This is a genomic window from Amycolatopsis kentuckyensis (genome assembly GCF_041679295.1).
Lineage (GTDB): Bacteria > Actinomycetota > Actinomycetes > Mycobacteriales > Pseudonocardiaceae > Amycolatopsis > Amycolatopsis kentuckyensis_A.
Map to the genome: position 1 here is coordinate 1 of NZ_JBGDMD010000008.1, position 57388 is coordinate 57388.

General features: G+C 70.5%; 48 protein-coding genes (1 of these 48 cut by a window edge). 19 read left to right on the forward strand and 29 right to left on the reverse strand.

Features of this window, described 5'->3' with window-relative positions:
- Positions 1–149: 149 nt before the first annotated feature.
- The 3 genes from ACERZO_RS32265 to ACERZO_RS32275 are packed head-to-tail and all read right to left on the reverse strand — an operon-like array spanning position 150 to position 3210.
- Positions 150–1136, reverse strand: coding sequence for an S-adenosylmethionine:tRNA ribosyltransferase-isomerase (locus tag ACERZO_RS32265; RefSeq protein WP_372669026.1), 987 nt, complete (start codon positions 1134–1136; stop codon positions 150–152).
- Positions 1133–1804 carry an SDR family NAD(P)-dependent oxidoreductase gene (locus tag ACERZO_RS32270; RefSeq protein WP_372669028.1) on the reverse strand — a complete coding sequence of 224 codons (672 nt, stop codon included), beginning with the start codon at positions 1802–1804 and terminating at the stop codon, positions 1133–1135. Before ACERZO_RS32270 ends, ACERZO_RS32265 begins: the two co-directional genes overlap by 4 nt.
- Positions 1805–1848: 44 nt before the next feature.
- A complete protein-coding gene (locus ACERZO_RS32275) occupies positions 1849–3210 on the reverse strand; it encodes a purine-cytosine permease family protein (RefSeq protein ID WP_372669030.1) in 1362 nt (453 codons plus the stop codon).
- A gap of 172 nt (positions 3211–3382) precedes the next feature.
- On the opposite strand from ACERZO_RS32275, the gene ACERZO_RS32280 reads away from it, so the two are divergent.
- The gene (locus tag ACERZO_RS32280) at positions 3383–4909 is read left to right on the forward strand and encodes a sensor histidine kinase (protein ID WP_372669748.1); all 1527 of its coding nucleotides are present in this window, start codon (positions 3383–3385) and stop codon (positions 4907–4909) included.
- A 43-nt stretch (positions 4910–4952) separates the two neighbouring features.
- Here ACERZO_RS32280 and ACERZO_RS32285 read toward each other — a convergent pair whose 3' ends face one another.
- Together ACERZO_RS32285 and ACERZO_RS32290 are read right to left on the reverse strand one after the other, a co-directional pair.
- The gene (locus ACERZO_RS32285; RefSeq protein ID WP_372669032.1) at positions 4953–6884 is read right to left on the reverse strand and encodes a S53 family peptidase; all 1932 of its coding nucleotides are present in this window, start codon (positions 6882–6884) and stop codon (positions 4953–4955) included.
- Between the two features lie 303 nt (positions 6885–7187).
- Positions 7188–8330, reverse strand: a complete 1143-nt coding sequence (locus tag ACERZO_RS32290) for an ROK family transcriptional regulator (RefSeq protein WP_372669035.1) — start codon at positions 8328–8330, stop codon at positions 7188–7190.
- Positions 8331–8389: 59 nt separating this feature from the next.
- Between ACERZO_RS32290 and ACERZO_RS32295 the strand changes: the two genes are divergently transcribed.
- Complete coding sequence (locus tag ACERZO_RS32295; RefSeq protein WP_372669037.1) at positions 8390–9622, forward strand: MGH1-like glycoside hydrolase domain-containing protein; 1233 nt, start codon at positions 8390–8392, stop codon at positions 9620–9622.
- On the opposite strand, the gene ACERZO_RS32300 is transcribed toward ACERZO_RS32295, so the two are convergent.
- Positions 9601–11373, reverse strand: coding sequence for a discoidin domain-containing protein (locus tag ACERZO_RS32300; RefSeq protein ID WP_372669040.1), 1773 nt, complete (start codon positions 11371–11373; stop codon positions 9601–9603). The two genes, ACERZO_RS32295 and ACERZO_RS32300, sit on opposite strands and share 22 nt — an antisense overlap.
- Before the next feature lie 399 nt (positions 11374–11772).
- Here ACERZO_RS32300 and ACERZO_RS32305 point away from each other — a divergent pair, with 399 nt between their 5' ends.
- A complete protein-coding gene (locus ACERZO_RS32305; RefSeq protein ID WP_372669043.1) occupies positions 11773–12960 on the forward strand; it encodes a glycoside hydrolase family 88/105 protein in 1188 nt (395 codons plus the stop codon).
- Positions 12961–13015: 55 nt separating this feature from the next.
- On the opposite strand, the gene ACERZO_RS32310 is transcribed toward ACERZO_RS32305, so the two are convergent.
- The 4 genes from ACERZO_RS32310 to ACERZO_RS32325 form a co-directional block, all read right to left on the reverse strand.
- Entirely contained in the window at positions 13016–14497 is a 1482-nt protein-coding gene (locus ACERZO_RS32310) for a glycoside hydrolase family 28 protein (RefSeq protein WP_372669046.1), read from the reverse strand.
- A 299-nt stretch (positions 14498–14796) separates the two neighbouring features.
- A complete protein-coding gene (locus ACERZO_RS32315; RefSeq protein ID WP_372669049.1) occupies positions 14797–15423 on the reverse strand; it encodes a TetR family transcriptional regulator in 627 nt (208 codons plus the stop codon).
- 24 nt (positions 15424–15447) lie between these two features.
- A complete protein-coding gene (locus ACERZO_RS32320) occupies positions 15448–17019 on the reverse strand; it encodes an alkaline phosphatase D family protein (protein ID WP_372669052.1) in 1572 nt (523 codons plus the stop codon).
- Positions 17020–17055: 36 nt separating this feature from the next.
- A complete protein-coding gene (locus ACERZO_RS32325; RefSeq protein WP_372669055.1) occupies positions 17056–17712 on the reverse strand; it encodes an SH3 domain-containing protein in 657 nt (218 codons plus the stop codon).
- 111 nt (positions 17713–17823) lie between these two features.
- On the opposite strand from ACERZO_RS32325, the gene ACERZO_RS32330 reads away from it, so the two are divergent.
- From ACERZO_RS32330 to ACERZO_RS32345, 4 genes are all read left to right on the forward strand, one after another.
- Entirely contained in the window at positions 17824–20703 is a 2880-nt protein-coding gene (locus tag ACERZO_RS32330; RefSeq protein ID WP_372669058.1) for an AfsR/SARP family transcriptional regulator, read from the forward strand.
- A 99-nt stretch (positions 20704–20802) separates the two neighbouring features.
- Entirely contained in the window at positions 20803–22017 is a 1215-nt protein-coding gene (locus tag ACERZO_RS32335) for a hypothetical protein (protein ID WP_372669060.1), read from the forward strand.
- 173 nt (positions 22018–22190) lie between these two features.
- The gene (locus tag ACERZO_RS32340) at positions 22191–23570 is read left to right on the forward strand and encodes an FAD-binding oxidoreductase (RefSeq protein WP_372669063.1); all 1380 of its coding nucleotides are present in this window, start codon (positions 22191–22193) and stop codon (positions 23568–23570) included.
- A 104-nt stretch (positions 23571–23674) separates the two neighbouring features.
- On the forward strand, positions 23675–24910 hold the full coding sequence (locus ACERZO_RS32345; protein ID WP_372669066.1) for a glucuronyl hydrolase: 1236 nt from the start codon (positions 23675–23677) through the stop codon (positions 24908–24910).
- Positions 24911–24936: 26 nt separating this feature from the next.
- On the opposite strand, the gene ACERZO_RS32350 is transcribed toward ACERZO_RS32345, so the two are convergent.
- A complete protein-coding gene (locus tag ACERZO_RS32350; protein WP_372669068.1) occupies positions 24937–25389 on the reverse strand; it encodes a DUF4396 domain-containing protein in 453 nt (150 codons plus the stop codon).
- 254 nt (positions 25390–25643) lie between these two features.
- Between ACERZO_RS32350 and ACERZO_RS32355 the strand changes: the two genes are divergently transcribed.
- On the forward strand, positions 25644–26660 hold the full coding sequence (locus tag ACERZO_RS32355) for an autoinducer 2 ABC transporter substrate-binding protein (RefSeq protein WP_372669070.1): 1017 nt from the start codon (positions 25644–25646) through the stop codon (positions 26658–26660).
- On the opposite strand, the gene ACERZO_RS32360 is transcribed toward ACERZO_RS32355, so the two are convergent.
- From ACERZO_RS32360 to ACERZO_RS32370, 3 genes are all read right to left on the reverse strand, one after another.
- On the reverse strand, positions 26657–28219 hold the full coding sequence (locus ACERZO_RS32360) for an esterase-like activity of phytase family protein (protein WP_372669073.1): 1563 nt from the start codon (positions 28217–28219) through the stop codon (positions 26657–26659). The two genes, ACERZO_RS32355 and ACERZO_RS32360, sit on opposite strands and share 4 nt — an antisense overlap.
- A gap of 131 nt (positions 28220–28350) precedes the next feature.
- Entirely contained in the window at positions 28351–29610 is a 1260-nt protein-coding gene (locus ACERZO_RS32365; RefSeq protein ID WP_372669076.1) for a DUF6923 family protein, read from the reverse strand.
- On the reverse strand, positions 29607–30371 hold the full coding sequence (locus ACERZO_RS32370) for a bestrophin-like domain (RefSeq protein ID WP_372669079.1): 765 nt from the start codon (positions 30369–30371) through the stop codon (positions 29607–29609). The genes ACERZO_RS32365 and ACERZO_RS32370 overlap by 4 nt, the downstream gene beginning before the upstream one ends.
- 391 nt (positions 30372–30762) lie before the next feature.
- Here ACERZO_RS32370 and ACERZO_RS32375 point away from each other — a divergent pair, with 391 nt between their 5' ends.
- The 3 genes from ACERZO_RS32375 to ACERZO_RS32385 all read left to right on the forward strand — a co-directional run bounded on the left by ACERZO_RS32375 (position 30763) and on the right by ACERZO_RS32385 (position 34719).
- A complete protein-coding gene (locus ACERZO_RS32375) occupies positions 30763–32166 on the forward strand; it encodes a family 2B encapsulin nanocompartment shell protein (protein ID WP_372669081.1) in 1404 nt (467 codons plus the stop codon).
- Positions 32167–32326: 160 nt separating this feature from the next.
- Complete coding sequence (locus ACERZO_RS32380; protein WP_372669084.1) at positions 32327–33706, forward strand: family 2B encapsulin nanocompartment shell protein; 1380 nt, start codon at positions 32327–32329, stop codon at positions 33704–33706.
- Positions 33703–34719, forward strand: a complete 1017-nt coding sequence (locus ACERZO_RS32385) for a family 2 encapsulin nanocompartment cargo protein polyprenyl transferase (RefSeq protein WP_372669087.1) — start codon at positions 33703–33705, stop codon at positions 34717–34719. The genes ACERZO_RS32380 and ACERZO_RS32385 overlap by 4 nt, the downstream gene beginning before the upstream one ends.
- 221 nt (positions 34720–34940) lie before the next feature.
- Here ACERZO_RS32385 and ACERZO_RS32390 read toward each other — a convergent pair whose 3' ends face one another.
- Positions 34941–36062, reverse strand: coding sequence for a CapA family protein (locus ACERZO_RS32390; protein ID WP_372669091.1), 1122 nt, complete (start codon positions 36060–36062; stop codon positions 34941–34943).
- A 367-nt stretch (positions 36063–36429) separates the two neighbouring features.
- On the opposite strand from ACERZO_RS32390, the gene ACERZO_RS32395 reads away from it, so the two are divergent.
- The 5 genes from ACERZO_RS32395 to ACERZO_RS32415 all read left to right on the forward strand — a co-directional run bounded on the left by ACERZO_RS32395 (position 36430) and on the right by ACERZO_RS32415 (position 41842).
- Entirely contained in the window at positions 36430–37404 is a 975-nt protein-coding gene (locus ACERZO_RS32395) for a substrate-binding domain-containing protein (protein WP_372669094.1), read from the forward strand.
- Between the two features lie 73 nt (positions 37405–37477).
- Positions 37478–39016 carry a sugar ABC transporter ATP-binding protein gene (locus ACERZO_RS32400; RefSeq protein ID WP_372669096.1) on the forward strand — a complete coding sequence of 513 codons (1539 nt, stop codon included), beginning with the start codon at positions 37478–37480 and terminating at the stop codon, positions 39014–39016.
- Positions 39013–40038, forward strand: a complete 1026-nt coding sequence (locus ACERZO_RS32405) for an ABC transporter permease (protein WP_372669098.1) — start codon at positions 39013–39015, stop codon at positions 40036–40038. The genes ACERZO_RS32400 and ACERZO_RS32405 overlap by 4 nt, the downstream gene beginning before the upstream one ends.
- The gene (locus ACERZO_RS32410) at positions 40035–40691 is read left to right on the forward strand and encodes a FadR/GntR family transcriptional regulator (RefSeq protein ID WP_372669100.1); all 657 of its coding nucleotides are present in this window, start codon (positions 40035–40037) and stop codon (positions 40689–40691) included. The genes ACERZO_RS32405 and ACERZO_RS32410 overlap by 4 nt, the downstream gene beginning before the upstream one ends.
- A 134-nt stretch (positions 40692–40825) precedes the next feature.
- Positions 40826–41842 carry a glycoside hydrolase family 88 protein gene (locus ACERZO_RS32415; protein WP_372669102.1) on the forward strand — a complete coding sequence of 339 codons (1017 nt, stop codon included), beginning with the start codon at positions 40826–40828 and terminating at the stop codon, positions 41840–41842.
- Positions 41843–41845: 3 nt separating this feature from the next.
- On the opposite strand, the gene ACERZO_RS32420 is transcribed toward ACERZO_RS32415, so the two are convergent.
- From ACERZO_RS32420 to ACERZO_RS32445, 6 genes are all read right to left on the reverse strand, one after another.
- Entirely contained in the window at positions 41846–43153 is a 1308-nt protein-coding gene (locus tag ACERZO_RS32420) for a DNA polymerase IV (protein WP_372669104.1), read from the reverse strand.
- 1 nt (position 43154) lies between these two features.
- On the reverse strand, positions 43155–43466 hold the full coding sequence (locus tag ACERZO_RS32425) for a winged helix-turn-helix domain-containing protein (RefSeq protein ID WP_372669106.1): 312 nt from the start codon (positions 43464–43466) through the stop codon (positions 43155–43157).
- On the reverse strand, positions 43463–44080 hold the full coding sequence (locus ACERZO_RS32430) for a hypothetical protein (RefSeq protein WP_372669109.1): 618 nt from the start codon (positions 44078–44080) through the stop codon (positions 43463–43465). Before ACERZO_RS32430 ends, ACERZO_RS32425 begins: the two co-directional genes overlap by 4 nt.
- Before the next feature lie 150 nt (positions 44081–44230).
- The gene (locus tag ACERZO_RS32435) at positions 44231–44962 is read right to left on the reverse strand and encodes an ABC transporter permease (protein WP_372669110.1); all 732 of its coding nucleotides are present in this window, start codon (positions 44960–44962) and stop codon (positions 44231–44233) included.
- The gene (locus tag ACERZO_RS32440) at positions 44959–45858 is read right to left on the reverse strand and encodes an ABC transporter ATP-binding protein (protein WP_372669111.1); all 900 of its coding nucleotides are present in this window, start codon (positions 45856–45858) and stop codon (positions 44959–44961) included. Before ACERZO_RS32440 ends, ACERZO_RS32435 begins: the two co-directional genes overlap by 4 nt.
- A 154-nt stretch (positions 45859–46012) precedes the next feature.
- The gene (locus tag ACERZO_RS32445) at positions 46013–47590 is read right to left on the reverse strand and encodes an alpha/beta hydrolase (protein WP_372669112.1); all 1578 of its coding nucleotides are present in this window, start codon (positions 47588–47590) and stop codon (positions 46013–46015) included.
- Positions 47591–47769: 179 nt separating this feature from the next.
- On the opposite strand from ACERZO_RS32445, the gene ACERZO_RS32450 reads away from it, so the two are divergent.
- Positions 47770–47925, forward strand: a complete 156-nt coding sequence (locus ACERZO_RS32450) for a hypothetical protein (protein ID WP_372669114.1) — start codon at positions 47770–47772, stop codon at positions 47923–47925.
- Here ACERZO_RS32450 and ACERZO_RS32455 read toward each other — a convergent pair.
- The 5 genes from ACERZO_RS32455 to ACERZO_RS32475 are packed head-to-tail and all read right to left on the reverse strand — an operon-like array spanning position 47916 to position 52631.
- Entirely contained in the window at positions 47916–48299 is a 384-nt protein-coding gene (locus ACERZO_RS32455; RefSeq protein ID WP_372669116.1) for an effector-associated constant component EACC1, read from the reverse strand. The genes ACERZO_RS32450 and ACERZO_RS32455 overlap by 10 nt on opposite strands.
- Before the next feature lie 44 nt (positions 48300–48343).
- Positions 48344–50062, reverse strand: a complete 1719-nt coding sequence (locus ACERZO_RS32460) for an aminotransferase class V-fold PLP-dependent enzyme (RefSeq protein ID WP_372669118.1) — start codon at positions 50060–50062, stop codon at positions 48344–48346.
- Positions 50059–50826 carry an amino acid ABC transporter ATP-binding protein gene (locus ACERZO_RS32465; RefSeq protein ID WP_372669121.1) on the reverse strand — a complete coding sequence of 256 codons (768 nt, stop codon included), beginning with the start codon at positions 50824–50826 and terminating at the stop codon, positions 50059–50061. The genes ACERZO_RS32460 and ACERZO_RS32465 overlap by 4 nt, the downstream gene beginning before the upstream one ends.
- On the reverse strand, positions 50819–51697 hold the full coding sequence (locus ACERZO_RS32470; protein WP_372669124.1) for an amino acid ABC transporter permease: 879 nt from the start codon (positions 51695–51697) through the stop codon (positions 50819–50821). Before ACERZO_RS32470 ends, ACERZO_RS32465 begins: the two co-directional genes overlap by 8 nt.
- Positions 51684–52631 (reverse strand): ABC transporter substrate-binding protein, encoded by a 948-nt coding sequence (locus ACERZO_RS32475; RefSeq protein ID WP_372669126.1) that lies wholly within the window; start codon positions 52629–52631, stop codon positions 51684–51686. The genes ACERZO_RS32470 and ACERZO_RS32475 overlap by 14 nt, the downstream gene beginning before the upstream one ends.
- A gap of 96 nt (positions 52632–52727) precedes the next feature.
- Here ACERZO_RS32475 and ACERZO_RS32480 point away from each other — a divergent pair, with 96 nt between their 5' ends.
- On the forward strand, positions 52728–53711 hold the full coding sequence (locus ACERZO_RS32480; RefSeq protein ID WP_372669128.1) for a Gfo/Idh/MocA family protein: 984 nt from the start codon (positions 52728–52730) through the stop codon (positions 53709–53711).
- A 196-nt stretch (positions 53712–53907) separates the two neighbouring features.
- Here ACERZO_RS32480 and ACERZO_RS32485 read toward each other — a convergent pair whose 3' ends face one another.
- Positions 53908–55113, reverse strand: a complete 1206-nt coding sequence (locus tag ACERZO_RS32485) for a glycosyl hydrolase family 8 (protein ID WP_372669130.1) — start codon at positions 55111–55113, stop codon at positions 53908–53910.
- A gap of 157 nt (positions 55114–55270) precedes the next feature.
- On the opposite strand from ACERZO_RS32485, the gene ACERZO_RS32490 reads away from it, so the two are divergent.
- Positions 55271–55666 carry a TIGR03618 family F420-dependent PPOX class oxidoreductase gene (locus ACERZO_RS32490; protein ID WP_372669131.1) on the forward strand — a complete coding sequence of 132 codons (396 nt, stop codon included), beginning with the start codon at positions 55271–55273 and terminating at the stop codon, positions 55664–55666.
- On the opposite strand, the gene ACERZO_RS32495 is transcribed toward ACERZO_RS32490, so the two are convergent.
- A complete protein-coding gene (locus tag ACERZO_RS32495) occupies positions 55663–56205 on the reverse strand; it encodes a TetR/AcrR family transcriptional regulator (protein ID WP_372669133.1) in 543 nt (180 codons plus the stop codon). The genes ACERZO_RS32490 and ACERZO_RS32495 overlap by 4 nt on opposite strands.
- A protein-coding gene (locus ACERZO_RS32500; protein WP_372669135.1) for an acyl-CoA synthetase crosses the window boundary here: on the reverse strand, positions 56205–57388 show its 3' portion. 361 nt of this gene lie beyond the right edge of the window; only the last 1184 of its 1545 coding nucleotides appear in the window; the start codon falls outside the window, past its right edge; the stop codon is at positions 56205–56207. The genes ACERZO_RS32495 and ACERZO_RS32500 overlap by 1 nt, the downstream gene beginning before the upstream one ends.

Here is a 57388-nt window from a genome sequence, read left to right on the forward strand (position 1 = left end):
CTTGACAGGACAGCTGCCCACAGCCCGGACGTGATGTGGATAAGCACGCCCGGGCCGTAGCTTCAGCCGGGTTTTCGTCGGACCACCCCGATACGCTGGAAGCGGGCAGGCCCCCAGGGAGGGCGGGGTCTTGTGTGGGGGGCGGCGAGTCAGCGGCGCAACAACAAAGACACGTCGCCGAACTCATGCCACAGGTACCGGCGCTCCACCGCCGCGTCGTAAGCGCGCTGGACCAGCTCCCGACCTGCCACCGCCTCCAGCAGCAACAAATGCGACGCGTCCGGGGCGTGCAGCCCCGTGACGATGCCGTCCACCACCCTCGCCGGGCGGTCCGGCCCCAGCACCAAGTTCGTCCACCCGGACGCCGGGCCCTCGGAGGCCGACTCCAACGCCCGCGCCGCCGTTGTTCCCACCGCGATCACCCGGCCCCCTTGCGAGCGGACCCACGACACCAGCGCCGTCGTTGCCGGTGGCACCCGGTACCTCTCCGCCTGGGGTGGCTCGCCCGCTTCCGGTGATGACACCCCCGTGTGCAGCACCAGCGGCGCGAACAACACCCCGTCCGTGACCAGCCGCGTCACCAGCGACGACGTGAACGGCCGCGCCGCCGAGGGCATCTCCGCGCTTCCCGGCTCGCGGGCGAACACCGTCTGGTAATCCGACAGCGGCCACTCGCCCGGCACGTACCCGTAGCGGATCGGCCGGCCCTTCGCCGCGAGGAGCCCCCGCACCTCCACCGACACCTTCGCCCGCCACAACCGGCGGGCGTCCGAAGACAGCAATGTCAGCGACGCGCCGCCGGGCAGTGACACCCGCTCTCCCGCACGGCCGTCCAGCAACGGGCCGTCAGGAGCGCGCAGCTCGACGATCCATGAGCCGTCGTCGAGTGACGTCGAGAAGTGGACCGCTATCGGACGTCCGTCCCGGACGGCGTCCACCGCCGCCGGGAGCGTTCCCGATGTGTTCACCACCAGCAAGTCGCCCGGGGACAGGAACGAACCCAACGACGAGAACACCGAATGGTGGACTCCGGCAGGCGAAGCCACCAGCAGGCGGACCCCGTCGCGCGCGGTGCCGCGGGACTCCGGTGGCGCCGATGCCGACAGCTCCGTCGGCAGGTCGAACCGGATGTTCATGCCGGCACCAGCAGGTCCGCCGCGCGGTAGCGGCCGCTCGGTGGGCGCTCGTCCAGCAGCCTCAGGAACGCCGGGACCGCCGTCGACGGCAGCGGCCGGTCCGAGATGTCCTCGCCCGGGAACGCTCGCTGGTGCATCTCCGTGCGCAGGTCGCCCGGGTCGACCGCGTACACCGCCAGCTCCGGGTTCTCCACCCCCAGCACCGCCGTCACCTGGTCGAGCGCCGCCTTCGTCGAGCCGTAACCTCCCCAGCCCTCGTACGCTTCGACCGCCGCGTCCGAGCTGATGTCGATGATCGTGCCCCGCGCCGCCGTCAACGCGGGCAGCAGCAGCTGCGCCAACGCCAGCGGTGCGAAAACGTTGACGCGGTAGACGGTTTCCAGTTCCGGCAAGGGATAGCTCGACAGCGGCGGCAGCGGGCTGACGCCCAGCGAACTCGCGTTGTTGACGAGCAGGTCCAGTGACGGGCAGGCGCCGGCGAGTGACGCGCGGTGCGCCGGGTCGGCGACGTCGCCGGGAACGGCCGTGAAGCCGATTTCCCGGGCAGCGGCCGACAAAGCAGTGGCGTCACGGCCGTCGCCGATGACCGTCCACTTGCGACTCACCAGGGCGGCGGCGAGGGCGCGGCCCAGGCCCGCGGATGCTCCGGTGACGAGTGCGGTTGGCATGGTTCCTCCTTCGAGGGGTACCACACCATCGTCAACCCTCTACATTACTTGAGGTCAACGCGGCGCCGGAGCAGGAAATACGCTGCCAGTGAAACGACCAGCCCGACGTAGTAGGCGAGGTCCGCGCCGTGCAGCGCCGCCGCGACCGGTCCCGTGTAGAGGGACGTGTTCATGAACGGCACCGCCGCACCGAAACCTGCCACGAACGCCACCAGCGCCGCCCACGGCCGCACGGTCTTCGACGCCAGGACGTCCACGCGCTGCCCGCCGCGGGTGCGCGCCAGCCAGTCCGGGACGACCACGCCGAGGAACGGCGGGATCCAGTAGCTCACGAACAGCAGGACGTTCTCGAACTTCGCCGACAGGTCGCCGCTGTGCATCCAGAGGATCAGCGCGAACGCCAGCACCGTGACGACCACCGCCGACACCGGGCGCCGCAGCCGGACGCCGACCGTCTGCAGCGCGAGCGAGCCGCTGTAGTCGTTCATCGCGTTCGACGACACCGCCGCCAGCGCGATCACCGCCAGCGCCAGCGCGCCCAGGAACCCGCCCCCGAGCAGGTGCGCGACGCCGGCCGCCGTCTGGTCGCCCAGCGACGAACCGAGCGCGAGCCCGAGGCCTTCGCCGATCGCGTACGACACGACGAGACCGAGCAGCGTCGCCCAGAAGACGCTGCGAGACGACGTCGAGACGGGCAGGTACCGGCTGAAGTCCGACGCGTACGGCGCCCAGGAGATCGCCAGCGACAGGGTGATCGTCGTGAACAGGACGACGCCGCCGGCGAGGTCGGCGCCCGCGGCCGTGTTCGCCGTGGCGATCGGGTGTCCGGAAAGGACCTTCACGGCCAGCGCGGCGAACGCGAGCACCAGCAGCACGCTCATCACCGCCTGCACGCGGTGGATCAGCGCGTAGCCGAACACGCCGAGCGCGCACTGCAGCACCAGCACGATCAGCACGGCGGCCCAGAACGGCAGCCCGGTCAGCTCGGAAAGGGCCTCGCCGCCGAACAGGCCGACCAGGGCGTCCCAGGCGATCGAACCGAGCCACTGGACGAGCCCCGGCAGCACGACCCCGCCGCCGAAGGGCAGCCGGGCGAGCGGCAGCTGGCCGGTGCCGGTACGCGGCCCCCACGTCGACAGGTACGCCACCGGCAGCGACCCGAGCACGGTGCCGGCGAGCATCGCGGCCAGGCCGGTCCAGAACCCGAGGCCGAGCGACGCGGCGAGCGTGCCGGTGAACACCGCGGTCATGGTCAGGTTCGGCGCGAACCAGACGCTGAACAGGCGCCACGGCCGCCCGAACCGGTTGCCCTCCGGCACCGGTTTGATGCCGTGGGTTTCGATCGCCAGGTCACGGCCGCCGGCAGGCATCCGCCCGCCGAAGACCTCGGCACCCAGTCCGCTCATGTGCTGCCTCCTGTCCCGGTTCACCCTAAAGCGCGCCCGCGTGGTGTAACGCGACGGCCCGAACGGGCGAATCACGGTTAGCCGCTGCCGGACCGCGCCACACACCCGCCAGGATTGCCCGGCGAGCGGACACCGGGAGGCCTGCGTGGTGCAGCATCCGCGGACACTGGCGATGACCGGCCTGCTGGCCGCCGGTTTCGCGCTCGGCGTCACGGCGTTGACCTTGAAGGCGGGCGAAGGCAGCCACTCCGCGCTCGACACCGCGCTCAGCACCGCGACCGGGTTCCTGTTCCTGCTCGCCGGCGCCGTCGCGCACGTGCGGCGCCCGGCCAACCCGATCGGCGTGCTCATCGCGCTCGCCGGAGTCGCGGTCTTCCTCGAAGACCTGCAGTTCACACGCAGCCCGGTGCTGTACACGATCGCCGTGCCGCTGCGCGCCGCGTCCAGCCCGGTGATCGCACACCTCGTGCTCGCCTTCCCGCACGGCAGGCTCCGGTCGCGGTGGGAACGGCTGCTCGTCGCGTCGGCCTACCTCGTGGTGTTCGCGCTGGGCGTGCTCGGGCTCCTGGTCAGCGACGACCCGCGCGACCTGCTGGCGGTGTCGGCCGACCCGGCGAGCGGCGTGTTCGCCGACCGCGTGCTGGAGCTCGCGGCCACGGTGATCAGCGCCGGCGTGATCGTCGTGCTCCTCTACCGGTGGCTGACCGGGCAGCTGCCGCAGCGGCGGCTGCTGTCGCCGGTGATCGCGATCGCGCTGTTCGGCGCGCTCGCGTCCGGCGCCGGCACTGCGCTCGGCGACGGCCACCCGCTGTCGGATCCGCTGCTGCAGGTCTACCGGGTGCTGTTCTGCCTGTGGCCGCTGGCGTTCCTGGCCGGAGTGCTGCGCGCCCGCGTCGGCAACGCCGAGATGATCCGGCTGCTGCTGGAGCGCGACGGCACCGGCCTGGCGGCGCTGGTGCAGGACGATGAGGTGTGGAAGGACAGCCGCTCGATCGACGCGCTCAATGCGGCCGCCGGGCTCGTGCTCGACAACCAGCGGCTCACCGCGGAGCTGGAGCAGCGGCTGGCCGAGGTGCGGGCGTCGCGCGCGCGGCTCGTCGCGGCCGGGGACGAGGAGCGCCGCCGCCTGGAGCGCGACCTGCACGACGGCGCGCAACAACGGCTCGTCAGCGTCGTGCTGCTGCTGCGGATGGCCGGCCGCCGGTACGGCGCGTCGCTGCCCACCGAGGTCCGGGCGCTGCTGTCCGGCACGGTCGACGAGCTGCAGACGGCGATCACCGAGCTGCGCGAGCTCGCGCGCGGCATCCGCCCGGCGATCCTCACGGAGGCGGGGCTGGTCGCGGCAGTCCGGTCGCTGGCCGACCGGATCCCGATGGACGTGGCCCTGACGGTCGGCACGGTGCCCCGGCTGGACTCGGCGGTCGAGGCGACGGCGTACTTCGTGGCGTCGGAGGCGTTGACGAACGCGATGAAGCACGCGCAGACCGACCACGTGAACGTGCGGATCGCGGTCGAGGGCGACGAGCTGCGGGTGGCCGTCACCGACATCGGTGTCGGCGGTGCGGACATCGAGGGCGGCACGGGCCTGGCGGGCCTGCGGGACCGCGTCCAGGCGCTCGGCGGCGAACTCGCCGTGGTCAGCGGCGACGGCGGCACCGCGGTGAGCGCGGTCATCCCCCTGGTCGCCGAAACGCCGTGAAGGGCACCCTCGTGGCTTGAGGGTGCCCTTCACGGAGTACTTGCTAGACGAGCAGCAGGAACAGCAGCCCGTTGGGCGTGCCGAGACCCGTCACGTCGTCGTAGCCGGGGGTGGTGTGGATGGTCAGGCCCTGGTAGTCGAGCGTGCGCACCGAGGTGAGCAGACCGTCCGAAGCGTCGACCGAGTTCGCGTAGTCCACGCGCTCCACCGCGGCGTCCACGTGCTTCACGTCGCTGATCGCCGCGGTGCGGGAGGTCAGCTTGTAGATCACGGGGTTGATGAAGCCGTGGTGGAAGTGGTCGAAGCTGTCGGCCACGGCCATGATGCCGGCGAACACCGGCGACGCGAGGCTCGTGCCGCCGATCCGGTACTGGTCGTAGTAGGCGCCGTCCGGGAAGGTCTGCGTCTGGCCGACCAGGAAGCCGGTGTTCGGGTCGCCGACCGCCGAGATGTCCGGGACGACCCGGCCCTTCTTGTGGCCGACCTGGTTCTTCGTGGACAGCGCGTCCGGCACGACGCCCTTCTGGTAGAAGGGCTGCTCGAACAGGCGGCTGGTGCCGCCGCCGGAACCGCTGGTGTAGTTGGCCGGGCCGTAGACGCCGTTGGTCAGCGTCGACTTGCTGGTCTCCCAGCCGGTCTCGAAGATCCGCTTGCCGTCCTTGCCGATCGCGATGGACGTGCCGCCGACCGCGGTGATCCACGGCGCCGAGGCGGAGAAGTCCGGCGACGGCGTGCCGAGGCGCGCGACCTCGTCACCGTTGTCACCCGAGGAGAAGTAGACGCCGATGCCCTCGAGCACCGCCTGCAGCGAGATCTGGTTGAACACCTTGACCTCGTCGGCCGGGATGTCCTCGCCGGTGTCGCCGTAGGAGTTCGACACGATGTCGGCCTTGTGGCCGGCGATCACGTAGTTCAGCGCCACGTCGAGGGCGTTGTCCTCACAGGACTCCCCGCCGACGTACAGGATGTCGGCGCCCGGCGCGAGACCGTGGGCGGCCTCGACGTCGAGGGTCTCCTCGCCGTACCAGCCCGCCGCGTCGCACTGGTCCGGCGGCTCGAGGACCGGGTTCGCCGGGAAGACGTGCTGCTTGAACTGGCTCGCCTTCAGCGGGTGCGCCGGGTCGTTCTTCTTGGCGTACGTGCTCGCGTCGGCGTAGATGGTCGGCGAGGCGAACGCGTCCACGATAGCGATCGTGGTGCCCTTGCCGTCCGCGCCGACCTTGTCGACGCCGTAGGCCGAACGCAGCTGGGCCGGGGTGTAGCCGCAGGGCGCGTAGGGCAGGTGCTGGCCGTTGTAGGCGGGATCGGTGGTGTCGATCTTCTCGCCGTAGTAGGCGCTGCACGGCCGCGCGTTGCGGAAGCCGGGGCCGGGCGGGACGTCGGCCGGCGTCGCGGAACCGGTCGCGTGGTCGGGCTTGAACAGGTTGGTCGCCTGGTCGACCCCGACGACGCCGAGGACGTCGTTCGCCAGGTTCGCCGGCACCGACAGGTTCTTGTCGGTGGCGCGGAGGGTCTGGCCCTTGACCTTGTACTTGGCCAGCTTGACGTCGAACGCCTTCTGCGTCTGGTCGGCGGTGCCGGTGGCCTCGACGTAAGCGCGGTTCGACGGCACGTCACCGATGCTGAAGCCGTTGCCGGTCAGCCACGCCTTGACGGCGTTGACCGTCGCATCGCTGGCGGCGAACCGGTCACGCACCTGGTCCGGGCTGAGGTACTGGCGGTAGGTCTTGCTGTCCGGATCGGACACGGCCTGGGCCAGCGCCTCGGCACCGGCGTTGTCGCGCTGGTTCAGGTAGACCCGGAAGCTCAGCTTCGACGCGGGCGCCGTGTCGGCGACCTTCGCCTGCGCGTTCGCCCACAACGGGTGCGACTGCGGAATGTCCTGACGCCCCTGCGCGGACGCCGTGGCCGGCAGGGCGCCGGTCAGGCCGCCCACCACCGCGAGCGAAAGGAGCAGGGTGGAGCTTCTTCGCACAGAAATCTCCCTCTTCGAAAGCGGCCCCCAGAAAATGGGCCTGGAACACCGGACGAGACTAGATCGGTGTTCCGCTCGTGGGGAAGTGCTTGCGGAACCGTTATCTGGTCGCGAATTCACCCGCCGCGGCGCGTGGTACGGAAATCCGATTTGTCGGTCGGAAAACGCGAGGAATGCGATTGTATGCGAGGTAAGTCCGGTTCGTGTCCGTATCGCGGAACACGGGGGTTCACCTTCTGCCACCTACCAAAGTAGGGTGCTCCGTCCACACCGGACAGTCCGGGGATGGCGGCACTTCGGCCGTCAGGCGCGCGCTTGCAGCCGTCGATCCACCGCGGCCGGGGAAAACACCGACTCGACGACCATCGCCACCGCGCCGCCGAGCGCCTCGCCGCGCCCGCCGATTTCCACGCGCAGGTTCCGCGTCGACCGCGGCAGCGCCCGCCGGTAGAGCACTTCCCGGACGCCGGCGACGAAATGCGGCTCGGCGAGGTCGCCCGCCACCACGAGCACACCCGGGTTGACCACGCAGACGAGGGTCGCCAGCACCTCGCCCACCTGCCGGCCGGCCTCCTCGGCCAGGCGCACCGCCGCCGGTTCGCCGGCCAGGATCCGCTCGCGGACGCCCGAGCCCGACGTCGTCGGCAGGCCGAGCCCGGTCAGCCGCGCGGCGAGCGCGCCACCGCCGGCGACCGCCGCGAGACAGCCGGTCGAGCCGCACAGGCAGCGCGCGTCCGGGTGGTCCGGCAGGCGGACGTGCCCGATGTCGCCGGCGCCGCCGTCGATGCCGCGGTAGACCTCGCCGCCGATCACCAGTCCCGCGCCGATGCCGGTGGACACCTTGACGACCACGAGGGCACCGGAGTCCGGGTAGCGGGCGCGGTGCTCGCCGAGGGCCATGAGATTGGCGTCGTTGTCGACCAGCACGGGGGCTTTGAACCGCGGGCCCAGGTGGGTGTCGATGGGGTAGCCGTCCCAGCCGGGCATGATCGGCGGCTGGTTGACGCAGGCTCGGCCGGGTTCGACCGGGCCGGGTACGGAAATGCCGATGCCGCACACCGGCCGCCCGACCTCGGCCAGCATCGACTCGAACCACCCCGCGATCCGGTCGAGCACGACCTCCGGCCCGTCGGCAACGCGCAGCTCACCCGCGCGGTGGGCCAGCCGCCGCCCCGCCAGGTCGGTCACCGCCGCCTCGGCGTGCATCGTGTCGATGCTCGCCGCGAGGACCACCGCGTGCCCGTCGTCGAAGCGCAGCTGCCTTGCCGGGCGGCCGCCGGTCGAGTCCTCGTGGCCACCCTCGGCCAGCAGGCCCGCCTCGAGCAGCCGGTCGAGCCGGGCCGTGAGCGTCGTGCGCGACAGTCCCGTGCTGGTCAGGAGCGCTTTCCGGGTCGTTGCCCGCTCGCTGCGGACCAGCTGCAGCAGCTCACCCGCGCTCGCCGACATCACGTTCCTTCCGGACTTTTGTCCATTGACAATACACAAGTCGGAGATAGATTGGACATATGGATGTAACACGAGCCGCGGCGGTCCTGGACGGCAACTGGCTCGGCTCGTCGACCGTGCCCTCGCGCTCGCTCTACCCGCACCAGTGGAGCTGGGACTCGGCGTTCATCGCCATCGGCCTGCGCCACTCCGCACCCGCGCGGGCCCGTCGCGAGCTGCTGACGCTGTTCTCCGCGCAGTGGCGCGACGGCCGCGTCCCGCACATCCTCTTCAACCCGGACACCCCCGCCGAGGCGTACTTCCCCGGCCCGGCGTTCTGGCGCGCCGGCCGGACGTCGGGGCTGATCCAGCCGCCGGTGCACGCGCGGGCCGTGCTCGCGGTGCACCAGGCCGACCCCGATCACACGTTCCTCGCGACGCTGTACCCGAAGCTGCGGGCCTGGCACGAGTACCTGCGCACCCACCGGGACGCCGGCGGACGCGGGCTGGCGGCGATCGTGCACCCGTGGGAGTCCGGCATGGACAACAGCCCGGCCTGGGACGGCCCGCTCTCGCGCGTCACGCCGTCGACCGGGTTCGTCCGCCGGGACCTGGAGCACGGCGCCGCCGCCGACCGCCCGAGCGACGAGGACTACGGCCGCTACGTCCGGCTCGCGACGGACTACCGGGACCACGGCTACGAAGGGTTCGGCGAGTTCGTCGTCGAAGACCCGGGTTTCAACGCGCTGCTGGCCGACGCCGAGCTGGCGCTGGCCGAGATCGCCGGCGAGCTGGGCCTGCCCGCGGCCGCCGCCACGCACCGCGAGTCCGCCGCGCGCGTCGCGAAGGCCATGCAGGAAACGCTGTGGGACGACGACTTCTTCTTCGCCCGCGACGTCCGCACGGGCTCGCGGCTGCCGGAGTACACGTGCGCGGGCCTGCTGCCCTTGCTGCTGCCCGACCTGGCCGTCGCCCCGGCACTGCTGGCGACGGCCACCGGGCCGCGGTTCCGGCTCGGGCGCGTGCACGGCGTCCCGAGCCACGACCTGACCGCGCCGACGTTCGACCCGGGCCGCTACTGGCGCGGCCCGTCGTGGGCGAACGTCGGCTGGCTGGTCCGGCAAGGGCTGCTGCACCACGGCGAGCACGCCCTGGCCTCACGACTGGGAACCGACCTCGTCGAGACGGCGCTGCGGACGGACTTCGCCGAGTACGTGGACCCGCTGACCGGCGCCGGGCACGGGGCCCGGTCGTTCGGCTGGACCGCCGCGCTGACCCTGGACCTGCTGGCTCAGCCCGCCGCGGTCGCGTAGTCCGAACCCAGCCAGGTCTCGTCGATCCGCAGGCGCTTGTACCGCGTGCTGTCGCTCGAAGCCGCGTACGTGCTCGTCACCTGCAGGCGGACGTACCGAGCCGTCACCGCGGTCAGGTCGACGAACTGGACGCCGCGGTGGCTCGGGAGCGTTCCGGACTTCACCGCGCTCCCCCAGTTCTTGCCGTCGTCCGAGACGTAGACCTTGTACGCCTTGATCCGCGCCGACTGCTCGCTGTCCGACCGCGCGTAGCTGACCGAGTCCTCGCGCTGGTTGACGCCGAGGTACTGGACCTTCTTCGCCGACCCGAGGTCGTAGTCGAGGTTCACCGGCAGGGTCTTGTTGTTGTCGAAGTACGTCAGGTAGTCGCCGTCGCTCGCCGACTGTCCACCGTGGCCGCTCGCGGACGCGCTCGCCTTGAGCGTCACGGTCTTCGGGTCGTACGTGCCCGTTCGACCGGCCGTCTCGACCTTGAAGACCGTGTCGTAGGTGTCCCATCCGGACAGTCCCGTCAGGGTCAGGCTGCCGCCGCCCTGACCGAAGGAGATCGCCGCGCCGGTGCGGAGGTTCGTCACCTTCGAGACGCGGTAGCCGTTGTCGCGGATCTTCAGCGTGCTGCCCGACGGCTTGGTCAGGACGTGCACGTACTGCGTCGCGCCCTTGATCGTGATGACGCCGTGGGCGCCGTCGTTCCAGAAGCCCGGCTGCATGCCGCCGTACATGTACCCGGCGCCTTGGGTGCCGCCGAGCGACTCCCAGATCCCGTCGAGGAATCCCGCGGCGAAGTTGTTGAACGCTTCCTGGTTCGACGGGAACTTCCCGTTCACCATCGCCGTCTCGGCCATCAGGGACTTGATCGACGACCCCGAGTTCGTCACCAGACGTCCGATGTTGAGCGCCCTGCTCACCGCCGAGTTGGACCCGCCGTACCACCACGAGCCGGTGTCGGGCAGCTTGAAGCACGCCTCGGTCAGCCGCGGCATCGCCGTGTAGGTCGCCTGCGGGTAGTCGTACGCCGGCGACATGCCGGTCTTCTGCTCGTTGCTGATCGTGTCCATGATCGGCGTGTCTTCGTTGTTGTTGCTCAGCAGGTAGTCCGGCCGCTGCTGGTAGATCTGCTTGTAGAGGTCGTGCGACTCCCAGTAGGCGTTGTCGTTGTCGATCCAGAACCCGCCGAGGTCCGGGTAGTTCTTCATGACCTCGAAGAAGTTGTCGTAGCTGAACTGGCCGAAGCCGTCCTGGCTGTCGAGGTTGACGGTCTTGCCCTTGTACTTCGAATAGCCGGCCGAGTCGAGCCACTCGTGGCCGCCCTCGTCGTGCCACTGGGCGTCGTTGGTCATGTACAGGATGACCTTGAGCCCCTGGGGTTTCGCCGCCGCGATCAGCTCGCCGAGGAAGTCCCGCTTGGTGGTGCAGCTGCCCGGGATCTTCGACGGCCAGGCCCGCGAGTAGCCGAGCCGGCTGTGGAACGACGCCAGCACGAGGTACGACGCGTGCAGCTTCTTCGCTTCGGTGACCCAGTAGGCGGGACTCCACCCGCCGTCGGTGATCGCCTTTTCCCAGGCGCTGCAACTGGTGTAGCCGGGTGACGTGCGCATGCCCCAGTGCAGGAACAGGCCCGCCTGGCTGTCGCGCAGCCACTGCTGGGACGGCTTCTGCAGGTCGGCCGCCGCCGGGGCCGCGACGAGCCCGGCCACCACCAGCAGCGAAGCGCACGCGGCGAACACCCGGCGCAGGAACTTGGCTGACATGAACGACCTCCCAGTGGTCTGGTCCACCCGGTGGTGTACTCCTGGTTCGAAGGTGCGGTCAATACTGAGATCCGACCTTTTCGCGACGTCCCAGCGGCCGGTACATCGCGACTACGGCCGTTCGGGTTAAATATCTGATATATGACACGAGAGATCCGATCTCTCTTGACTCGACCTCCCCGGGGCGAGTAGATGTTTCCCCCAGAGAGCGCTTTCGCTCTCCCCCACCGCTCCGGCGACCAGGGCAGCACGCCGCGCCCCCACCCCCAGAGCCGGTCGGGATGCCGACGGACGGCGGATCGGCATCCCGGCCACCTTCTTCACGAGGGGGCACCTTCGAGGAGGTGCCCCCTCGTGGAACTGCCCGCTCACCGGGGCCCGTGCACGAAAGGACAACGAATGTCCGAGCACCCCCTTCGCCCGACCCGGCGCGCGGTCCTGGCCGGCACCCTGGGCGCGCTGGGCGCCCTGGCCGCGGCGGGTCCCGTCGCGCGCGCGGCGGACCGGCTGCCCCCGATCGGCGGCGCGAGCGCGCCGACGGACTGGTCCCGCGCCGTGATCGACTCGACGATGAAGCGCTACACGCCGGACAAGATCGGCGGCTGGGGCTACACCCTCGGGTTGTACCTCTACGGCCAGTACCTGTTCTACAAGCGCACCGGCGAGAAGAAGTACCTCGACTACATCGTCGCGTGGTACGACCGCTTCATCACCGACAGCGGGATCTCGAACAGCTTCACCAACCTCGACTCGATGCGCTCGTGCCAGCTGCTGCCGCTGCTGTTCGCCGAGACCGGCCGCAAGAAGTACAAGACGGCGGCCGACCAGCTGCGCAAGCGGTTCCCCGCCTACCCCCGCACGTCCGACGGCGGCATGTTCCACGCCACGAGCAAGGTCGGCCAGCTGTGGGGCGACGGCGTCTACATGGCCCAGCCGTTCCTCGCGCTCTACGGCGCGGCGTTCAACGACGGCGGTTACTGCTTCGAGGAGTCGGCGAAGAACCTCGTCGTCTACTTCAGCCACCTGCGCGAACCGGCGAAGGGCCTGCTCTACCACGCCTACGACGAGGACGGGTCCGAGTCGTGGGCGTCCGGCGCCGGCCACCACTCGAAGTACCACTGGGCCCGCGCGATCGGCTGGTTCGGGATGGCGGCGATCGACATCCTCGAGGTGCTCCCGGCGAACCACCCGCGGCGGCCAGCGCTGATCGAGATCGTCCAGTTCCTGGCGGCGGGCTACCAGCGCTACCAGGACCCGTCGACCGGCCGCTGGTACCAGGTCGTCGACCGCGGCGGGGACTCGAAGAACTGGCTGGAGACGTCGGCGTCGTCGATGTACACGTTCACCATGGCCCGCGGTGTCCAGCGCGGCTACCTGCCGTCGTCGTACCAGGCGGTGGCGGACAAGGGGTACGCCGGCGTGCTGCGCAAGGTGTCGGTGGGCTCGGACGGGCTGACGAACATCACCGACATCGGCGAGGGCACGAACGTCGGCGACCTGTCCTACTACTACGCCCGGGCCCGCAAGACGAACGACTTCCACGGCCTGGGCGCGTTCCTGATCATGAACGAGCAGTACTCGCACTGACCACGCAGGCGCGCCGCAGGAGGGGCCCCGGCTCACGAGCCGGGGCCCCTTCGTGTCAGCAGCTGGAGCTGGAGCCCGAGGTGTTCACCCGCAGGGCCGAACCCGACGTCGTCGCCGAGTCCTTGACGCAGTACCCCGTCACCGTCTGGAAGCCGACGTCGAACGGGCTCTTGCTCCCCTTCTCCGCCGTGAAGTGGTCGAACGTCACGTCGGAGCTGTTGTTCACGATGCTCGCCGGGCGGCCGTCGTCCTTGGCGAACTCGACCGAGCTGTCCACGAACTTGACGCCCGACGCGTAGTGCACGTACCAGCCGTACGAGGGCCGCGTGCCGATGCTCTTCGGGTTGTAGTCGGTCGAGGTGTTGCTCGGCACGCCGGTGCCCATGGTGCCGTTGCCGCCCGGGACGTTCAGGTGGACGCCGGTGAACGTCACGTCGGAGACGCGGTGGCTGCTGTCCGCGCCCCAGATCGTCGGGCTGAAGTTCGTGCCCGTGTGCGTGCCGGTGACGTTGTCGAAGGTGATGCCGCTGATCGAGCCGACCCCCGGCTTGTTCCCGCACCGCTTGCGCGTGCCGATCTTCATCATGATCGGCGAGTACGTCCCGGACATCGTGATGTTGCGGTAGTGCACGTCGGAAATCTTCGCGCCGTCCATCGAAACGATGCCGAGCCCCGATTTGTGCGCGCCGGTGATCGTGATGTCCGAGAACTGGTAACCGGTGAAGTCACCGCACGTCTCGGACCCGAACATCAGCGCGTTGCAGCACACCGCCGACAGTTTCGCGTTGTTCACCGTGACGTTCCCGTTCGGCAGTTTCGCGCCGAGCGCGTAGTCGCTCTTGAACACGAGTGCGTCGTCGTTCGCCGCGATGGTCGCGTTGGTGATCGTGACGTTCGTCGTGCTGATGATGTTCCAGCCGTCGCGGTCGCTCGCCGTGTCGATCGTCAGGTGGTCGGAGACGACGTTCGTGCAGCCGTTGATCAGCGCCGCGAAGTGCCCGCCGCGGCGCAGCTTGATCCCGGACAGCGTGAGCCCGTCACAGCGGGTGAGCGACAGGATCTTGTCGGCCTCGCCGGACTTCGGGTTGCCGGTGATGAGGTTGCCGCCACCGTCGATCGTGCCGGCGCCGGTGAACCCGATGTTCGTCAGCTTGTCGCCGAAGAACATCGCGTTGTGGAAGTGGCTGTGGCCGTAGTCCTGGTAGTCGTCGTTCGGGTTGGACTCGGGCTTGTCGTAACTGTCCGCGCTCGACCCGGAGATCGTCGCACCCGCGTCGAGCTGGATCGTCACGTTGCTCTTGAGGTGCACGGTGTTGGCGGACTTGTAGGTGCCGGAGGTGAACCGGACCGTGCCGCCGCCCGCCGCGTTCGCGGCCGTGATCGCCTTGTCGATGGCGCCGGAATCGTTCGTCGACCCGTTTCCCTTGGCGCCGTAGTCCTTGACGTCGTAAACGCCGCCGGGCGCGGCGGTGGTGACGCCGGCACCGGCCACCACCAGTCCCGCCACCGCGCACGAAATCAGCAGGATTCTTTTCACGGGGAACCGCCTTGTCATGGATTCGAGAAAAGCTCTTCATGACGGCGGAGCACTCAGCCTACGAGCGCCGAGAGCGGGGTGTCAAGATCACCGGAAAACCGATCGCGTGAGGCCCGGGGGACCCGCGCCACCCCCAGTCGGACGCGGGTCCCCCCGGTGTTCGTGTGGACGGTGAGCGGCCGGAACACCGGGCCGGCTCCGGCGTCCTATCGGGATTTTGGCAGTCTACCTTCGCCAGGCCCGGCGAAACCGTGCATTCTTCATGGTCCGGACCATGAATTCGGCATGATCCGGGTGGCTCAGCCGAACCCTAGGCCGGACGTCAGCAGGTGGAACGCCCGTTCGGCCGCCGCGACGGCCTCCGGGTGCCGCCGGGCCGCCGGGACACCCGCCGCGACCGCGTCCATGTTCGCCGTCGCCAGGGTTCGCCGGACCGCGGCGATCTGCGCCGCGGCGAGCGCGGAATCGAGCGGCGGGACGCCGGCTTCGGCGAGCGCGGCGGCCAGCGCCGCCTCCCCGGCGGAGGTGAACTCCGCCAGCCGCGCCACCAGCGCGGGTGTGCCGGTGACCAGCCGGAACACCGCGAGCACGGCGGGCTCGTCGCACAGGCCGGTGACCGGCGAACGCTCTTCGAGCCCGCGCAGGAACGCCTCCCGCAGGGCCGACAGCGCGCCCTGCCCCGCGCGCCGGGCGCGGACGACGTCCGCCGCGTCGGTCTCGTGGTCGGCGAACCGGTGCAGCACCAGGTCCTCCTTCGACGGGAAGTAGGCGAAGAGAGTCCGCTTGGACACCTCCGCCACCCGCGCCACCTCGGCGACCCCGACGGCGTCGAACCCGCGCTCGAGGAAGAGCCCGATCGCCGCCGTCGAGATCGCCGCCCGCGTGCGGAGCTTCTTGCGCTCCCGCAGGCCCAGTTCTTCGGTCACGTCACGCAGCGTAGCGTCCCCGCCTCAGACCTGCTGGAGCCCGGGCTTGCCCGCTTGCACTACGTAGCTGCGGTCGTTCTTGATCACCACCGACGCCGGGTCGTAGACGCTGGTGTCGGACGTCGTCATGAAGTCCGCCCGCGTCTGGGACGGCGTCGTCGTGACGCGGACGTAGCCACGCTCGCCCTTGCAGTACTTGACGTGCGGGTTGTTCGCGTACCAGGTCGAGCTCGGCGCGGTCGCGGTGTCGCTGTTGCTCGTGACCGACGTCGTGACCAGCTCGGAGCCGATGACCGGGTCGCTGTGGTCGAAGTAGTCCAGCCGCAGGTCGGCCGCCCAGTGCCGGTGGACGTCGCCGGTGAGCACGACCGGGTTGGCGACCTTGCGGTCGACCCAGCCCTGCTGGATCCGGTTCCGGGAGGCCTCGTAGCCCTGCCAGGAGTCGGGGCTTTCACAGGTGGCCTTGTTGCCGTCGCCGTCCCGCGTGGCGAAGAAGACCTGCTGGCCGAGGAAGTCCCACGTGGTCGGGTGCGACTCGAACTGCTTGAGCAGCCACGCTTCCTCGGTGCTGCCGAGGATGCTGCGCGAGGTGCTGCGCATGTCGGTGCAGGCCGGGCCGGCGTCGCCGGAGGGGTCGGCGACCTGGGCACTGCGGTACTGGCGCGTGTCGAGCATGTGGAAGCGGGCCAGGTTGCCCCAGACGAACTGGCGGTACAGCTGGATCGACGAGCCGTTCGGCTTGGCCGTCGAGCGGATCGGGGTGTTCTCGTAGAAGGCCTGGAACCCGGCGGCCTTGCGCGCGGCGGTGGCCGGCGAAGTGGTGCCGTTCCAGTTGTTCATCACTTCGTGGTCGTCGAACACCACGATCCACGGCGCGATCGCGTGCGCGGCCTGCAGGTCGGCGTCGGTCTTGTGCTGGGCGTGCCGGGCGCGGTACTGCGCGAGCGTCGTCACGTCCTCGGTGAAGGCCAGGCTGCGCGGGTTGCGCTCCTGCGCGGTGCGGCCCGACTTCTTCTCGTAGATGTAGTCGCCGAGGAACAGCACCAGGTCCGGGTCGTCGGCGACGATGCCCTTGTACGCGTGGTAGTAGCCCTCCTCCCAGTGCTGGCAGGAGCTGAAGCAGTACTTGAGCTCGTTGACCGCGGCCCCGGCGGCGGGCGCGGTGCGCGTCCGGCCGACCGGCGAGATGTAGCCCGCGCTCTTGAAGCGGTAGAAGTACTCGCGCGCCGGCTGCAGGCCGGCGGGTTCGATGTGGACGCTGTGCCCGGACGCGCGCACCGCGTCCGCCGACCCGCTCTGCACGATCGAGGTGAACGCCTGGTCGTTCGCGATCTCCCAGTCGACCGCGTAGGTCGCGTCCGGCATGCCGCCGAAGCCGTCCGGGTTGAGCGGCGCCGGCGCGAGTCTCGTCCACAGCACCACGCTGTCGGGGAGCGGATCGCCCGAGGCGACGCCGAGCTGGAACGGGTCGTGGATGGTGGGGGCGGCCGCGGTGGTGCGGGCGTTCGCCCAGGACGGCAGCGCGGCCGACGCCGCGGTGGCGGTGACCGCGGCGAGCCCGCCGAGCAGCACCTTGCGCCGGGTGAGGTCAACCATGTCGGAAAGCCTTTCGGGAAGGGGAGAGACGCGCGGTCAGGCCGCGAAGTCGGTGATGCCGTCGCTGCAGGACAGCAGCGCGGGCTTGGCGGTCGTGTAGTTGGCGACGCAGACCTTGTAGAAGACCCAGCCGCCGTGCGGGACGCTCACGGCCTTGTCCACCGAGGAGCCCTCGCCGCCGGAGTTCCAGACGTAGAACGGCCCGGCGCCGCCCTTGAGCCAGTAGGCGACGACGGCCGAGTAGCCGTCGGCGTTCTTGTCGTAGACGAGGAAGTGGGAGTCGGACGAGCGGTACGTCGCCTCGCCCGCGCAGGCGTCGGCGCACTGGCCGCTGCCCGAGCCGACCCCGCAGTCGGGCGCGATCCGCAGGTCGGAGCCGGTGTAGACGTAGGTGTCCGAGATGTACCCGCCGAGCGCGGGCACGTAGTCCCACAACGTGCTCGTGCCGTAGGTCCCGGTCACCGACGTACCGGTGATCTGGCAGTCGATGGTCACGGACGCGCCGTTCGCGACGGTCTTGACGGCCGTCGCGCTCGCGGTGGGCGCCCGGCGGACGTTGAGGGCGTCGCCCGCGGTCTTGACGGTGCCGGTCGCGGCCGCCGACGCCTCGAGCGCGCCGCCCACCGCGAGCGCGCCGATCGTCGCGAGCACGACCCCTAAGCCGGCCGTACGCCGGAGGTTCGAACGCTTCATGGCGGGAGCGTGACCGGGGCTCGTACACGACTCGTACAAAGCGCCCACGGGCTGCGCAGACACTCCGAATGGATCTAGCCCGTGGGGTCGAACGGGCCATAGCATCCGGTTATGGGGGAACTCATCGGGCAGGTTGAGGCCACCTCGCTTAAGATCCGCGTCCTCGGACCGCTGGAGGTCACCGCTTCCGGGCGGGTGATCCCGCTCGGCGGGCCGAAGCCCCGGCTGCTGCTGGCCGCGCTGGCGCTGCAGCCGAACGTCGTCGTGTCCGCCGACGTGCTGGTCGAGGTGCTGTGGCCGGAATCGGCGCCGCGGTCGGCCGCGGCGAACATCCGCACGTACGTCCATTCGCTCCGAAGACGGTTCGCCGAGATCGACCCCGACCTGGGCGAACGGATCAGCAGCCGCGCCTCCGGCTACCTGCTGACCGCGTCGCCGGAAGAACTGGACCACCTCGCCTTCACGGCCTTGGCGGGCGAAGCGCAGGAAGCGCTCGACCGCGCCGACGCCGAGAGCGCTCTCAAGCTCCTCGACCGGGCCGACGCGCTGTGGCGCGGCGAAGTCCTCGAAGGACTGCCGCACGACCACAGCTGGGGCGCGACCGTCGCCCGGCTCGCCGAGCTCCGCCTGTCGGTGCAGGAACAGCGCCTGCGGGCGCGGATCGACCTCGGCCGCTGCGGCGAAGCCGTCGCCGAGCTGCGCGGGCTGGTCACCGAGCACCCGCTGCGCGAAGAGCTGTGGGCGCAGCTGATCATCGCGTTGCGCGCGGCCGGGCGGACCGCGGACGCCGTCGAGGCGTACGAATCCGCCGAGCGCGTCCTGCGCGAAGAGCTCGCCGCCGAACCCGGTGCGCGGCTGCGCGAACTGCGCGCGACCCTCGTCTCCGAAACCGTGCCCGCCGTGCGCGCGGCGGAGTTCGTCCCGGTCTGTCAGCTGCCGCTGGACCTGCCGGACTTCACCGGCCGCGACGACGTCCTCCGCGAGGTCGTCGGCCTGCTGCGCGAGCGCGCGGACTCGGGCACGCCGGCCGTCGTCGTGCTCTCCGGCGCGCCCGGCGTCGGGAAGTCGGCGCTCGCCGTGCGGGTCGCGCACGCGGTGCGCGACGACTTCCCCGACGGGCAGCTGCACGTCGACCTGGCCGGCACGTCGTCGTCGCCGCGCGCGCCGATGGGCGTGCTGGCGGAACTGCTGCGGGCGCTGGGCATCCCGGACGCCGGCCTGCCGCGCGAACCGGCGGAACGCTCGGCACTGCTGCGGTCGCGGCTGGCCGGGCGGCGGATGTGCGTCGTGCTCGACGACGCCGGTAGCGCCGCCCAGGTGCGTCCGCTGCTGCCGGGCGCCGGCGCGTGCGCGGTGCTGGTGACCAGCCGGATCCGGCTGCCCGGGCTGGCCGGGGCGACCCCGGTCGACGTCGACCTGCTGCCGGAGGACGAAGGCGCGCGGCTGCTGCAGGGCATCGTCGGCGCCGAGCGGGTGGCCGCCGAACCGGAGAGCGCGGCGGCGATCCTGCGCCAGTGCGGGCACCTGCCGCTGGCCATCCGGGTGGCGGGCGCGAAGCTGACGCACCGGCCGGGCTGGACGCTGCGGCTGCTGGCCGACCGCCTGCGCGACGAGCACCGGCGGCTCGACGAGCTGCGCGTCGGCGACCTCGCGGTCCGCGCGAGCGTGACGCTGTCGTACGACCTGCTGCCGATGTCGGCGGCGACGGCGTTCCGCGGGCTCGGTTTGCTGGGGCCGGTCCAGTTCCCGGCGTGGGCGGTCGCGGCGGTGCTGGGCCGCCGGGACGCCGAAGACGTCCTGGACGTCTTGGTCGACGGCCACCTCGTCGAGCTCGTCGGATCGGATTCGGCCGGGCAGCCGCGCTACCGGCTGCACGACTTGCTGCGCGTGTACGCGGTGGAGCTGGCTGAACAGAGTGACGCGGCGAAGACGCGTGCCGGGCTTCGCCGGGTTCTGGAGGGGTACCTCGCGCTGGCGTTGGAAGCCGCGAGGCGGATGCCGTTGCACTTCTTCGGCATGTACTGCGACGACGAGCTCCCGCGGCCGGAGGTGCCGGCGGACGTGCTGCCGGACGACCCGGCGGCGTGGTTCGCGGCCGAGCGGCACACGAGCGTTCAGGCGGTTTCGCTGGCCGCTTCGCACGGTTTCGACGACCTCGCGTGGCAGCTGGCGTCGGCGTTGACGCCGTACTTCGATCTCCGCGGCCACCAGGACGACTGGCACAGCACGCACACGATCGCGCTGGCGGCGGCCCGCCGGACGGGGTCGGTGCGCGCGGAGGCGATCGTGCAGCGCAACCTCGGGCAGTACCTGCTCTACCAGGACGAATACGCCGAATCGCGAGTGGCGTTCGAGGAGTCGAAGGCGCTGTTCGAGCGGGTCGGCGACGCTCAGGGCGTGGCGATCGCGCTGACCGGGCTGGCCACGATCCTGCGCATCGACGGCGAGGACGGCCTGGCACTCGACCACTGCCACGAGGCGTTGAAGCTGTTCGCGGAGGAAGGCGACCCGAACGGCGAAGCGGTGGCGCGGCTGGGTGCGGGCGCGGTCTGGATGTCCCGAGGCTGCTACGCGGCGGCGAAGCGCTGGTTCACCGACGCGCTGGAGCTGTCGGCGGCGATCGGCGACCGCCACCGCGAGGCCCACGCGTACAAGAGGCTGGGGTTGCTGTTCCAGCACCAGGGCAACCTGGCGGCGGCCCGCGAGCACGTCGACCAGGCGATCGCGATCTTCACCGACCTGGGCGACGACCACTGCGTGGGGTACGCCAACCAGAACCTCGGCGAGCTGTGCCTGCACAGCGGCGACTTCGCGCACGCGCAGTTGTTGCTGGTGAACTCGTTGTCGGTGCACCGGCGCAACGGGGACCGCCGGTCGGAGGCCGAGGTTTCGCAGTTGCTCGGTGAGCTGCACCGGGCGCTTTCGCAGCCCGAGCGGTCCCGGGACTATTCGGAGCGGGCTTTGGCCATTTGGCGGGAGCTGTCGGCCTGACGTTCACCCGGGTGCACAACCTGCTTGTACGGATCATGTACGCCGCCCCGCCAACCTTTCGCCACGTTCGAGTGAACGAGTGCGAGAGGAGAACCGGGGATGATCCGGATCAAGAAGGCCGGCCGCGTGACCGCGGCGGTCCTGGCCGCCGGGGCGGTGACGGCGCTGGCCGGAGCCCCCGCCCAGGCCGCGACCAGCACGAGCTGGACCGCCAATCTGTCCATTGTGGACAGCGATGACGTCAACGTCACCGGCGCGGGCGGGACGCTGACCCTGGCCGACGCCGCGTGGCACAGAACCGCGCGGGTCTTCGCCGGCAGCGAAGGCAGCCTCATCACCGCCGAGCACGCACTGGGCACCGCGGCGAACCGCGTCAGCGCGCAGCTGTCCGCCGACACCCCCAAGGGCACCACCGTCGACGTCGAGGTGCGGGGCCGCACCGGCGTCGACGCCTGGACCGAGTGGACGCCCGCCGGTACCGCGTTCAAGACCTCCGTCAGCGCCGTGCAGGCGCGGATCAGCCTGCACAGCGACACCGACGGTGTCCGCCCGTCCGTCACGGGTCTCGCCCTCAGCGCCGACAGCGTCCCGCAGGTGAACGCGCTCGCCGCGGCGACCGAGCTGACCTACAAGATCTACGGCACCCGCGAGGGCCTGACCGGTCAGACGACCGCCAACGGCCACGTCATCACCAGCCGCGACCACTTCGTCGCGCTGCCGTCCGGCCGCGGGCTCTCGCCGAAGGGCACCGGCAGCTACAGCGTCCGCGTCTGCAAGACCGACAACAGCCGCTGCGAGTACGCGCCGGTGTGGGACGTCGGCCCGTGGAACACCAAGGACGACTACTGGAACCCGGCTTCGGTGCGCTACGAGTACAAGGACCTCCCGCAGGGCACGCCGGAGGCGTACGCCGCCTACCACAACGGCTACAACGGCGGTAAGGACGACCTCGGCTACAAGGTCGGCAACCCGGCCGGCATCGACCTCGCCGACGGCGTCTTCTGGGACGGCCTCGGCATGTCCGACAACGGCAACGTCAACGTCAGCTACCTGTGGACCGGCTCCGGCCCGACCGGCACGGTGAAGACCGCAGGCGACCCGATGAACGTCCGGGCGAGCGCCAGCACGTCGGCCGCCGTCAAGGGCCTCGCCGCGAACTACGCCCGGGTCAACATCGAGTGCTACGTCGAGGGTGACAGCGTCACCGGCACGTTCGGCACCAGCACGATCTGGGACCGGATCGGCCCGGGCCACTACGTGTCGGACACCTATCTGCAGACGGGTTCCGACCTCCCGGTCGCGCCGCACTGCTGAACCCGCGGCTCGAGCGAGCCCCGAACGTCGCGTGGTTGACTGCCCTCATCCCGCGATGACGCGAAGGCCCGGTGTCCCCCGCCGGGCCTTCGCCCTTTCGCGCGGCCGGAACCGCCCCGAAGGCCGCGCGGGCAGCCCCGCCGTTCGCCGCCACGCACGGTGACACTGGGCCGATGACGACGATCAGCGACACGTTCGGCCGGCGCATCCGGGGCACCGTGCTGCACGACGGCGACGGCGGCTACGACGAGGCGCGCCGCGTCTGGAACGGCGAGATCGACCGGCGGCCCGCCCTGATCGTCCGGGTCGCCGGCCCCGACGACGTCGCGGCGGCACTGGCCCACGCCCGCGAAACCGGGCTGGCCGTCACCGTCCGCGGCGGCGGGCACAACTTCGGCGGCGCGGCCGTGGCCGACGGCGCGCTGCTGATCGACCTCTCCGCGCTGCGCACCATCGAGGTCGACAGCGGCGCCCGTACGGCCCGCGTCGGCGGCGGCGCGACCTGGGCCGAGCTCGACGCGGCGACCCAGGAGCACGGCCTGGCCACCCCGGGCGGCACGGTCAGCGACACCGGCGTCGGCGGGCTCACGCTCGGCGGCGGGTTCGGCTGGCTGACTTCGCGCCACGGGCTCTCGATCGACAACCTGCTCTCCGCCGAGGTCGTCACCGCGGACGGCCGCGTCCTGCGCGCGTCCGAAACCGAGCACCCGGACCTCTTCTGGGCGTTGCGCGGCGGAGGCGGCAACTTCGGCGTCGTCACCGAGTTCGAGTTCCGGCTGCACCCGGTCGGGCCGCTGGTCGAGCTGGGCATGTTCTTCTGGCGCCTCGACGACGCCCCGGCGGCGCTGCGGTTCGCCCGCGACGTCCTGGCCTCGCTGCCGGACGGCGCCGGGGCGATGCTCGCCGGCCTGAACGCCCCGCCGGTGCCGTTGGCGCACCACGGCGCACCCGGGGTGGCGCTGATCGTCGCCGGGTTCGACGGCCCGGAGCGGCACGCCGAGCTCGTCGCGCGGATCCGGGACGGGGTGCCCGCGCTCTTCGAGCTGGTCACGCCGATCCCGTACACCGAGCTGCAGAAGATGCTCGACGGCGGTGCGCCACGCGGGCTCTTCGCCTACGAGAAGTCCTTGTACCTCAGCGAACTCTCCGACGACGTGCTCGACGTCGTCGCCGCGCACCTGCCCGGGAAGTCGTCGCCGCTGTCGCTGGTGCCGGTGTTCCCGGTCCGGGGCGCGTTCTCCGCGGTGGCCGACGACGCGACGGCGTTCGGCGGCGCCCGTCAAGACGGCTTCGTGTTCGGGATCGCGGCGGTCGCGCCGTCCGCGGAGCTGCACGCCGCGGACCGGGCGTGGACGCGGGCGTTCTGGTCGGCGCTCGTGCCGCACTCGGGCAACACCGGCGGGTACGTCAACTTCATGGCGGAGTACGAGCAGGACCGCGTCCGGACGTCGTACGGCGCGGAAAAGTACGCGCGGCTGCAGCGGATCAAGACCGCGTACGACCCCGGAAACGTGTTCCACCACAATGCGAATATCCCGCCTATCGGAACATGAATTCACAACCTTGAACGACTATCCGCCGGGTGTACAAGCGCCAGTCCGTTGTGGAAAACTTCCGGGAACCTGGAGCATTTCCCCACACGGAATGGCGGTCACCTGTGAGCGTTACCCGGAGAACCCTGCTGACCACCGCGGCCGGTGCCGCGGTGGCGGCGAGCGCCAGCACCCCCACCGTCGCCGCGGCGGCCTCCCTCGATGCCTCCGACCAGGCATCGGTCACCCGGACGCTCCGCCAAGCGGCCGACTACGCGGTCGCCAAGCTCCGCGCGGTGGCACCCGGTGTCACCGCGTTCCCGGTCGGCACGAAGTTCGAGAAATGGACCTATTCGCAGAATGGCGACTGGGTCGGCGGATTCTGGCCCGGCCAGTTGTGGCTGGCCTGGCTGCACAGCGGTGACGAACAATTCAAGACCCTCGCGCTGGCGTCCGCGGAGAAACTCGCGCCGCGCCAGAACGACACCGGCACGCACGACCTCGGTTTCCTCTTCTACCCGTCGTGGGTGACCGCGTACCGGCTCACCGGCGACGAAAAGTGGCGGGCGGGCGCGGTACAGGCGGCGTCTTCGCTGATCAAGCGATACAACCCGGCCGGGAAGTTCATCCGCGCCTGGGGCGCGCTGACCGACCCGAACAACGCGGGCCGCGTCATCATGGACACGATGATGAACCTCGACCTGCTGGCTTTCGCGAGCAAGCAGACCGGGGATCCGCAGTACCTCGAGATCGCCGTCGCGCACGCGAAGACCGCGCAGCGCAACTTCCTGCGCCCGGACGGCTCGACCCCGCACGTCTTCGACTTCGACCCGGTCACCGGCGCGCCGATCGGGCCGAACACGGTGCAGGGCTACAGCCCCACGTCGTGCTGGTCGCGCGGGCAGGCGTGGGGGATCTACGGCTTCACGACCATCCACCGCCGCACCGGGGACAGGGAGTTCCTGACCACGGCCCGGCGCCTGGCGGACTTCGCGTTGTCGCACCTGACGTCGGACCACGTGCCGGTGTGGGACTACCTCGCGCCGCAGGCACCGAACGACGTCAAGGACGCGTCCGCCGGGGTGATCATGGCGTGCGGCCTGCTCGACCTCGCGGAGATCACGCACCGCGCGCAGTACCGCGACGCCGCGCTGCGGATCCTCTCGGCGATTTCGCAGACGTGCCTGACGACGAAGTCGGCGCGGGCCGAGGCGAGCGTCGCGCGCTGCACCCGCAACCGGCCGGCCGAGGACGGCATCGAGGTGTCGCTCCCCTACGCCGACTACTACCTGCTGGAAGGCATCCTGCGGGTGCTCGACCGACCGAAGGCCGACCGGGCCGTCGACCTGTCGAGCGTCTGACCCACCGGGGGAGGCCGCCACCTCCCCTAGTGGTGGTGCGCGTGGACCTTCGCGTGGCCGAGGCCGCGCCCGATCATCCACTTGTTCACCGGCACGGTGACGACGAACGCGACCGCCAGCGAAAGCGCCAGCGCCAGCCAGAAGAGGAGGCTGGCCAGGCCGGCGTCCATCGCCCCCGGGATCGCCACGACGACCGTGTTGTCGATCAGCTCCATGACGGCGATCGACACGGTGTCGGCGGCCAGCGCGACCTTGAACGCGGCCGCCGCGGACAGCCCCGACTTCAGCACGCCCCGCATGGTCAGGCCGTAGCCGAAGACGAACGCGAGCACGATCGACAGGACGACGGTCGCCGCGTTGTGCAGGCCGAACGCCGTGCCGAGCACCATGCCGAGCACTTCGCCGATCGCACAGCCGGTCAGGCAGTGCAGGGTCGCCTGGATCGCTGTCGCCCACGAAGCTCCACGCTGTTCGTTCATGCGGGGAACTATACCCCCTGGGGGTAACTACGCCAGTGTCTCGCGCGCCACAGGCGACCCAGCGTGCATGCGGCCGTCGCTCACTGTGAGCGACACCGCCGGACCAGCGAATTCTCGCCAGAAATCCACGAGGTAGAACTCACTTCCGTAACCCTTTGCGCACATCCCGTTGACCAGCGTTACGCGGAGCCCTACCTTCCCCCTTGGTCTCCACCGTGCGCAGACCGATCGAAAGTCCTGAGGAATGGGTGGGGATGCGAGGGCCGACGAAGACGTTCCGGCTGGTCGCGACGCTGCTGCTGGGTGCGGCGCTCGCGCTCGGGGGCTGCTCGGAACAGCTGGGCAGCGCGCCCGCGTCGGCGCCGACGCGGATCGCGTTCGTGCCGAAGGTCGACGGCATCCCGTACTTCCAGGCGATGAACACCGGCGGCCTCGAAGCGGCGAAGCAGCTGGGCGTGGAGTGGTCCACGGTCGGCCCGAAGACCGTCGACCCCGACGCCCAGGTGAGCATCGTGCGCGACCTGATCGCCAAGAAGGTCGACGTCATCGTCGTCGCGCCGAACGACCCCGCCGCCCTCGCGCCGGTGATCGCCGAGGCCCGCGCGAAGGGCATCCACGTGCTCACCTCCGACACCGACGCGCCGGGCACGCAGCGCGAGGTGTTCGTCAACCAGGCCAGCGCCCAGGGCATCGGCGCCGCGCTCACCGACGCGCTGATGAAGCGGACCGGCGGCACCGGCGAGTACGCGATCGTCTCGTGCGGGCCGGCCGCGGCGAACCTCAACACCTGGATCTCGGTCCAGAAGGAGTACGCGGCCGAGCACTACCCGAAGGCCCGGCTCGTCGAGACGCTGTACGCGGGTGAGGACCAGGACACCGCGACGGAGCTCGCCAAGGAGCTGATGGTCCGCCACCCGGCCCTCACCGGCCTGGTCGGCGAGTGCACGACGTCCGCACCCGGCGTCGCGAAGGCCGTGCGCGAGCAGCAGAAGATCGGGCAGGTGTTCACCGTCGGCGTCGGAACGCCGCAGGCGATCAAGCCGTACCTGCTCGACGGCTCGTGCTCGCAGTCGGTGCTGTGGAATGTCGAGTCGCTGGGCTACCTGACCGCCTGGACGGCGAAGCAGGTCGCCGACGGCAAGCCGCTCCAGCCGGTCAACAAGGTGAGCCTGGAGTTGCCGGCGGTGAAGTACGACGCCACGTCGAAGACCGTCCTGCTGGGCGATCCGCTGCTCATCACCGCCGACAACGTCGACCAGTTCAAGTACTAGCGCACGTCGATCGTCACCGTCGCGGTGCTCGTCGCCGCCGGGAGCCTGGTGGTGTCGACAGCCAGGTATTCGCCGTCGTCCTGGCGGCCGTCCGGCAGCGTCTTCGGGTGCAGCGCGTACGGCGGGGCCGCGTTCGTGACGCCGTCGATGCCGAAGTCGTTGTCGTTGCTGATCACCAGCGTGCGGCCGCCGTCCGTCGTCGCGACGCCCTCGACCTTGTCGTGGCCGAAGAAGCCGCCGCTCGGGTCCAGGCCGGTGACCAGGGCGCCGAGGTCCAGGTAGAGCTTCTTGCGCACCGGCGTGATCCCGGCGGCGGCCAGGTCCTTCGTCGCCTCGGCCGTGGTGTCCTTGCCGACGTAGGCGTCGATGCTCTTGCTGCCGATCAGCACGCCGCCCTTGACGGCGTCGTAGCCGGCGGCCTGCGGGCCGACGTCGGTGGCGCCGGTCAGGTCGATCTCGAACAGCTTCTTGTAGGCGCCCGGTTCCACCTTGCCGTCGCGTTCGTCGACGAGGAAGCGCGTCGCCGAGAGCGCGGTGATCTCGCTGACCGCGGTGCTCGTGGTGGCCGGGTCGTCGAGCAGGTAGAGATACTCGTGGGTGGCGCGGGTCCGCAGGTCGACGGTGACGATCCGCAGCGTGGTGACGTTGCCCGGCTTCTTCGTCAGGTCGGGCTGCTGCAGCGCGGACTGCATGACGCCGACGAGTGTCCGGCCGTCCGGGGTCAGCGCGAGGCCTTCCATGCCCTTGTTCGGCACGCGGTACTTCAGCTCCGCCGGCAGCGAGCCGTCGAACGGCGAGAGCCGCTCGATCGCGCGGCCGTCGCGGCCGAAGCGGGTGATGAAGGGGCCGTACTCGTCGGAGACCCAGAAGGTGCCGTCTTTCTGCGCGACCAGGCCTTCGGAGTCGTAGCCGTTCGCGGACTTCGGCAGGACGTTCCCATTCAGGTCGACGATCTTCTCGCCGGTGTCGGCGAGCGGGCTGACCTGGCCGTTGTAGGGCGTGCCGTCCGCGGCGCGCAGCGGGATGGTCTTCTCCAGCACGGCTTTCCCGCCGCGGAGCCGGAACTTCCCGATGGCCGGGGTGAAGGCGGGCAAGGGTTCGATCTTGCCGCCGTCGGGCGCGTCGACGTTCGGGCCGCGGTCGGTGAGGCCGTAGAACTCGTCCCTTTCGCCGGGGACGGGGGTGAGCGCGGAGCCGTACGCGCCGCCCTTGATGGACACGCCGCCGATGGTGGCGAGCGGCTTCAGGCCGGTCGGGTAGAGCTTCACGGCGTCCGAAACGGTGTAGGTGAAGGAATCCCGGCCGGTGAAGCCGGGGGCGGGGGTGTAGCGGAGGGTGCCGTCGGCGTCGAGGTCGACGGTCCCGTGCGCGGCGGCGGTGTGCCGGACGACGGCGGTGCCGCGGTCGTTGCGGAGCAGGTCCGCGGTCAGGGTCCGCCCGGCGTGGGTCTTGAGGTGGTCGTCCTCGGCCCTCGGCCCGTGACCGTGCGCTTCGGCCGGCCCCGCGGCCAGCGGCAGCGCCAGCACGCCGGCGACCAGGGCGATCGTTACCCGCTTCATCCCGTTTCTCCTCCTCCGGCGCGTGGACCGCGCCGGAGGAGGAGTCTCCGTGCCCGAAGTGGACGGTGGCCGGCTTCGAGGAGTCCAGGACGTTAACGGTCGCGCCGGCAGGTCTGCCGCGCTGGTCGTGGTCAGCGGTGCCGGCGGACGTGGGCCACTGCCGCGCCGCCGCCCAGCACCAGGATCAGGGCCGTCAAGCCCCAGCGGCGCTTCTCCTGCGTCCGCACTCCCGTGTCCTGGGCCACCGGCTCCGGCTCCTCCGTCGGCTGCACGTGCCGCTTCGACGACGGTGGCGGCGGCGGAAGCGGCTCCTCGGCCTTCGGCGCCGTGGTGGCCACCGAGGTCGGAGTAGGTGTCGGGGTCGTCGGGATCACCGCCGCCGGCTGCTCCACCGGCGGCGGCTGGGACGGCGGTGGCGGCTCCGGCGTGGCCGAGGAAGCCGGCGGCGGAGACGGCGAAGGAGTCGGCGATGCCGAACTGGTGGTAGGCGGGGGCGGAGGCGGCGGAGCCGCTTCGGCGAAGCACCCCGCCGCGTCCCCGCTCACCAACGCCGGCCCTGTCGACACCTCGACCGCCGCACCCGAGCCGTCCCGGGGCAGGCGGTAGGTCACGCTCCGGCGGCCCGCCCGGTTGGCCGTCGCGTAGATCGCGTCCGGCGCCAGCACCACCGACCCGTACGCTCCCCCGCGCGGGAACCGCAGGTCCGGCACCACCACGACCTTCCCCGTCGCGGGGTCCAGCGTCACCACCGAGCTGTCGCCGCGCGAAGTCGTCGACACCCCGTACAGCAAGCCGGAATCCGGGTCGTACGCGAAGTCGTCGACGCCCACCGCGAGCGACACCGGCCGCAGCGCCGTCCGGTGGACCACCCGGATGTAGTCCGCCGACGCCGGGTCGATGTCCACTGTGTACAGATCGCTGTCCTGCCGCACGTACCAGCGGTTTCCGGCGATGGCGCCCGCCGTCGCACCCGTGACCTGGCTCCACACCGGACGCTGCGCGCCCGCCCGGCCGACCACGCCGAGGTCCGTCACCGCCCCCGACGCGTCGATCCGCACCGCGTGGGCGCCGTGGTCGTAGCGGCCCCGGCGCGTTCCGTCCGCGACGCCGTACACCACGTCCTGCCCGGCCGAGTACCCCATCGCGTTGATCCAGTACCCGGCCTGGGTCAGGCGTTTCGTGGTCCCGTCGGGCAGGGACAGCAGCCGCAAGGTCGTCGGCGCGCCGTCACGTTCGTTCTCCGCCTGCAGGATCGTGCAGGTGTCCGGGTCCTGGGCCGCCGGACGCTTCGAGGACGACGCCGGCGCGAGCCAGCCCGTCGCCGCCAGCACCGCCGAGACCGCCGCCGCCACGCCGAGCATCGCCGCCCAGCGGGCCCGCGTGCCGGTCAAGCCAGCCGGTCCAGCGCGCCGGTGAACGCCTCCGCCGGGATCTTCGCGCCCCCGCTGAACGGGTTCTGCAGCTGGTAGATCGCGAACAGCAGCAACGTGATCGTGCCGGCCAGCGTCGAGACGATGATGATGTGCGCCGCCAGCCGCGTGCCGCCGAACAGGTTCGGCAGCAGGATCGCGGTGATCAGGCTGCCCAGGATCAGTGCGAACCAGACGACCGCGCCGACCCCGCCGCCACCCGCGTTGTTCAGCCGTTGCGTGCGGGCCTGGTAGACCGACCAGAGCTGGTTGCTCGCCTCGGTCTTGCGGTCGATCGCCCAGTCGCCGTCGACGTCGGCGGCCGCGACGGCCTGGCGCATCTGGTCCAGCTGAGTCCAGCCCGTGGCGGCGATCTCGCCGCCGTCGGCCAGCCGCGGCCACTCCTGTTCTTCGACCGTCCGCGCGTAGGCGACGGCGAGCTGGTGCACGCGGTCCTTCGTCTCCGCCGGCAACGCGTCGGCCGCCCACGTCGCCGCGACCAGGCTGTCCGCTTCGGTCTGCGCGTCCTGGCTCGCCGAGCCGACCGAGTCGAACAGCGAGATGAGCACGAACGCGACCAGCACCGCGTGCAGCCCGCCGACGATGGTGAACACCTGGCCCGCCGCGTCGTTGTTGTCGGGCCGCCCCTCGTCCCAGCCGAACCGGCGGACCAGGTACGCGATCACGCCCCCGACGAGGGCCGCGCCGGCCACCCAGAGCCCGCCGGCCACGAAGATGTTCATCCACGTCCTTTCCGCACCGGCGCATTCACGCCAGGGTGGTCAAGTTAGTGCACCCATTTCCGCACGGACAACCGGGTATTGTTCGATTCATCCGAGTGGCCTCACCCGGGCCGCCGTTATCGCCGGTTCGGCGCAGTTCACCGCCGATCCGGCCGCTGGCTCGCACCCCGCAGCAACCGTCGATTCCCCTTATGCACTGGGGATCTTCTCGACCGGGTGACGCCTGCGAACGGCGGGTGACGACCGCGGCGAACGCGGTGTCCGAAATGGCCGAAGGTCGAACAGGTGATTCTCCCGCGGGACCCGATCGTGTCATTGTGCGGGCGGACGCCGTTGCTATGTTGATTCTCCGTCGCAACCCGGTTTTCCGAATGATGGGGTGGTTTTCGCTGTGACTGTCACCGACCCGGTGGACACCGACCAGGCACCGCAGAGCCTCGGCCGGGCCGCGGCCCGGACCCTGGCCACCACGACCAAGTCGGTCCCCCAGATGCAGGGCATCTCCTCCCGCTGGCTGCTCAAAGTCCTGCCCTGGGTCGAAGTATCCGGCGGCGCCTACCGCGTCAACCGCCGCCTCTCCTACTCCGTCGGCGACGGCCGCGTCACCTTCACCACCACCGGCGCCGAGGTCCGCGTCATCCCACCCGAACTCGGCGAACTCGCCCCCCTGCGCGGCTACGACGACGAAGAGGTCCTCACCGAACTGGCATCCCGGTTCTCCCAACACGAATACGAACCCGGGGACGCCCTCGTCGAATTCGGCTCCCGGGCCGACCAGGTGTTCCTCATCGCCCACGGCAAGATCACCAAAGTCGGCACCGGCGCCTACGGCGACCAGACCGTCCTGGGCACCCTCGCCGACGGCGACTACTTCGGCGAGACGGCGTTGGTCCGGGACGACGGGATCTGGGAGTTCACCGCCAAAGCCGTCACCACCTGCACCGTCCTCACCCTGCCGAGGGACGTGTTCGAGGACGTCCTCTCCCGGTCCGAGACATTGCAAGCCCACCTGGACGCCTACGTCGCCGGCGGGGCGTCGGCACGCAACGACCACGGCGAAGCCGAAATCTCCCTCGCCTCCGGCCACGACGGCGAACCGACCCTGCCCGGCACGTTCGTCGACTACGACGCCCAACCCCGGGAATACGAACTCTCCGTCGCCCAGACCGTCCTGCGCGTCCACTCCCGCGTCGCCGATCTCTACAACCAGCCGATGAACCAGATCGAACAACAACTCCGGCTCACCGTCGAGGCCCTGCGGGAACGCCAGGAACACGAACTGATCAACAACACCGGCTTCGGGCTGCTGCACAACGCCGACTTCGCCCAGCGCATCCCCACCCGCACCGGCCCACCCACCCCCGACGACCTCGACGAACTCCTCGCCCTGGTCTGGAAAGACCCCGGAGTCTTCCTCGCCCACCCCAAAACGATCGCCGCGTTCGGCCGGGAATGCACCAAGGCCGGGTTGTATCCCGACGCCGTCGACCTCGGCGGGCACCACGTCCCCGCCTGGCGCGGCGTGCCGATCCTGCCGTGCAACAAGATTCCCGTCTCCGACACCCGCACCAGCTCCATCCTGCTGATGCGCACCGGCGAACAAGCCCAGGGCGTGGTCGGGCTGCACCAGACCGGGCTGCCGGACGAATACCAGCCGGGACTGAACGTGCGGTTCATGGGTATCAACGAGCAGGCGATCATCTCCTACCTCGTCTCCGCCTACTACTCGGCCGCGGTGCTGGTGCCGGACGCGTTGGCGGTGCTGGAAAGCGTCGAACTCGGCCGGGAGGCGTGATGGCGGAACCGACGACCCCGCCCCGCAAGCCCGACGCGGAACCGCCGCGCCCCGGGCCCGGCCTGCCACCGTCGGCCTTCGGGCCGACCGGGCTCGGCACCGCCGCCGCCCGCGTCGTACCCAAGCCCGCCGCACCCGAACCCGATCGGCGCGTGAACCCTTGACCGTTACCGAAGAACAGCTGTCGCTGGGCGTCAAAGCCGCGCGGACGCTGACCACGACGACCAAGACCCCGCCGCAGATGCGCGGCATCACCACCCGCTGGCTGCTCTCCCAGCTGCCCTGGGTCGACGTCCCCGCCGGCAGCTACCGCGTCAACCGCCGCCTCACCTACACCGTCGGCGACGGCAAAGTCTCCTTCTACACCACCGGCGCCCGCGTCCAAGTCGTCCCCGCCGAACTCACCGAACTCGAACTCCTCCGCGGCTTCGGCGACGAAACGGCGTTGGGTGCGCTGGCCGAAGCCTTCGAACAACGCGAATACGAACCCGGCGCCACCATCGTCGACACCGGCACCCCGCTCGACACCCTGTTCCTCCTCGCCCACGGCAAAGTCACCCAGCACGGCCGCGGCGAATACGGCGACGAAACCCACCTCGGCACCGTCACCGACGGCGACCACTTCGGCGCCGAACTCCTCGCCCGCGACGACGCCACCTGGCCGTTCACCGCCCGCGCCGCGACGCGCGTCATCGCGCTGGTGCTCCCGGCCGCGGCGTACGCCAGGCTCAACGGCCGGTCCGAACCACTGCGGACGCACGTCGCCGAAGCCCTTGCGCGGCCGCGGAAACCGGCGAACAAGGCCGGTGAGGCCGCCATCGACCTGTCCGCCGGGCACGACGGCGAACCGATCCTGTCCGGCACGTACGTCGACTACGACCCATCGCCGCGCGAGTACGAACTCGCCGTCGCCCAAACCGTCCTGCGCGTCCACAACCGCGTCACCGATCTCTACAACCACCCGATGAACCAGCTCGAGCAACAACTGCGGCTGACCGTGGAAGCCTTGCGGGAACGGCAAGAACACGAACTCGTCAACAACACCGACTTCGGGCTCCTGCACAACGCCGACCTCAAACACCGGCTGACGACCCGCACCGGACCGCCCTCGCCGCTGGACCTCGACGACCTGCTGTGCCGGCGCCGCAAGACGAAGTTCTTCCTCGCCCACCCCCGCGCCATCGCCGCGTTCGGCCGCGAATGCACCCGCGCCCGCGTCTACCCCGACACCACCCTCCTCGACGGCAAACGCGTCATGGCCTGGCGCGGTGTCCCGATCCTGCCGTGCGACAAGATTCCCGTCACCGACACGGGCACGACGTCGATCCTGGCGATGCGGACGGGCGAGGACGACGCCGGCGTGATCGGGCTCCGGCCGAAATCCCTGCCGGACGAGTACCAGCCCGGGTTGAACGTCCGGTTCCTCGGGATCAGCGACCGCGCGGTGACGTCCTATTTGGTCAGTGCCTACCACTCGGCCGCGGTGCTGGTGCCGGACGCGCTCGGCGTGCTCGACGACGTCGAGGTCGGCCGCTCGTGACGACCATGGACTCCCGGACCGCCGCCCGGCCGCTGACCGACGTGCTCGCGTGGAGCAAGGGCCTGGTCGACCCCGCGTTGCGCGCCTCGGCCGACCGGCTGCCTGACGCGATGCGGCGGATCGCCGGCTACCACTTCGGGTGGGAGGACGCGCGGGGCGAGCCGTCGGCCGCGGACGGCGGCAAGGCGCTGCGGCCGGCTCTCGTGTTGCTGTGCGCGGAAGCCGCGGGCGGCGATCCCGCGGCCGCCGTGCCCGCCGCCGTCGCGGTCGAACTGGTGCACAACTTCTCGCTGCTGCACGACGACGTCATGGACGGCGACACGACCCGGCGCCACCGGCCGACGGCGTGGACGGTGTTCGGGACCGGGCCCGCAGTGCTCGCCGGCGACGCGTTGCTGAGCGTGGCGTTCGAGCAGTTGACGCCCGAGGGCGCGAAGCTGTTGTCCCAGGGCGTGCTGGATCTGCTGGAAGGCCAGGCGGCCGACGTGGACTTCGAGCAGCGCGACGACGTCACGCCGGCGGAGTGCGTCCGGATGGCGAACGGCAAGACGGCGGCGCTGATCGGAGCGGCCTGCCAGCTGGGCGCGCTGCTCGCCGGGCGGCCGGAGGCGGTGGCGCGGTTCGGGGAGTTCGGCCGGTCGGTCGGGCTGGCGTTCCAGCACGTCGACGACCTGCTCGGCATCTGGGGTGACCCGGAAGAGACGGGCAAGCCGGTGTTCTCGGATCTGCAGAACCGCAAGAAGTCCCTGCCGGTGGTGACGGCGTTGACCTCGGGCACGGCGGCGGGCGCGGAGCTGGCGGGGTTGTACGCGGGGACGGACCCGTTCACGGACGCGGAGCTCGCCCGCGCGGCGGCGCTGGTGGCCGAGGCGGGCGGCCGCCAGTGGAGCCAGGCCCAGGCGGCGGCTTTGGTGGCGAAGGGGTTGCGGGACCTGGCGGCGGTGAACCCGGTGCCGCGGCCGGCGGCGGAGCTGGCATCGCTGGCCCGGCTGATCACGACCCGGACGCACTGAGGGAGGGTTCGCGGGAGCCGGGGCGCCGGCTGATCACGCCCGGACTGACGCGGGCCTCGCCGGACCCTCTCGGGGTTCCCGCCAAGTCGCCCCGACCCCCTCCTCCGCTGTCTTGAATGAGTCATTCAGGACCTCGGAGGTCCTGAATGACTCATTCAAGACAGCGCGGACCGGGCGTCACCCGCCGGGCCGGGGGCGGCATCGCGCCACCTCGACGGGCGTCACTTCCCGGGGCGGGTGAGGCCGTCCTTGTCGGCGTCCAGGCTCAAGATGTTCTTGTCCGTGTCGCCCAGCGCCTTCGTCGCCTGCGCCGACTTCGGCGAGGTCGACAAGTCGAGAAGGCGGATCGGCGCGTCGAGCTTGATGTAGGTCGGGATGTACTCGGCCTTGTCGACCTTCCACCGGTCCCCGTCGCGCACGAACCGGAACCGGGCCGCCGCGCCCTCTTCCGTGTCGCCGCGCGGCTCCGAATGGCGGGCCACGCTGTTGCCGAGCCCGTACGCCACCCACTTGCCGCCGATCTTCTCGAACGGCTGGACGACGTGCGCGTGGTGGCCGACGATCAGGTCCACGTCGTCCGACGCCAGGATCTTCTTCGCCTGCGACCGCTGCTCCGCCGTCGGCTCGTGCTGGTATTCCACACCCCAGTGCAGGCTCGCGATCACGACCTGCGCTCCCGCCTCGCGCGCCTTGCGGGCCGAGGCCAGGACGTCGTCGACGTCGATCTGGTTCGCCAGCCACGGCTTGCCCGCCGGGACCTTGATCCCGTTGAACCCGAACGCGTACGACACCTGCGCGACCTTCACGCCGTTGACGTCCAGGATCAGCGGTTTCGCCGCCTCCGCGGCCGACCGCGCCGAGCCGGTGTGCTTGATCCCGGTCTCGTCGAGCTTGTCCAGCGTCCGCTTCACGCCGTCGGCGCCCTGGTCGATCGTGTGGTTGGACGACGTCGAGCAGGTGTCGTAACCGGTGTCCTTGAGCGCGTCGGCGATCTCCGGCGGCGCACTGAACGACGGATACCCGCTGTACGGGCCGCCTTCCGGCGCCAGCGGCGTCTCGAGGTGGCAGATCCCCAGGTCGGCGCCGGAGATCAGCGGCTTGATCCCGGCCAGCAGCGGCCGGTAGTCGATCTTCCCGCCACCGTCGGCCTCGGCCTGCTCGGTCAGCGCCGGGTGGATCAGGACGTCGCCGGTCGCGACGACGCTGAAGGAGCCTTCCGGGGCGGCCGAAGAAGACGGCGTCTCCGGGAAGGGCGTCGGCGCCGGGCCGGACTGCGGCGGGCTGCTGCACGCGGCCACCAGGACGGCGACCCCGGCGAGCGCGGCGACGCGGTGCTTCGTCATCGGGTCCCCCTAACGTGGTCCGGCCATCCTGCCAGCCGGGCGAAACCGGCAGAGACGGCATCCCGGTCACCAAAAACTTCCACCACAGTCGACAACACCGATCAGAACATTCGCACAGGACAAAACCGGACAACGCGCAGGACAGCAGGGAAAAAATACGATAAATGGCGCCCGCTCGTGCCACGATGCAACTACGGAGAGTAGGTCTCGCTCCGCTAACTGCGGCTTGACGCTCCACGAACGGGTGTTTTGTAATACCAGTCACTCAGCGGCGCCCGCGCGCGCCACTCGACCCCCGGCCTCCTTGGGAGCAACGATGTCCCCACACTCGCACAGGCTGCGCGCCTGGAGCGCTGTTGGTTGTTGTTTGATTTCCGGTGTCCTGCTGGCCTCGTGCTCCTCGGGCAAAGACACCGCCGCACCGCAGCAGCAGGCACCCGCCAACGGCAAGATCACCCTCTACTACCTGCAGAAACAGGGTGACCAGCAGTACTTCGTCGAGCAGGCGCAGGGGGCGCAGGAAAAGGCGAAGGAGCTCGGCGTCGAGCTCAAGGTCGTCAACCTCGGCAACGACGCCAACAAGGCCATCAGCGAACTCGACGCCGCGGTCGCGCAGGGCGCCAACGGCGTCGCCATCGTCGTCCCGGACCAGGCCATCGGCCCGCAGGTGATCGACAAGGCCAAGAGCGCGGGCATCCCGCTGATCGCCTCCGACGACGTCATCAAGGACGGCACCGGCGCGAAGGCGCCGTTCGTGGGCTTCAACGGCAGCCAGATGGGCGACTCGGTCGGCACCGAGGCCGGGAAGCTGTTCAAGGCGGCCGGCTGGACCGCCGCCGACACGAAGATCATCAGCGCCTACAAGCAGGACCTGTCCGTCTGCACCGACCGCGTCGGCGCCGCGAAGTCGGCGTTCGCCAAGGCCGCGGGCTCCGACGTCCAGGTGATCGACGTCGGCACCGACAACACCCCGGTCGACGCGCAGAACCGCTCCGGCGCGGTGATCGGCTCCAACCCCGGCGTCAAGCACTGGGTCGTCTGGGGCTGCAACGACGAGAACGAGACCGGTGTCGTGACCGCGCTGGCCAACTCCGGCGTGCAGGCGAGCAACATCATCGGCGTCGGGCTCGGCGCCTACCTCGACTGCAAGGACTGGGCCGCGGGCAAGGACACCGGCAACAAGTCCGCGCTCTACATCTCCGGCGCCGAGGTCGGCCGCTCGGCGATCCAGGTGCTCGTCGACAAGGTGAAGAACGGCAAGGAGCTGCCCGCGGAGACGATCGCGAAGACCACGATCGTCAACAAGGACAACTACAAGCAGGCCGGCGTCAACTGCACCTGACCGACCCCCTCGTGAGTGCGTAACAGTGTTCCAACACTGTTACGCACTCACGACCGCCGTACGGAAGGCGACCATGTCCTCCTCTTCACCCGCGCTCGCCGTCGAGGGCATCGGCAAGCGCTTCTCCGGCGTCACCGCCCTCGACGACGTCTCGCTGGAGTTCCGCTCCGGCGAGGTGCTCGCGCTGATGGGCGAGAACGGCGCCGGGAAGTCGACGCTGCTGCGCGTCCTCTCCGGCGACCAGGGCCCCGACGACGGCCGGCTCCTCCTGGACGGCACCGAGGTCGCGTTCGACACCCCGCGCGCGGCGATGGCCGCCGGGGTCCGCGTGATCTACCAGGAACCCGAGATCATCCCGCACGTTTCGGTGGCGGAGAACGTCTTCGTCGGCGAGCTCCCCGCCAAGGGCCGGGTGTTCAACCGCCGCACGCTCATGAAGGCGACGCACGACGCGCTCGCCGAGTACGGCTTCGAAGGCGTCCTCAACCCGGCCACGCTCGGCGTCGCCCTCTCCCCCGCGCAACGCCAGCTCGTCGAGATCCTGCGCGTCCTCACCGCGGCCACGCCGCCGAAGGTGATCGCGTTCGACGAGCCGACGTCGTCGCTGTCGGAGCACGAGGTCGAGGCGCTGTTCCGGCTGATCGGCCGGTTGCGCGACAGCGGGGTCGCGGTCGTCTACGTCTCGCACCGGATGAAGGAGATCTTCGAGCTCGCCGACCGCGTCGCCGTGCTGCGCGACGGGAAGCTCGTCGGCGTCCAGCAGGTCGCGGAGACCGACGAGCCCGGCCTGGTGCGGATGATGATCGGCCGCGACCTGTCGGCCCTCGAGCGCCGCGTCACGCAGGACACCGGCGACGTCGTGCTGAAGCTCGACGACGTCACGACCGACGACGTCACCGGCATCTCGCTCCAGGTTCGCGTGGGCGAGGTCGTCTGCCTGGCCGGCCTGGTCGGCGCGGGACGCTCCGAGCTGGCCCGCGCGATCGTCGGCGATCTGCCGATCCGGTCCGGGACCGTCACGCTCGACGGGAAGCGCCTTCGCGCGCACAACCCGGGTGACGCGGTCAAAGCCGGGATCGGCTTCGCGCCCGAAGAGCGCAAGACGGACGCGTTGCTGATGCAGCGGTCCGTACGCGACAACGTGTCCATCGCCGTCCTCGATCGCCTTCGCCGCTTCCGCGTGGTGAAGCGCGCGAAGGAACGCGCGCTCGTCGAGGAGTACGTACGCGAGCTTCGCGTGCGGACGCCGTCGATGGAGCAGGAAGTCCGCAAGCTGTCCGGCGGCAACCAGCAGAAGGCCGTCCTCGCGCGCTGGCTCGCGCGGCGGCCGAAGCTGCTGATCCTCGACGAGCCGACGCGCGGGGTCGACGTCGGCGCGAAGGCCGAGATCTACCGGATCATCGACGGCCTCGCCGCGGAAGGCATCGCGCTGCTGGTCATCTCCTCCGACCTGCCCGAGGTGCTGACGCTGGCCGACCGCATCCTCGTCATGCGGGCCGGGCGCCTGGCCGGCGAGATCGGCCGTGAAGAGGCGACCGAGGAAGCCGTGCTGACCCTCGCCATCCCCGAAACCGAACCAGCCGTGGAAGAAGCCCAGGAGATCGGCGCATGAGTACCCCCACCAAGGAAACGTCGGCCCCGGCCGCCCCGGCGCAACCGAGCGCGGCGCGCCGGGTCTTGACCGGCATCGGCGTGCAGAACTCGAGCCTGATCATCACGCTGATCGCGTTGATCGTCCTGCTGAGCATCCTGAACGACAACTTCCTGCGCACCAACAACTTGCTGCTGATCGGCAGCGCGATCACCATCATGGGGCTGCTGGCCCTGGTCCAGACGCTGGTGATCATCCTCGGCGCGCTGGACATCTCGGTCGGCTCGATGGCCGGGCTCGCGTCGGTGATCTCCGCGATGGTGTTCACCTCGACCGGCAACGCGGAGGTCGGCATCCTCGCCGCGATCGGCGTCGGCATCCTCTGCGGCCTGGTCAACGGCATGATCATCATCTTCGGCCGGGTCAACCCGGTGGTCGCGACGCTCGCCATGCTGGCCACCTACAAGGGCATCGCGCAGGTGATCTCGGACGGCAAGTCGCAGGGCTACACCGGCGGCGACGACCTGTTCATCTTCCTGGCCAAGGGCGCGATCGCGGGCCTGCCGTCGCTGGTGTGGGTGTTCCTGATCGTCGCGGCGCTGCTGCACTTCCTGCTGAAGTACACCGACATCGGCCGCAACGTCTACGCCATCGGCGGCAACGACACCGCGGCGCGGCTGGCCGGCATCAACATCAACCGGTACATCATCGGCGTCTACGCCCTCGCCGGCGTGGTCGCCGCGGTCGCCGGCGTCCTGATCACCGCGCGCACCGGCTCGGGCCAGCCCGTGTCCGGGTCCGAGGGCCTGGAGCTGCAGGCCGTGACCGGCGCCGCGCTCGGCGGCACGATGCTCAAGGGCGGTCGCGGGTCGATCATTTCGACGGTGCTCGCGGTGATCATCCTGGGCGTGCTCGACAACGGCATGTCCGGACTGGGCATCAACCCGTTCTGGCAGAACGTCGCCCACGGCGCCCTGCTCGTGATCGCGGTCGTGCTGCAGCAGCTGCGCAGCGGGGAGCGTCGCGTCGGCCTGCCCGAGTGAATCTCCACGCGCGCATCGTGGACGAGCTGGGCAGGCTCATCGTCGAAGGCGTCCTCGGGGACGGGCAGCCGCTCGTCCCCGAGGAACTCGGGCGGCGTTTCGCCGCGTCGCGGACTGTGGTCCGCGAGGCGCTGCGCGTGCTGGAGTCCAAGGGCATGGTCACCGCGCGGCCGCGGGTCGGCACGTGGACGCTGCCGCCCGACGCGTGGGACGCGATCGACCCGGACGTCATCGCTTGGCGCGTCAACGGTCCCGACCGGCCCCGGCACCTGCGTGAGCTCGCCGAACTGCGGCTGGCGATCGAGCCGCAGGCGGCGCGGATGGCCGCGCAGCACCGGCGTCCGGACGAGCTGTCCGCGATGGCCGCGGCGTACGAGCTGATGGCGGACGCGGTCGAGCGGGCCGACGCGGAAGCGTTCCGGGCCGCCGATTCGCGGTTCCACGCGGCGCTGATCCGCGCGTCCGGCAACGCGCTGATCGCCCAGCTGCACGTCCCGGTCGTGGCGGCGCTGCGGGCGCACGGCGAGCCGCTGGAGCTCGTCGCGCATTCCCGCGTGCTGACGCTGGTGCTGGCGAAGAACGCCGACGGGGCCGAGTCGGCGGCCCGCCGGTTGCTGGAAACCGTTGCGCCGTACCGCTCACCGGCACCTTGACACGTCCAGCGGGAAGCGCTTCACTCGCTGCGGATGACCGCCGCCATGACGTGCTGAGGAGGACGCTTTTCATGCGTTTCCCGGGTATTGGTGGCTTTGGCGTGCTCGCGGCCGCAGCCGTGGCGGGCAGTCTGTTGACAGCCCCCGTCGCTGCCGCCGCCGTTTCCTGCGCCGTTTCGGACGAAATGGTCGCCGCAGGCAACTACTGGGTGACCAACGGGACGAACCTCGAGGCGCCGGACTGGCAGAACGCGACGTTCCACGTCGGCAACCTGGCGCTGGTCCGGACCACCGGCCAGTCGAACCACAAGACGCTGCCGTGGGCGCAGGCCAACAACTACCAGCTGCCGCTGGATCCGAAGCGGCCGTTCTTCCCGGACAACCAGGCGGCCGGCGAGGCGTACCTGGACCTGTACACGTACTTCCACCCGGAGATCTCGCTCGACTCGATCCGCACGCGCATCAAGGACGAGGTCGCGTCGGTGCAGGCGGGGCACCGGGACTACTGGAACTACGTCGACGCGCTGAACATGGCGATGCCGTCGTTCGCGCGGATGAGCCTGATCGACCATAATCCGTCCTATTTGGACGCGATGGACCAGCTCTACCGGACGTCGGAACGCAAGCTGTACAACGAGTTCACCGGCCTGTGGTACCGCGACGAGCGGTTCAAGGGCTCGGGCATGTTCTGGTCACGCGGCAACGGCTGGGCACTGGCGGCACTGACGAAGGTGCTGCAGGTGCTGCCGGCGGACGACCCGCGCCGGCCGGAGTACCTGCGGGTGTTCAGGAAGATGGCGTTCTCGTTGTCCTTGCTGCAGCGGCGTGACGGCTTCTGGAATTCCGACCTGCTGAACCCGCGGGACCACGGAGGCCCGGAGACGAGCGGCACGGCGTTCTTCACGTACGGCATCGGCTGGGGCATCACGGCGGGCATCCTGGACGCGTCCCGCTACCGCCCGGTGGTGGACAAGGCGTGGACGGCGCTGTCGACGAAGGCGTTGCAGCCCAACGGGTTGGTGGGCTACGTCCAGCCGGCGGGCGACCGCCCGGCGACGGCTCACGCGACCGACACGTCGGCGTTCGGCGTGGGCGCGTTCCTGCTGGCGGGCCAGGAAGTGGCGAAGCTGCAGGGCTGCTCGGCGGAGTAGGGCCTACTTCAGGCAGTCACCCGGCTCGCCCCGGCGCAGGTCCGGGTCGTCCTGGGGGAACGTTCGGGCCACGCCCGGCCCCGAGGAGCGGTGCTCGAAACGCACTGTCACCCGGCCGTGGCCCGCACCCTGCACCCAGCCTGTTCCGAACTCCGAGTGCACCACGTCGTCGCCCTGGCGCCACTCCGAAGGCGGAGCCGCGGGTGCCGGGGCGGCGACCACCGTCGATGTCGATGGCACCGAAGGTGCCGCCAAGGTGAACAGCGCGTCCTGGTGCGGTACCGACAGCCCGCTGTACGCCACCCCCGCCAAGCGGATCCCGCCGAACTCCGCCGGGTCCAGCAGCAGCCTCTCCGCGACCGCCGACAGCTCCGCCAAGTCGTCCGTCGGGGCCGAGATCGTCTCCGAGCGGGTCACCGTGTGCATGTCCGTGTGCCGCAGCTTGATCACCACCGTGCGCGCCACCCGCTCGGCCTTCACCAGCCGCTTGTGCGCGCCCACCGCGATGCGCCGGACCTCCGCCTTCAAAGACGCCAGGTCGATGATGTCGGTGTCGAACGTCGTTTCCGCGCTGACCTGCTTGGTCTCGCCGCGGTCGGCCACCGGGCGGTCGTCGAAGCCCGTCGCCAGGCGGCGCAGGTCCCGGCCGACCACGCCGCCCAGCGTGGCCACCGCGTCCTGTTCGGACAGTGCCGCCAGCTGCCCGAGCGTCTGGACGCCGATGAACCGCAGCTTCCCCTCCGCCACCGGGCCGATCCCCCACAGCGCGCGCACCGGCAGCGGCGCGAGGAACTCGCGTTCGGTGCCCTGCGGCACCACCAGCAGGCCGTCCGGTTTGGCCTCGTCGGACGCGATCTTGGCGATCTGCTTGCCGTTGCCCGCGCCGATCGACGCCACCAAACCGGTTTCCGCGCGGATCCGGGCCCGCAACGAGGCACAGAACGAAGTCACCTCGGCCAAAGAGGCCCCGGCCAGCGAAGGCGGCTCGGCGAACGCCTCGTCGAGGGAGATCTTCTCCAGCAGCGGCGCCACCGACGTCACGACGGCGAACACCTCCTGGCTGAGCCGTTCGTACACGCGGAACCGCGGCGGCACGATCACGCCGTTCGCCGGGAGCAGCCGGCGCGCCTGGGCCATCGGCATCGCCGACTTGATGCCGAACGCCCGCGACTCGTAGCTCGCGCCCGCGACGACGCCGCGGGGTCCGGTGCCGCCGACGAGCACCGGCCGCCCGGCCAGCGTCGGGCGGGTGAGCTGCTCGGCCGACGCGTAGAAGGCGTCCAGGTCGAGGTGGATCACCCAGCGGGCCACGTCAGTCGCCGCCGGTGGCGTCCAGCAGCCGGTGGAGCGCCTTCGTGTAGTTCTCGAACGCCGCCCGGCCGGCCGGGGTCAGCTTGACGAGCGTGACCGGGGTGCGGTGCTCGTACGCCTTGGTGATCTCGACGTACTCGGCGTCCTCGAGCTTGCGCAGGTGCGTCGAGAGGTTGCCCGCCGTCATGTCGAGGAGCTGCTGCAGCCGCGGGAAGGTGATCTGGTCGCCGGTGTGCAGCCCGGCGAGCGCGACCGTGACCCGCAGCCGCGCCTGGGCGTGGATGACCGGGTCGAGCTGCGGCAGCTCGCTCATCGCGACTTCTTCTCGCGGACGAAGTACACGATCGAGCCCAGCAGGAACCCGCCCCCGCCGCAGACGGCCAGCACCAGGAAGTTGGCCGGGAACCCGACCAGCACGCTCAGCGCCGAGCACACGATCATCCACGCGCCGAGGCCGTACATCAGCTTGTCCTGCCAGAGCATGCCGCCCGCGAGGTACATGACCCCGGTGAGCAGCAGCCAGGTGCCCGACCACAGCAGGGACACCTGGTCGGAGGAGAGCGCCTGGAACGAGGTGATCCGGATGTCGACGACCGTCAGCCCGATCGACGTGAGCGCCCAGCTGTAGCCGTACATCGCGCCGACGGTCTTCGACGGGCCGCGGATCCCCCGCCCGGCCCGGGCGCTGACGAACGCCGTGTAGGCCATCGCGCCGAGGAACAGCACGGCGACGAGCACACCGGCGACCCAGCCGGGAATGCTCTCGGTCTGCGTCGCGAAGTACGTGAAGCCCCAGCCGACGATCCAGGCGAGGGCCCACGCCGCGAGCATCCGCGCCGGGCCCCCGCCCAGTTCCCGGCGGTTGCGCCGGTTCTGCTGGGCGATCAGGTTCAGCGACTCCTCCGCCGACAACGGCTCGTCGTCCACCCTCTCCGCCCTTCGTCCGCGCAGACCCCTCAGTGCTTGAACCTTGTTCTGGTCAGCCCGGCGCGCCCCGCCGCGAAACGGAGGCTCCGCACCCGGTGATGCGCCGGGCGACGGCAGAACAAGGTTCACCGCACGGAGGTTAACAACCATTCACAGCCGCGCGGTGTCCAGCCGGAACCGGCGCACCACCACGAGCGCGGGTACGACCAGCCAACCGGCCAGCACGAGCACCGCGAGCCCCATCCCGCCGGCGTGGGCGAGGGGCTCGAGACCCACCCGGCCGAGCCAGAACGTCGGGAAGAAGTGCGCCAGCGTGGCCATCCAGTCCGGGAGGACGTACAGCGGGATCCACAGGCCGCCGAGCATGCCCAGCGGCATCATCAGCGCGCCGGTGACCGCGCCGACCGTGTCGCCCTTGCCGAACAGGCCGATGGCCAGGCCGAGCACGGCGAACGGGAGGACGCCCAGCCACAGCGACACCAGCACCAGGCCCCACTGGGCCGCCGTCATCTCGACGCCCATCGCCAGGCCCGCGAGGAACAGCACCACGAGCACCGGCAGCGCCACGGCCATCGCCGAGATGACCTTGACGACCAGGTAGCCGGGGCCGCGCATCGGCGTCAGGCGCAGCTGGCGCTGCCAGCCGTCGGTGCGTTCCTGCGCCACCCGCGTGCCGGTGAACAGCGCGCCGCCGCTCGCGCCGTACGCGGCCAGGTTGATCATGGTCTGGACGTCCGCCGCCAGCCCGTTCGGCGCGACGAGCTTGCCGAAGATCGAACCGAACAGCAGGAACATCGCCAGCGGCATGCCGATGGTGAAGATCGTGAACTGGGGACTGCGGACGATCCGCTTGATCTCCAGGCTCAGGTAGGTGGTGTTCACGCGGCGGCCTCCTCGGCGGTCAGCGCCAGGAAGGCCTCTTCGAGCCCGAGCGCGGTGATTTCGATGCCGGACGCCTGCGGGAACTGCGCCAGCAGCGCCCGGACGGCGGCGTCGGAGTCGGCGCAGGCCAGCTCGGCGCGGCCGGCGCGCAGCTGCACGGACGTGACGCCGGCGAGCCGCGCCAGGTCGCTTTCGGACGCGCCCGGGACGGCGGCCTTGAGCACCCGCCCGGACACCGCGGCCCGGACCTCGGCGACCGGCCCGTCGGCGACGACCACGCCGTGGCGCATCAGCACGACGCGGTCGGCGTAGTCCTCGGCCTCGGCGAGGTAGTGCGTCGCGAACAGCACGGTCCTCCCCGTCGCGGCGAACTCGCGGATGGCCGCCCAGAACGCGCGCCGGCCGTCGACGTCCATCGCCGCGGTCGGCTCGTCGAGCACGAGCAGCTTCGGGTCGCCGGCCAGCGCGAGGGCGAACCGGACGCGCTGGCGTTCGCCGCCGGACAACTTGCCGCAGCGGCGTTTCACGAGGTTTTCCAGGCCCGCGCGGGCGATCACCTCGCTCGCCGGCAGCGGGTTCGCGTGCGTCGAGACGATCAGGTCGACGATCTCGCCGACCGTGGCGTCGCCCAGCAGCGCGCCGTTCTGCATCATGGCGCCGACGAGCCCGCGGTCGACGGCCTCGCGCGGGCTGCCGCCCTCGACCGTGACGGTTCCCGCGTCCGGCTTGGTCAGCCCGAGCAGCATGTCGACGGTGGTCGACTTGCCCGCGCCGTTCGGCCCGAGCAGCGCGACGACCTCTCCGCGGGCGATTTCGACGGACACCCCGTCGACGGCGGTGACGCCGCCGAACCGTTTGGTCAGGCCCCGCAGCGCGAACGCCGGTCCCCCAGTCATGGCGTCCCTCCCTTCTGAACTTTGAAACGCAAACTCGACTCGCACTTTGTAACACAAAGTCCGCGCAGGTTCAAAGCCCACGGTGTGGGAAAGCACGAAAAACGGGGTGCCGGGCACTGGGCCCGACACCCCGTCCATGACGGGTTTTCGCAGGTCAGCCGGTGAACCGTCCGGACACGAGACCCTGCGTCGCCGCGACGTCGGCCTTCGCCGCGGTCGGCGCCGGGGGCGTCGGCTGCGGCAGCGGGGCGCACTCGACGTCGGCCGTGCGGCCCGGCTTGCGGGCCGGCAGGGCGCCGGTCGCCAGGTAGTCGGCGATCTTGTTGTCGACGCAAGCGTTGCCGCGCGGGGTGATCGCGTGGCTGGTGCCACCCGGCTCCGCGATCAGCGAAGCGCCCGGGAAGCGGCTGCGGACCTCGAGGCTGCCGGGGTACGGCGTCGCCGCGTCGAGCGTCTCGTCGATCATCAGGACGCTCTGGACGCCCTTGCCGTCGACCTTGGTCGGCTTGCCGGCCTTGGCGGGCCAGTAGAGGCACGGCGCGTTGAACCAGGCGTTCTGCCAGGTGAAGTACGGCGCCTTGGCGAAGGTCTGCCAGTTGTCGCGCTTCCACTGGTTCCAGCTCTGCGGCCACTGGACGTCGGTGCACTGGACGGCGAGGTAGACCGCGTAGCCGTTGTCGTCGCCGCGGCCGCCGAAGGCCTCGAAGAGCGTCTTCCAGTTCTGCCAGTCGCCCTGGTTGACGAACCGGGACAGCGCATCGCCCAGGAGCGTCCACCGCAGCTGGTAGTAGCTCGCCTGCTGGATGACGTCGAGGATCTCGTCCGGGCCGATCACGCCGCCGGCGGGGGTGAAGGTCGTCTTGAGCAGCTGTTCGTTGACCACGCGCTGAACGGCGGCCTGGGTCTTGCCGAGGTGGTAGACGTCGTCGTGCTGGGCGAGCCAGCCGAACCAGATCAGGATGTTCTTGTCGAAGGCGACGTCCTGGTCGAGGTTGTCGCCGTACCAGACACCGCGCGGGTCGACGGTCGAGTCGAGGACCATCCGGCGGACGTTCTGCGGGTAGAGCGTGCCGTAGACCTGGCCGAGGTAGGTGCCGTAGGAGTAGCCGTAGAAGTTCAGCTGCTTCGCGCCGAGCGCCTGGCGGATGGAGTCCATGTCCTTGACCGTGTCGGTCGTCTTCATGTTCTCCAGCAGGGCCTTCGGGTTGTTCTTCGCGCAGGCCTCGGCGTAGCCCTGGGAGCGGTTCAGCCAGGTCTTCTCGAGCTGCGGGGTGACCGGCGCGTAGACCGGCCGGTCGTAGTCCATGTAGTTCGGGTCGCAGCTCAGCGCGGGCTTGCTCGAGCCGACGCCGCGCGGGTCGAAGCCGATCCAGTCGTAGGCGTCGCCGGCGTGGTTGGGCACGCGCGGCCCGCGGGTGGCGAGCAGCAGGCCGGAACCGCCGGGGCCACCGGGGTTGGTCAGCATGACGCCCTGGTACTGCGCGTCGGCGACCTTGTGCTTGACGCGGTCGACGGCGAGCTGGATCTGCTCGCCGTGCGGCTTCGAGTAGTCGAGCGGCACGCCGAGGAACCCGCATTCCGCACCGGCGGCGACGAGCGTGGGATCGGTGCACGGCCCCCAGGCGATGGTCCCGGCTTGGTTCGCCGGCGCGGGCGCGGCGTTCGCGGCGGGCGCGACCGCGAGCGCGGACGCCACCGCGGCGACGACCGCGGCGATTACGGCACGTCTCACTGTTTTCTCCCTTTCCCCTGCGACTTCGGGCGGGAGAACCCTAGACCCGGGCACGGGTTTTCGGGCAGGGCAAGCGGGCACGGCCCTACTAAAGGCGGAAATCGGATGCACCGGGCGTCCGGGACGCTCTACGGTGAGGCGAGAGTCCTAAGTGGAGCGACCTGCCGGGAGGAGTCTCGATGTCCAGCGACGTGGTCCGCGACTTCGCCGCGGGCGCACCAGACCGGGACTCCGCCGCGTGGATCGGCGCGGTGACGTGGTCGGTGTCCGACGGCGGGGCCTGCTGGACCGACGCCAAGACCGGCTGGCACTGCCCGATCGGCGCTTACGCCTGAGCGTGCCGCTGGACGAAGGCCTCGATCAGCTGCTGCCGCTCCGCCGTCGTCGCCCGCTCCAGCTCCACCGTGTCGCCGTCGATCGTCACCTTGATCTTGTGCCTGCCCGCCTGGCGGCCCAGCCACTCCTTCAGCGTCTCCACCAACCCCGGGAACACGCCGCCCGCCGCGCTGAACGCCACCAGCAGCGAGCCCACCGTCACCGGGTCCGCCGCCTTCGCGCCCGCCGGGACCTCACCCGGCACCGGCCGGAGGTCGACGTCCAGCTCGCCCAGCTCCGCGCGCAACCGGCGGGCGAGGCGGTCCAGCTCCTCCGCGTCGGCGTCCGGCGCCTCGATGCTGAGCACCGCGCACCGGGTGTCCGGTTCGGTCATGGGCGCCATGGTGCGCTCCCGGACGATCGTGGGCAAGGCCCCGATCAGGCACGGATTTCGTTGAGGTAGTTGTAGATCGTGTACCGCGTGACGTCGAGGCGGCCGGCCAGGTGGTCGACCGCGTCCTTGATCAGGAAATAACCGGCTTCGTCGAGTTCCCGGACCACCGCCGCCTTGTGCCGCTTCTTCATCAGGTCCACCGGGATCCCGGCCTTCGTCACCGCGCGGTCGACGAGGAACCGTTGCAGGCTGTCGACGTCCGGTGGGAAAGTCTCCGGCTCGCCGTTGCCGCCCGCCGAAGCCGACGCGTCGACGCTGTTGACGCACAGGCACCCGACCGCGACCCCGTCGGCGTCGCGCAGGAACAGCGTCGACGACCGGATCGCGCGGCCGTCCGGGCCGTGCGTGCGGTAGTTCGTCAGGTCCTGGGTCGTGCCGCGGCGGACCAGGCCCAGCAGCAGGTCGGTCATCGGCCCGCCGACGCTGCGGCCGGTCAGGTCGCCCGCGATCGCGACGATCGAGTCCGGCAGCCGGCTCAGGTCGTGCAGCAGCACCTCGTTGCCCGGCCCGAGCATCGCCGCGAGGCCCGGGATCGCGGGGACCAGCGCCGTCAGCACCTCGTGCGTCGTCGCCCCCGCGGCGGGGACCACCAGGGGTTCACGCGGCTTGGTCAACGTCTCCAAAGCGGAGCGCAGCAAGTCCGCCGCGGCCGCGGGTGTCGACGCGTGCGGCGACAACCGGACGTGCTCCGGCCGCACGGTCGCCGAGATCCCCGCGTTCGCCAGCGCCGCCCCGACCTGTTCGGCGGGGTGGCCGGGCAGCGTGAACGCCAGGATTCCCGCCCGGCGGTCGACCGCCGAGACGACTTCGGCGCCGCAGGAGACCAGGACCTCCTCAAAGGACGTCAGCCGCTCGGCGATCCGCGCCGCGATGGCGCCGACGCCGGCGTCCTCGACCAGTTCGAGGGCCTCGGCGAACGCGCCGGACGTGATCGGGCTGAGGTTGGAGATCGACCAGGCCTGCGCGGTCGCGTCCGGCGGGTGGATCTCGTCGTCGAACAGGCCCGGGTCGCGCGCGCCGGTCCACCCCGACAGCACCGGGTCCATCCGCTCCAGCGCACGATCCGACAGCACCGCGAAGCCCGTCCCCCAGCCCGCGCGCAGCCACTTCTGCCCGCCGACGACCAGGACGTCGGCGACCTCCCACGGCTCCTCGACGACGCCGAAGCCCTGGATGCCGTCGACGACCAGCAGCCGGTCGCCGACGACGTCGCGCAGCGCGGCGAGGTCGGCGCGGTAGCCGGTGCGGAAGTCGACCGCGCTGACGCTGACCGTCGTGATCTCCGGCGTCAACGCTTCCCTGACCCGCTCCGGCGTCACATAACCGCTGGTCAGCCGACGGACGCGCAGCCGTCCGGCCTGTTCGGCCCGTGCCCACGGGTAGGTGTTGGCCGGGAACTCCGAAGCCGACACCAGCACTTCGCCCGCGCTGTGGAACGCGGCCTGGAACAACCCGAGGCTGGTGTTGGGGAGCAGCACGGTGTGGTCGGTGTCCGAACCGGACAGCCGCGCGGCAGCCGCCTTGGCCCGGATCTCCTGGCGCATCAGCTCGTCCACAGTGGACGGACCGGCCGTGGTGGCCTGGTCGAGCAGCGCGGCCGTCGTGTCGAGCACCGCGTGCGACGGCGGGCCGAACCGGGCGAAGTCGAGGTAGCCGGCGGGCTCGTCGAACTGGAGCAGGTACCGGGGCGAAATCCGCGTCACGCGAGGATCCTCGCCAGGAACTGCCGGGTCCGCTCGTGCTTCGGCGCGCTCAGCACCTCCGACGGCGGCCCGGTCTCGACGACCGCGCCGTCGGCCAGGAACACCACCTCGTCGGCGGCCTCCGCGGCGAAGCTCATCTCGTGCGTCACGACGACCATCGTCATCCCCTCCCCCGCCAACGTACTCATCACTTCGAGGACCTCGCCGACCAGCTCCGGGTCCAGCGCCGACGTCGGCTCGTCGAACAGCATCAGCTTCGGCTTCATCGCCAAGGACCGCGCGATCGCTACGCGCTGCTGCTGCCCGCCGGACAGCTGCGCCGGGTACGCGTCGGCGCGGTGGGCGAGCCCGACGCGGTCGAGCAGCTCGAGCCCCTGCTTGCGGGCTTCGTCCGGTTTGACCCCGAGCACCCGGATCGGCCCCTCGACGACGTTCTCCAGCGCCGTCCGGTGCGCGAACAGGTTGAACCGCTGGAACACCATGCCGATGTCACGACGTTGCCGCGCCACCTCGCGTTCGCGCAGCTCGTAGAGCTTGCCGCCGCGCTGCCGGAAGCCGATCGGCTCGCCGTCGACCCAGATCTGGCCGGCGTCGATCGTCTCGAGGTGGTTGATGCAGCGCAGGAAGGTGCTCTTCCCGGCGCCGGACGGGCCGAGCAGGCAGACGACCTGTCCCTTGTGGACTTCCAGGTCGATGCCGCCGAGGACTTCGGTGTGGCCGTAGGACTTCCGGACGCCGACGGCGCGCAGCAGTGGCTCAGACACGGGCACTCCTCACCAGCGGCACGCCGCGCAACGCCTTGCCGGCCCGGGAAAGCGGGCCGCGGTCGGCCTGCCCGAACGCGCGTTCCAGGTAGTGCTGGCCGACGCCGGCGACGGTCACCACGACCATGTACCAGACGGCGGCGGCCAGCAGCGTCTCCATCACCAGCAGGTTGTTGGACGAGATGTTGTTGGCGGCGTGGATCAGCTCGGTCACGCCGATCACCGACGCCATCGACGTGCCCTTGAGCATGTTGATGAAGTCGTTGCCGGTCGGCGGGATGATCACGCGCATGGCCTGCGGCAGGACGACCCGGCGCAGCGTCGCGGCCGGCGTCATGCCGATCGACTTCGCCGCCTCGGTCTGTCCACTGTCGACACTGTTCAGCCCGGCGCGGACGATCTCGGCCATGTACGCGCTTTCGTTGAGCGCCAGCCCGAGGAACGCGGCGGTGAACGCGCTGATCAGCACGTTCGTCTGCTCGTGGACGAGGAACGGGATGTCGATCACGGGGAAGACGAGCGCCAGGTTGTACCAGAGCAGGATCTGCAGCAGCACCGGAAGGCCGCGGAAGATCCAGATGTAGCCGGCGGCGAACCACCGCGCGACCGGGTTGGCGCTGCGGCGCAGCAGGGCGATGACGATGCCGAGCACGATCGCGACGGCCTGGGACAGCACGGCCAAGACGACGGTGTTGAGCAGGCCGGTCGCCATCACCTTGTAGAAGACGAAGTCCGGGACCTGGCTCCACGCGATCTGCGCGTTGCCGAGCGCGATGCCCAGCAGGACGAGCAGCGCGAGGATGATCGCGGCGGCGACCCACCGGCCCCAGTGGCGGAGCCGGACGATCGGGAGCGGTTCAGGACCCGCCATTGACCGCGGCCTCCTTGATCGCGCCCTGCTCGACGCCCCAGGCCTGCAGGATCTTGCCGTAGGTGCCGTCGGCGATCAGGGCCTGCAGCGCCTTCTGCACGGCGTCGCGCAGCGGCGTGTTGGCCTTGTTGACGCCGATGCCGTACGGCCCGCCCTCGATCGGCTCACCCGGGACGACCTCGAAGAACTTGCCGTCACCCGCCGTCCGCGAGATGTAGACGGCGCTGGGGAGGTCGTTGAGGATCGCGGCGACGCGGCCGGTGCGCAGCTGGTTCTGGTTCTGGTTGTCGCTGTCGGTCGCGGTGACGGTGAGCGCGGGCTTGCCGGCCTGCGTGCACTTCGTGCTCTGCGCTTCGGCGAACTTCTGGTGACTGGTGCCCTGCACGACGGCGACGTTCTTGCCGCAGAGCGTGTCCGGGCCGGTGATGCCGTCCGGGTTGCCCTTGCGGATCATGATCGTGATGCCCGAGGTGAAGTAGTCGACGAAGTCGATCTGCGCCTGGCGGGCCTTGGTGTCGTTCATGCCGGCCATGGTCAGGTCGATGCGGCCGGACTGGAGGCTGGTGATCAGCGAGCCGAACGCCATGTCCTGGTGGGTGACGGTGACGCCGAGCTTGGCGGCGATGGCCTTGGCGAGGTCGACCTCGTAGCCGATCGGCGTCTTGCCGTCGGCGGCGTAGAAGTTGTTGGGCGCGGACTGCAGGTTCGAGGCCAGGTGCAGGCCTGCGGACTTGACGGTGGCCGGCAGGGCCGCGTTGAGCTGGGCGTCCTTCTGCACGCCCTGGACGATCGCGGCGGTGTCCGGGATGCCGGACGCGGGCGCGCCGGCGGCCTGCGACGTCCCGCCCGCGCCGTCCGGACCACCACCGCAGGCCGTCACGAGGACGGCCAGGCTCGCGAGCAGCACTGCCTGTGCGGCACGACAACGGGACATAACGGACCTCCACTGTTCGGCTGGCCGGAACGGTACAACTCGTTGTTGAAGAGGTCAACTGGCTGTTGAAATCTGTTTCGGTGCTAGCTTCGCGGCATGAGCCTGCGGATCGGCGTCCTGGGGGCGGCTCGCATCGCCCCCGCTGCCCTGGTCAAGCCCGCTTCTTCTCATCCGTCGGGGTCGGTTGCCGCCGTCGCCGCGCGCTCCCTCGATCGCGCGCAAGCGTTTGCTTCGCGCCATCGGATCCCGACCGCGTACGGGTCTTACGAGGAGTTGCTGGCGGATCCGGACGTTGACGCGGTGTACAACCCGCTGCCGAACGGCCTCCACGGCCGGTGGACGCGGGCGGCACTGGAAGCCGGCAAGCACGTGTTGTGCGAGAAGCCGTTCACGGCGAACGCTTCGGAAGCTCGCGAGATCGCGTCGCTGGCGTCCGCGTCGGACCGCGTCGTGATGGAGGCGTTCCACTACCGCTACCACCCGCTGGCGCTGCGGGTGGAGGAGATCGTGGCCTCGGGCGAGCTGGGAACGCTGCAGCGCGTGGAGACGGCGGTGTGCTTCCCGCTGCCGAAGTTTTCGGACATCAGGTACGACTACGACCTGGCAGGCGGCGCGACGATGGACGCGGGCTGCTACGCGGTCCACATGGCCCGCGTGTTCGGCGGGGAGACGCCTTCGGTGGTTTCGGCTTCGGCCCGCTTGCGGTCACCCCGGGTCGACCGGGCGATGACGGCGGAGCTTCGCTTCCCTTCGGGCCACACGGGCCGGGTGACGTGCTCGATGTGGTCGTCGTCGGTGCTGAAGATCAGCGCGGTGGTGACCGGTTCCCGGGGGTCGGTCCGGGTCGTGAATCCGTTGATGCCGCAGATGTACCACCGGTTCGCTGTCCGGATCGACGGCGTGCGGCGGACGGAGAAGTTCCCGCGCCGGGCAACGTATGAGTACCAGCTGGACGCGTTCGCGGCGGCAGTCCTGCGCGGAGAACCGGTGAAGACCTCGCCGTCGGACGCGGTCGAGACGATGACCGTGATCGACGAGATCTACCGGGCGGCAGGGTTGCCGGTGCGCGAGCCGAGCTGAGCAAGCACATCAGCGAGAGCGAACCGGCAGCCGGCAACGCAAGCCGGCCAACAACGTCACCAGACCTCCCCCGCCCCTCATCCCAGCCGTCCCTTCAGTCGGCGGCCGGGTTTGTCAAGGCACGCTTTCCCGCCTTGACAAACCCGGCCGCCGACTGAAAATCCCACCGGAGGGGCGGGGGAGGTCGGACCCGCCTCTACGCGGCCACGTAGTTACCGCTCAGGATCAGCAGCACCTGGATGGTGATGCCCGTCCCGTAGTAGTCCGTCGCGTCCGGGGACCACGTCGAGACCGCCGTCCACAGCTTGTCCAGCCACGCCTGGCTGCCCGGGTCCGTCATCGCCGCCACCGCGAACGGGGCCGTGAAGCACGGGTGCTGGCCGCTCTCCGTCTTCGAACCCGACAGCGAATACCCGCTCTGGATCTTCGCCGGGTCACCGCCCGTCGCCGACTTGATCCACGTGTTCATCTTGCGGACCTGCGCCGCCGCCGCGCTGCCGGAGAAGGAAATCGCGTCCGCGCCCAGGCGCCACGGGTCGCGGCACGCGTTCCAGCTGTACTTGCCGTCGTACGGGCCCTCGAGGAAGTCCGCCGGCGCGGGCTTCGGCGTCGAGTTCGTGTTGACCACGAAGTCGGGCAGCAACCCCGTGTTCGGCGCGTACGACGACTGGAGCTGGCTCACCGCCGTCTCCGAGCGGGTGCGGACCGACGTCCAGAAGCTGTCGCCGGTCGCCGTGGCGAACGCGCGCAGGTGGCCGGGCATCCAGTCCGACGACCGGGAGCTGTTCTTGTACTCCGCGTCGTTGCCCCAGTCGCCGAGCAGCGTGAACTTCGTGGTGCCGTTGACCTCGCTCTTCTTGATCGCGTTGATGATCCGGACGGCTTCGGCCTTGTAGTTGACCGAGCCGGCGCTGCCCCACTTCTTGTCCGCGATCAGCAGGCCGTAGGCGATTTCGAGGTCGCCGTCGGTGGCGGAGTCGCTGCCGTTGACGCTCTTGCAGTTCGAATCCTGCTCGGCCGCGTGCAGGTCCTTGTTGTTGACCGACGGGTGCGCCTTCACGAACTTCAGGATCCCGTCGACGATCGCGCGGGCCTGCGGGTCCTTCTCCGCCATCATCGCCGAGATCGTCATGCCGTACCCCTCGCCCTCGGCGACGAAGGAGTGGTCGGCGTCCTTGGACAGCACGGCGTAGGTGCCGCTGCCGCACTTGGTCGTCAGGAAGTTCTTCTTCCAGAAGTCGTAGTACTTCTGCAGCGCGGCATCCTGCGTGGCCTGGGAAACCGACGGCCGCAGGGTCCCCGGCACGTACGGGGTGCCGGCCGCGGACGCGGTCGCGGGCACGCTCAGCAGCCCGGCGGCGAGCGCGGCCGTGGCCACCACCGCCCGGACGATCTTCTTCATCGCTCCTCCGTAAAGACACATCGTTGGCTGCGGCGACGGCGATCAGAGCGTGACAGAAGGTTCAAGACCAGGTCAAGACTGTTAGGAAACTTTCCTTACTATGACCGTGAGTGGTCCCACGGGCGGCCGGCCACCCGGACGGACTAGCGTGGACCCCATGAAGATCGACGACCGCGGCCCCGACTTCCGCGCGTTCTGGACCGAGCGCCGGCTGGCCACCCTCACCACGGTCCGGCCGGACGGTACCCCGCACGTCGTCGCGGTCGGCGTGACCGTGGACTTCGAGGCCGGGCTCGCGCGCGTGATCACCTTCGGCACGTCCGTCAAGGCCAGGATGATCCGGGCCGCGGGCACCGAGGGCGTACCCGTCGCGGTCTGCCAGCTCGAAGGCCCGAAGTGGTCCACTTTGGAGGGACGCGCGGTGCTGCGCGACGACCCGGAGTCCGTGCGGGACGCGGAAAACCGCTACGCCGCGCGCTACCGGCAGCCCAAGCCGAACCCGCAGCGGGTGGTCCTGGAGATCGCGATCACCCGGATCCTCGGTAACGCCTAAGCCCGGCGGGAGTGCACGAGCCGGGCGTACTCGTCCAGCAGGATCGCCAGCTCGCTGTGCTCCCCCGCCGACGCCAGCTGCTGGTGCCCCACCAGCATCGCCATGCCCAGCGACGTCAGCGTCCGCGCGAGGTCGCCGTCGCCGACGATCCCCTTGACCGCCGTCCCGACCGTACGCAGCCGCGCGGAGTCGACGCGCTTCTGCGCCGCCCGCACGGTTTCGTCGTTCGCCGCCCACGCGCGGATCGCCGCCTCGGCCTCGTGCGGCAGCCCGAGCGTCAGGTCCATCAGCGCGGCGAAGTCCGCCGACGGCCCGCCGGTGCCGAAGTTCCGCGCGCGCAGGATCAGCACCTGCCGGTTCTCCCAGTACTCCAGGAGCCGCTCGACGAACCCCGGCCAGCCGCCGAAGTGGTGGTAGAACGACCCGCTCGTGACGCCGAGGGCGCGGCACAGCCGGCCCACGTTGAGCTCGGTGAACCCGTGCTCCGCCAGCACGTCCAGCGCGGCCTCGAAGTACGCCTGCCGCGTGACCGCGGGCATCAGACGTTCCGGTCCCGGTCCCGCCAGTACGGCTCGCGCAGCGAACGCTTGAGGATCTTGCCGGTCGCGTTGCGCGGCAACGCTTCCACGACGTCGACGCTGCGCGGGCACTTGTAGTGGGCCAGCCGCTCGCGGCAGAACTCCACCAGCTTGTCGGCGTCGAGCCCCTCGCCGGCGACGACGGCCTTGACCTGCTCACCCCACCGGTCGTCCGGTACGCCGATCACGGCCACCTCGGTGACGCCGGGGAACTCCGCGACGACCCGCTCGACCTCCGGCGAGTAGACGTTCTCGCCGCCGGTGATGATCATGTCCTTGACGCGGTCCTCGAGGAACAGGAAGCCGCCGTCGTCCAGGCGCCCGACGTCACCGGTGCGCACCCAGCCGTCCACAATGGTCTCTGCGGTGGCCTCCGGCTTGCCGAGGTAGCCGGCCATCCGCTGTTCGGTGCAAACCCAGACTTCCCCGACCTCGGCGTCTTCCTGCGTGACGGGGTCGACGATCCGGATGTCCACACCGGACAGTGCGGTGCCCGCCGAAGCCAGCCGTTCGGGGCGCGTGGTGTCGCGGTGCGCCTCCGGGTCGAGCGCGGTGACCGCGCCGGACAGCTCGGTCATGCCGTAGACCTGCGCGAACCGGACGTCCGGCCAGGCCGCGAGCACCTTGCGCAGCAACGGAAGCGGCATCGGCGACGCGCCGTAGCAGAGGTACTTGAGTCGCGAGAACGCCTTCAGCGCGGCCTCCCCGGCCTGCGCGATCCCGGCGACGACGGCGGGCACCAGGAAAGCGTGCGTGATCCCGGCCTGCAGCGCGGCGAACAGCGACGCCGCGTCCGGCTCGCGCGTCAGGTAGGACGGTTCGCCGTAGAGGAACCCGGAAACGGCGTAGCAGCTGCCGCCGACGTGGAACAGCGGCATCGCGACGAGGTTGACGTCGCCGGGGCCGATGGGGAACGCCGTGCCCGCGGCGAGGCCGTGCGCGATGACGCTGTGGTGGGTCAGCACCGCGCCCTTGGGGAAGCCGGTGGTGCCGCTGGTGTACATGATCAGGACGCCGTCGTCCTCGTCGAGACCGGCCGCGGTGTGCGGCGCCGCGCTGGTCAGGAACGCCTCGTACTCGTCGTGCTCGCCGCCGACGACGATCACGCGTTCCAGGGCGGGCAGCCGGTCGCGGACCGCGTCGA

Coding starts and splice junctions, on each gene's coding strand:
- ACERZO_RS32450 (WP_372669114.1), top strand. CDS start 47,770: ATGTCCAGCGACGTGGTCCGCGACTTCGCCGCGGGCGCACCAGACCGG.
- ACERZO_RS32290 (WP_372669035.1), bottom strand. CDS start 8,330: ATGTCGGCGAGCGCGGGTGAGCTGCTGCAGCTGGTCCGCAGCGAGCGG.
- ACERZO_RS32440 (WP_372669111.1), bottom strand. CDS start 45,858: ATGACTGGGGGACCGGCGTTCGCGCTGCGGGGCCTGACCAAACGGTTC.
- ACERZO_RS32390 (WP_372669091.1), bottom strand. CDS start 36,062: ATGACGAAGCACCGCGTCGCCGCGCTCGCCGGGGTCGCCGTCCTGGTG.
- ACERZO_RS32370 (WP_372669079.1), bottom strand. CDS start 30,371: ATGAACATCTTCGTGGCCGGCGGGCTCTGGGTGGCCGGCGCGGCCCTC.
- ACERZO_RS32330 (WP_372669058.1), top strand. CDS start 17,824: ATGGGGGAACTCATCGGGCAGGTTGAGGCCACCTCGCTTAAGATCCGC.
- ACERZO_RS32490 (WP_372669131.1), top strand. CDS start 55,271: ATGAAGATCGACGACCGCGGCCCCGACTTCCGCGCGTTCTGGACCGAG.
- ACERZO_RS32455 (WP_372669116.1), bottom strand. CDS start 48,299: ATGACCGAACCGGACACCCGGTGCGCGGTGCTCAGCATCGAGGCGCCG.
- ACERZO_RS32280 (WP_372669748.1), top strand. CDS start 3,383: ATGACCGGCCTGCTGGCCGCCGGTTTCGCGCTCGGCGTCACGGCGTTG.
- ACERZO_RS32400 (WP_372669096.1), top strand. CDS start 37,478: ATGTCCTCCTCTTCACCCGCGCTCGCCGTCGAGGGCATCGGCAAGCGC.
- ACERZO_RS32265 (WP_372669026.1), bottom strand. CDS start 1,136: ATGAACATCCGGTTCGACCTGCCGACGGAGCTGTCGGCATCGGCGCCA.
- ACERZO_RS32270 (WP_372669028.1), bottom strand. CDS start 1,804: ATGCCAACCGCACTCGTCACCGGAGCATCCGCGGGCCTGGGCCGCGCC.
- ACERZO_RS32355 (WP_372669070.1), top strand. CDS start 25,644: ATGCGAGGGCCGACGAAGACGTTCCGGCTGGTCGCGACGCTGCTGCTG.
- ACERZO_RS32425 (WP_372669106.1), bottom strand. CDS start 43,466: ATGAGCGAGCTGCCGCAGCTCGACCCGGTCATCCACGCCCAGGCGCGG.
- ACERZO_RS32350 (WP_372669068.1), bottom strand. CDS start 25,389: ATGAACGAACAGCGTGGAGCTTCGTGGGCGACAGCGATCCAGGCGACC.
- ACERZO_RS32405 (WP_372669098.1), top strand. CDS start 39,013: ATGAGTACCCCCACCAAGGAAACGTCGGCCCCGGCCGCCCCGGCGCAA.
- ACERZO_RS32295 (WP_372669037.1), top strand. CDS start 8,390: ATGGATGTAACACGAGCCGCGGCGGTCCTGGACGGCAACTGGCTCGGC.
- ACERZO_RS32275 (WP_372669030.1), bottom strand. CDS start 3,210: ATGAGCGGACTGGGTGCCGAGGTCTTCGGCGGGCGGATGCCTGCCGGC.
- ACERZO_RS32340 (WP_372669063.1), top strand. CDS start 22,191: ATGACGACGATCAGCGACACGTTCGGCCGGCGCATCCGGGGCACCGTG.
- ACERZO_RS32360 (WP_372669073.1), bottom strand. CDS start 28,219: ATGAAGCGGGTAACGATCGCCCTGGTCGCCGGCGTGCTGGCGCTGCCG.
- ACERZO_RS32320 (WP_372669052.1), bottom strand. CDS start 17,019: ATGGTTGACCTCACCCGGCGCAAGGTGCTGCTCGGCGGGCTCGCCGCG.
- ACERZO_RS32325 (WP_372669055.1), bottom strand. CDS start 17,712: ATGAAGCGTTCGAACCTCCGGCGTACGGCCGGCTTAGGGGTCGTGCTC.
- ACERZO_RS32335 (WP_372669060.1), top strand. CDS start 20,803: ATGATCCGGATCAAGAAGGCCGGCCGCGTGACCGCGGCGGTCCTGGCC.
- ACERZO_RS32480 (WP_372669128.1), top strand. CDS start 52,728: ATGAGCCTGCGGATCGGCGTCCTGGGGGCGGCTCGCATCGCCCCCGCT.
- ACERZO_RS32485 (WP_372669130.1), bottom strand. CDS start 55,113: ATGAAGAAGATCGTCCGGGCGGTGGTGGCCACGGCCGCGCTCGCCGCC.
- ACERZO_RS32495 (WP_372669133.1), bottom strand. CDS start 56,205: ATGCCCGCGGTCACGCGGCAGGCGTACTTCGAGGCCGCGCTGGACGTG.
- ACERZO_RS32300 (WP_372669040.1), bottom strand. CDS start 11,373: ATGTCAGCCAAGTTCCTGCGCCGGGTGTTCGCCGCGTGCGCTTCGCTG.
- ACERZO_RS32305 (WP_372669043.1), top strand. CDS start 11,773: ATGTCCGAGCACCCCCTTCGCCCGACCCGGCGCGCGGTCCTGGCCGGC.
- ACERZO_RS32470 (WP_372669124.1), bottom strand. CDS start 51,697: ATGGCGGGTCCTGAACCGCTCCCGATCGTCCGGCTCCGCCACTGGGGC.
- ACERZO_RS32475 (WP_372669126.1), bottom strand. CDS start 52,631: ATGTCCCGTTGTCGTGCCGCACAGGCAGTGCTGCTCGCGAGCCTGGCC.